Source organism: Akkermansia muciniphila (genome assembly GCF_018709685.1).
GTDB classification, from domain to species: domain Bacteria; phylum Verrucomicrobiota; class Verrucomicrobiia; order Verrucomicrobiales; family Akkermansiaceae; genus Akkermansia; species Akkermansia muciniphila_E.
In genome coordinates this window covers 115344-173014 of the sequence record NZ_JABDHQ010000006.1, presented here as the reverse complement: position 1 = coordinate 173014, position 57671 = coordinate 115344, and the positions used below count along the sequence as shown (strand labels likewise).

The following is a 57671-nucleotide window of genomic DNA, read 5'->3' as shown; positions in this document are numbered from 1 at the left end:
GCCATGCAGGATCCCGAGTTGCGCCGCATCGTGGAAAAATATGAACTGACCCTTTACCAGGATACGCGCAAGAAGGAACTCTACAAGCTGAAGGAGGAAATGTTCTTCACCGTGGATGAAAAGACCCACGACGCCGACCTGATGGAAAAAGGCCGTGAAGTCATCTCCCCCGGCCACCCGGAAGACTTCGTGCTGCCGGACCTGGGTACCGCCTTTGCGGAAATGGATGAAGACCCCCGCATGACGGAAAAGGACAAGCTGCGCCGCAAGAATGAACTGACCAAGCAGCTTGACGAGACGGGCGCCCGCCTGCACACCACCTCCCAGCTCCTGAAGGCCTACTGCATTTACGAAAAAGACGTGGAATACGTCGTCAAGGACGACAAGGTCATCATCATTGACCAGAACACGGGCCGTGAAATGCCGGGACGCCGCTGGAGCGACGGCTTGCACCAGGCCGTGGAAGCCAAGGAAGGCGTGGAAGTGGAACGTGAAAACCAGACCTACGCCACCATCACCATCCAGAACTACTTCCGCCTGTACAAGAAACTGGCGGGCATGACCGGTACGGCTGAAACGGAAGCCGCGGAATTCCATGACATTTACAAGCTGGACGTTCTGCCCATCCCGACCAACCGCCCCTGCATCCGCAAGGACCAGAACGACCTTATCTTCAAATCCCGCCGTGAAAAATTCAATGCGGTGATCAACAAAATCCAGGAGCTCCACGGCAAGGGCCAGCCCATCCTGATCGGCACGGCCAGCGTGGACGCCTCTGAAACGCTCTCCCGCATGCTCAAGAGGGCCAAAATCCCCCATGAAGTGCTGAACGCCAAAAACCACCAGCGCGAAGCGGAAATCGTATCCCTGGCCGGCAAGCGCGGAGCCGTTACCGTCTCCACCAACATGGCGGGCCGCGGTACGGACATCAAGCTGGGGGAAGGCGTAGCCGACCTCGGCGGCCTCTTCGTGCTGGGCACGGAACGCCACGAATCCCGCCGCATTGACCGCCAGCTCCGCGGTCGCTGCTCCCGCCAGGGGGACCCCGGCGCCTCCCAGTTCTTCATCTCCTTTGAAGATGACCTGATGCGCAACTTCGGCGCGGCGGAACGCATGACCAAGATGATGGAACGCCTGGGCGTGGCCGACGGCGAAGCCCTGGAACACAGCTTCCTGAACAAATCCGTGGAATCCGCCCAGAAACGCGTGGAACAGCGCAACTACATGTGGCGCAAGCACGTGCTGGATTACGACGACGTGATGAACAAGCAGCGCGAAATCGTTTACGGCTACCGCAATGAAGTGCTCTCCACGGAAAACCCGCGCGAAATGATTTACGACATTCTGGAAGAAGTAATCGCCACCCGCGCCCATGAATTCCTGGATCCGGACTCGGAAGGCCTCACCCATCCGGACGAGCTGCTCTCCTGGATGAACTCCTCCTTCCCGCTGGGACTGACGGCGGATGCCGCCAAGCTGGAAGAACGCCAGATGGATGACACCATCGCCTTCCTCATTGACAAGGTCAAGGCCACTTATGAAGACAAGGCCTCCCGTGAACGTCCGGAATACCTGGACCACATGGAACGCCAGATCATCCTGGGGGCCATTGACAAAATGTGGCAGGAGCACCTGTACAACATGGACTCCCTGCGGGAAGGCGTACGCCTCCGCGCCCAGGGCCAGAAGGACCCGCTGGTGGAATACAAGTCTGAAGCTTACGACCTGTTCGTTACCCTGATGGAAAGCATCAAGGGGGAGGCCATCGGCAACCTCTTCAAGAGCACCACCAACCTGGACGCCTTTGAAGACTTCCTGGCCAGCCTGCCCCAGTTTGACTCTTCCGATGAAAACCAGGAAGAGGGCGCCAACCTGCCGGAAATCGGCTTTGACGGCATGCCTACCGACCTGCTTTCCGCCCTGCGGGAACAAGTCTCCCGTGCACGGGAACACCAGTCCGCACAACAGCCGGAACCGGAACAGGCCCCGGCCGTCATCTCTGACGCCACAACCATCGGTGAAGGCTACCAGCCCGCCACGGCGGAACCCAAACTGGTCATGCCCAAGCGCAAAGTCAGCGTCGTTCTCCGCAAGGAAGAAACCTCCGAGGCTCCGGCGGAAACGCCTGCCGCGGGTGATGACGAGGAAATTGCCGTCACCCTTGACTCGCAGGACTTCGCGGAAACCATGGACAACCGGGATTCCTCCGAGACCCGCACGTTCTAAAAACACCACATATCACTTCCGGACGGAGGAAACGGGAAAACCCGGTTCCTCCGTCTTCAAGCTTCCGGTCCTCCCTTGACCACACGCCCGCCCAACAAATCCACCAACGTCCGTTCCGTGCTGGAATACGTCCCGTACTTCCGGGATAAAATCTTTGCCGTGCATGTGGAACGCCCCCTGGTAGATTCCGGGGAACTGGTGGACGCGCTGCTGGACCTGGACGTTCTTCAGGAAATAGGCGTCAGGCCCGTGCTGATTGTGGAGGGAACGGACGCCTCCGCCCTGTACGAACACACGCGCGTCTGTGAAATGCGCTCCGCCCTGGTGGAAGCGCCATTGAAAGGCGGCCAGCTTGTCCAGGAAAGAGTCCGGGAAATTCTGGGGAGGCATCAAATCCCCGTGGTGGCCTCCGGCCGCTCCGGCTCCTTTGATCCGGAATCCGTCCGCATGGCATTCAGCCTGGGAGCCTCCAAATACATTGCCCTGCTCAACGACCACAAGGTTCCCTCCCGTGACGGCCACCCGATTGCCGCCATTCTGGAATCGGAAGTGGCGGGAATAAAAGGGGAAGTAACCCACCGGGAACTGCTGGACCAGGCGGCGGAAGCCTGCCGCGCCGGAATCCCCCGCGTGCACCTGCTGGATGGAAAAATACGCGGCGTGCTGGTGGAGGAACTCTTCTCTGAAGAAGGCGTGGGCACCATGGTCCACACGGACTCCTACCGGGAAATACGCCCCTTGAAGGAAGAGGACATTCCGGAACTCCTCTCCATGATTGCCCGCTCCGTGGTGGACTCCAAGCTGGTGAACCGGAACTATGAAGACATCGCCGCCAGAATGGATGACTATTACGTGCTGACCCTGGACGACAGCATTGTGGGCTGTGTGGCTGTCTATCCCTACCCGAAGCACCGCAGCGCGGAACTGGGCTGCCTGTACATCAAGCACCGCCATGAGGGCCGCGGCTATGGCCGGACGCTATGCGAATTCGCCAGAAGAAAAGCGGAGGAAATGGGCATGGAATTCATCTTCGCCCTCTCCCAAAGCGCCGTCCATTACTTCCGGGACCGCATGCACTACGCGGAATTCTCCCGCGACTGCCTCCCCCCGGAACGCCTGCGCGCCCTGGAACTCAGCGGTCGCAAATCCGGAGTCTTTGGATTGAGACTTAAATAAAAACGACCTTTACCTATTTATTCAACTTCAACAGCTTCGCCATTCTCGCGTCTATTGACTGGAATTGAGGAAATCTCTTATTTTCTGACGTTCCTTCTTTACCATTTGCCTCCATGAGGACCATTCCCCTAATAGGAGCGAATACAGGACAAACCATCTAGGTATTTCTTCAACTTTCTAGGTTGACGTTCATTGCAACTCACGAGTCATTATTCATTGAGATTTTTATGAAAGTTTTTTATAACTAGTCTCATATAGAAAATCTTACGCCTTTCTTATAGTTTTTCATTGAATAATTAGCGCAGACACTAACCTATATCCGTTAATTTTAACTTAAATAACAATTATCAAATATATGCGACACATATACCGGGGGAAATCGGGGAGATCAAGTGGCGCAATGCTCGCATGTCTTGTGTCTATGCCTTGATGGCCATGCGGATCAAGGCGGGTATTTCTCGGACGGTGATGGCTACGGCTCTTGGATGTCCCCTCGGTGTATTTTCGTCCATCGAAATGGCAAACAACGAAAAGATCCATATGCCTGCCCTCCTGAAATACGTGGAGGTGAAGGGATTACCTTTCAAAGTGTCAACCGTTCTGAAAAAGAGAAAACCATAAATTTCAAGAAAAAAGTGACAGTTTGAGGAACAGTTTTTTGCAATTGCCCGAAAACGGAATGTTTTTTGTGGAAAGGTGAACGCTGTTTTTCCAATTACGAACACAGTGTATTCGTTTTTGTGGGGTGTGTTATATGATATCTGCCGAGGACAGTGAGGAGAGCTGGTAGCGCAGGAGACGGGATGGCGAGCGAGGAAAGGGCTGGCACTTGGATGGACTTTTGTCCTAGGCTTTACAGGTTTTCGCAACACGCTCTTGCGAGATTTTCTTCCCTTCGGTACGGAAGACACGGCAATGACACAACCGTCTTCCAACTAAACCTTGAAGGGGAAGCCCGTCACCTCTACATATTTCAGAACGGCGCCCATGCTCATCTTGCCATTGGTCGCGCTTTAAATCGCGGAAATACGCGGCTGGGAACAATCGAGTACCGCAGCCACCATATTCTGCGAAATTCCGGCCTTGACGCGCATATGGGTAAGAGCCGAGGAAACGGTAGAAGCGGCGGAGATCCGTTTGGCTTCCTCCATGATCTCGGGTGATACACAGTCTCTCAGTCATCTTCGACCGTTGCGTAACGCTTGTTCTTTGACAGATCGATCGGAACGTATTCTTTATTTTCCATGATTACAGAAGAGGTTGCATTAAAATTGTGAAACACAATCCTTACAGTATTTATTATCCTCGGGCTGTCTTTGCTTGTCTCCGGCACAAATCAGATGCAACTCGTAACCTTGAACATAACAGTAAAAACATATAGGCAAGTTTGAGCAGCGGATGCGAGCGGTTGTTGCGTGATGGCGTGGCAACCCGACGTATTCCTAGTGAACGTAGGAACATTTCACCATTCGCACAGAATTGCCGTAATCTTTCAGATGAACCCGGTATTCATCCAGGTTACGAATCATTTGCGCGGTCTTCCGAGGATAACCGTTTACCCATCCACTTCATATCACGTACAAATTAATCGCTCGGAATAACCTCCCGTTCGCTCATGTCGTCAACATAATCATTAACCTGTCTCTCGAAAATCGGTTCCTCTACCACCGCATTCATTCAGTCGATAATAACAAAGTGCTAGTAGTGGTGATTATCATTGACTTGTCTATTATTGTATTCTTAACTAAGGAAAGCTATGAAAATACTACTTCTTTTTGATATTGATTTTGAAATCAACAAAAACAGAATTTGCGACTTACTTAATAATAAAACCACGCATCTTAAATTTGTTAATGGCGGCGATATAAACATAGATTCTAATATAATATCAAAACCGGATTCCTTTAGATCCATTTTAAAGAAAATTCATAAGAAATTACCTGAATTTGATAAGATTTTTTGTTTTACAGAAAAACCATATATAGATAATTATTTTTTTCATGAACATAAGAAATTGTCTATTTTTTCTTTTTGGGGATGGCTTTATTTAACGGACTTACCTAAGAATAATGGTTTATTATATTTTATTGTAGATTATTTGGCATTATATATTAATGATACAGATTTTAGACACAAAAACACAACGGGTTGTATATATGATTTTTTACAAAATAAGACAGGAATTGATGATGGAATGAGGCAAGCCAGGATTTGCCCAACTTGTCTAGAACGAATTTCTAATAATTTATCTTCGCCTGAACAAATTAATATTTTGGAGGATTTAAAAATTCTAATGAATTTTCTTTCTGATTCTTCAAAGTGGAATCAAGATGTATTGGACCTCGTAATTCCACAACATCAAAGTATAAAGAAAAGGAAATCTAAAAAATCTGGAGAGATAAATATTGTGATAGCTTCACCTAGTGATGCTTGGTTAGAACGGAAGAATTTATTGGAAAAATTAGAAATTCAATTTAGACGTGGACATCATGAATCACATTGTTGTAAACGTTTAATCGTACATGGTTGGGAAGATTTAGCATCTCAACCAGGGTATCCTCAAGATATTATAAATCGTCAAATAATTTGCAACGTTGATTTTGTTGTCGCAATATTCAAATATAAACTGGGAACTCCAACAATTGATATTGCGACAAACCAAGAACGTTCCGTTTCAGGCACAGCGGAGGAGTTATTAGCAAGTTTGAATAATTCGATGGCCGACAAGCCTCTGGGTATGGCTTATTTCTATTCAAAAGCTCCTTCCGTTTCTGTTGATTTAGATGATCTTGAAATAATAAAAAATGACTGGGATACTTTGCAGAAATTTAAAAAAGATATACAAAACAAAATATTATATAAGCCGTATACTGAAACTGGTGATTTATTGCAGATTATAATTTCCGATTTGGAAACAAATATAATTGATTATTTCGAATAGATTTCAAGTTAATTAGTGTTAGTTCAATTCGATCGTTTTTAGTATTCTCTGGGAGAGTCAAAGATGTGCACCATTCCGAATTGAGAACAACAAACACAGGTATGCATTTTCACAAATTTGCATGTCAGGCTTGATTTCTCGCCGTACCTCTTACCACAACTCCTCCTTCCACCCGCGCCCCTTCGCCTATTGTGTGTATTGTATCATCACGCATTGTAAGTTAAAATGTCTATCTTTTTTAGAGTTTCTTTCCGTACATTTAACTGATTTTCATCCAGGCAGGGGATACACTTGGGACAAAGAGCGACAAGATCACGCTTCTCCATCTCAATGAGTTCTTCACTGCATGCTGAAGGAACAATCATCTCGGAAAGCTTCTCCATTGCCTCCTTGCGTTGATCGTCCGAAGGTCGGATATACACTGGTGAGACATCTCGGAATCATGCCCCACAATCACGCGGGCAAGAGCATGATCCGCCCTGCCGCATGCAGAACCGTGGTGGCTGTCGCCCGCAGTGAATGAAACGTATTTGGACAAACGCAACGCTTCCTCTGCCCCCTGAAACCCTCCGGCGTGTCATAATCCCCAGCATATGCAGATGCCATCCGAACTCGTAGGAAAGATACCGCATGCGATTATACTTCTCGGACAAAATAGGCTGCACATACTCATCTACCCACTCCAAGGTAAAATATGCTTTTCCAGGAGAGCGATGATCGGGACACGCATTTTCAAGAATGGCTCTCTCTCGGACTTGGTATTGATCCCGCCAATACAACTGCCTCATCAGCCTGCCCGAATTAAGTAATTTCACTTGTCCATTGTTTCCAAAAACCACAATCATGTACTGCAGTTGTCAGAAATAAAAACCCGCAAGTGCTCTATTTTAAACACTTGCGGGTTTGTAAAATTGGTAGCAGGGAGGTGATTTGAACACCCGACCAAAGGCTTATGAGTCCTCTGCTCTACCACTGAGCTACCCTGCCGTTAAGTGGTTGGTGCCGGAAAGCGGGGAGATATTTAGCCCGGATCGGAAAGAATGTCCAGATTTTTTTATGGGGCCGGAGCATTTTATGACGGCAACCCGCTTCTGCACCCAGAAAAATCATTGATGATGAACCGTTCTTTTCCTCCAACCGTTTCACATAGCCTGCGGCCCAGGCTATTCCTTGCGTCCGGACGTTTACGGCGCAGGGCGTCCTTATTCCTCCAGTCCCACGCCATTTACAGAGTGAGACAGGAAGTAGAGGCCCATGAAGATTTTCGGGTCCACCACTTTTCCCTGCCCTATCTGGTCCATCAGCCAGCCATGCACCAGCGGAAGAGGGATGCGGTGCACGATGATGTTTTCATGAGCCACCCCGCCGCCTTCCGATATTTGGTGCAGGCCGTCCGCCAGGTAGAAGGATACCATCTCCGTGGTCAATCCGGGAGAGGAGGGCCCCGTAAACAGGTACGTCCAGGCATCCGCCCGGTATCCGGCTTCTTCTTCCAGTTCCCGCCGGGCGGATTGCAGGGCGCTTTCCTCCCCTTCATCTCCGGAGATGCCCGCAGGCAGCCCGATGGTCCACGCGTGGAGGGGAACGCGGTATTCCTCCACCAGCAGGAGTTCGCCTTCTTTCGTCACGGCCACGATCATGACGGCGCCGTTGGCATTGACCCGGCGCACGTATTCCCATCTTCCCTCTTTCAAGAGTTCCAAAAATTTGCTCCGGCAGAGGGAACGGCATGTTTCCCCGGATTGTTCCATTTGTTTCATGATGCAGCCACGTTAGGTTTCCCGGCGCCTGTTGTCAACCATGCGGACCGCCTCCCTCCCACCCCTTCCCGGACTGTTCTGGTCCGGTCCCTGTAAGTGGTTGATTTCCGGCGGCGTAATCGTGTCCTTTTCGTCACCCGGGCAAGTAACAAAATTATAATTCATTGATAGCGAATAGAATATCGTGTCATGCAAGGAATATACTCAGGAGTACTAAATTATCGGATGACGCAAGCCTAAAATATTTTTAGGTGTGGAACCCCCGTGGAACGTAGAGCCGCGGAATGATGACTCACGCTGCTTCAAAAAGATATTTTTTCCTCAGACGCAAACCAGTACTTTGGCGCTTCCGTCGACCGGGGTGTCGAGCTGAAAGCGGATGAGTTCGCCTTCTCCATCCCGATGGACGCCATGAGCTGTCACGGCTGCGGATGAACCAGTCCCGGTTCCATCCGCAGGCGGCCTCGTAGCGAGACGGAAACGGCCTTACGGCCATTATATTAACCAGTAACATTTTTTATTTCCATAACAATGACGCCGCCATCAGAATTGTCAGCCACGTGGTCCAGGATCACAGGAGCCCTGCAAACAATCATGTCCCCGGAGGTGTATGGATTGTGGTTTCCCAAGTTTTCCCTCCTGGAGGATTCCGGCAAGACGCTGACGCTGGTGTGTGACGATCCCATGGCCGCCCTCTGGGTGGAGAACAGCTACACCCCGGAACTGAAGCAGGCCGCCATGCTGGCCCTGGGCACGGAACGCCAGGTAAAGTTCATCTGCGCGGACGAGGTTGCGTCCATGACGTCTTCCGAAGGCCAGCCGCAAAAACCTTCCTCCCGCACTAAAACGCCTCAGGTCCAGGATTCCTCTGCCACCCCGGCCAGAAAACCGCGCACCCCGGGAGCACGGGCGTCCCTGAATGATTTGTACACGTTCGATTCCTTTGTGGTTTACGAAGACAGCCGCTTTGCCTACAAGGCGGGCCTGTCCATCGCCCAGTCGGAACGCGCCCTGTTCAATCCCCTGTTCCTGTACGGGAAGTCCGGCGTGGGAAAAACGCACCTGCTCCAGGCCATCGGCCATGAGGTGCTTCACCAGGATTCCTCCGCCAATGTGGTGTACGTTACCGGAGAGCAGTTCGCCAACGAGTTTATTGACGCCTCCCGCACCCAGAACGGACAGAGCTTCGCCAAGCTGCGCCGCAAGTACCGGAAGGCGGACGTCCTGCTGGTGGACGACGTGCAGTTTATTTCCGGCAAGGAGAAGACGGTGGAGGAGTTCCTCCATACGTTTGACGAGCTGTTCCACGCCCACAAGACGATCGTGATCTGCGCGGACGCCGCCGCCTGCGATATTTCCAATCTGGATTCCCGCCTGGCCGCCCGTCTGGAATCCGGCCTTACGGTGGAACTGAACCTTCCGGACGACGAAGCGCGCCTGGAAATCCTGCGCAGCAAGCGCGACCGCGCCGGCATGAATGTTTCAGACGAGATTCTGGAGTTCCTGGCCAGCCGCATCCAGAAGAGCGTGCGCCGCCTGGAAGGGGCCCTACTCCGCGTAGCCACCTTTACATCCCTGTCCGGGGACATGCCGGACATCGCCAAGATCGAGCAGCTTCTGCGCGACATCCTGCGGGAGGAAAACAGCCGCATCCTGACCGTGGATTCCATCCAGAAGCGCGTGGCGGATTTTTACGAGCTCAAGGTGAGCGACCTGACCGGCAAGCGCCGCCCGAACAGCATCGCCTTCCCCCGCCAGATCGCCATGTACTTGAGCCGCCGCCTGACGGAGTGCTCCCTGAAGGACATCGGCCAGGCTTTCGGCGGCCGTGACCACGGCACCGTCATTCACGCCAATAAGCTGGTTGCCTCCCGCATGGAGGAGGATGTACGCGTGCGGGACATCGTCCTGCGGCTGGAAGAGGATTTGAAGGATTGATTCCCTCCCCCTCCGCATCCATGCCTGCCGTGCCGGAACAGCCCCGGTTCCGTTTCAGCATGCATTGCTTTTCAAGCGGCGGGAATGCCCCCGCGGCACAGGGGAGATGCGGGGGAGAATTAGCTTGAGGCCGGAGCGGTTTGGATTAGAATCACCCTGTTCCCATTGATTCCATGATTCACGCCGACCAGCTTTCCAAAGAGTTTGGCCGCTTTCAAGCGGTAAAGAATGCCTCCTTCCAGATTGAAAAGGGGGAGATCGTAGGGTTCCTGGGGCCGAACGGCGCAGGCAAGACCACGACTTTACGCATGCTGACCGGCTACCTGCCCCCCACCTCCGGCACCGCCACGATTGCGGGGTTCGACATCGTCAAGAATCCCCTGGAGGCGCGCAAACACCTGGGCTACCTGCCGGAGCACGTCCCCCTTTACGACGACCAGCGCGTGACGGAGTACCTGAAGTTCCGCGCCAGGCTTAAAGGCATCGGTTCCAAGCAGATCTGGCCTGCCGTCTCCAAGGTCGTGGAGCAGTGCGGCCTGGAACCCGTGCGCCGCAAGATGATCCGCACCCTTTCCAAAGGCTACCGCCAGCGTGTGGGCCTGGCGGACGCCCTGCTGGGCGAGCCGGACCTGCTGATTCTGGACGAACCCACCAACGGACTGGACCCCAACCAGATACGCCAGATACGGGAGTTAATCAAGGGCCTTGCCGCCAACCACACCATTATTCTTTCCACCCACATTCTCAGTGAGGTGGAGATGATCTGCAACAAGGTCATCATTATTGACCAGGGGACGATCAAGGCCGCGGATACTCCCTCCAACCTGACGGCCAACCTCCGCGCCGCCGGCAAGATCACGCTGGAGTTCCGCGGGGACCTAGCCCAGATCACGGAAAAGCTGGAAGCCCTGGAACACGTGAAGAAGGTGATCCACGAAGGCACGGACGCCGACGGCTGGCATACGCTGACCGTACGGGCGGAGGCCGGCACGGATACCCGTGAGAAGGCCGCGCGCCTCCTTGCGGAACAGGGCTGCCCCCTGCGCCATATTTACCGCCACACCCCCACCCTGGAAGAGGTGTTCGTGGAAATGACCCGTAAAGATTAACCGCCCGTTCCCTCCCCATTCACCACCCATCATTTTTCCTTTTCTCCCCATGTCTCCGGTACTCACCATTTTCAGAAAAGAACTCAGAAGCTACCTGACGACCCCGTACGGCTGGGTCATCCTGGCCTTCGTCATGGCGTTGCAGAGCGTTTCCCTGTCCGGCACGCTGAAGGCGTTCCAACTGGCCCCGCAGAAGGAAGGCATTCTGTTCTTCATCCTGCATTCCCCCATGTTCTGGTTTTACTTCCTGTTCATTTTCCCGCTGCTCACCATGCGCTCCCTGGCGGAGGAGGAGAAGACGGGAACGCTGGAATCCCTCCTGACCACGCCCATCAAGACCTGGCAGGTGGTCCTGGGCAAGTATTTCTCCGCATACGCCTTTTACATCATCCTGTGGCTGCCCATGCTGTTGTACCCCCTGCTGGCGGACTGGTCCAACCTGATCGTGCAGTGGATTTACGGTTATGACGCGGGCATGGTCCTTTCCTACCGTCTGGCGGACTGGGCCGGGGCGTACGCCATCCTGCTCCTGGTCGGCGCCTGGTTCACGGCCATCGGCATTTTCGCCTCATCCCTGACAGGCAGCCAGATTATCTCCGGCATCATCACCATCGGCCTGCTGGTGCTGATTTTCTTCATGGGGCTGATTCCCGTGGTATGGGGGGAATTCCCCGCAGCGGGGATTTTCCACTACATGTCCTGCTCGGAACATCTGGACCGCTTTTCAGCGGGGCTGATTGATACGCGCCCCATCGTGTTTTACCTGACCATGACCGTCCTGACGCTGGCCGTCACCATCCGCATCATTGACCACCGCCGCTGGAAGCATTGATTCACCTCCCATTCACCTTTTTTATTTTTATCTATGAGCGAAGCACCAGATAACCACGCCGCGGCCACGGAAGCCCCCCAGCCCCCCGCCCGCAAGGTCAAACGCCCCTGGATGACCTGGATCAAGCTTTTCCTGCTGTTCCTCATCGTCGTGTGCCTGAATTACGTGGGCTGCCATGAGTATTACCGCCGGGACCTGACGGAAGACCAGCGTTACGAGATTTCCCAGCAGAGCATCAACATGCTCAAGTCTCCTGAAATCCAGGACCGCAAGACGCCCGTCAAGGTCACGTTCGCCTTCCTGCGCACCACGCAGAACTACACCCGCATGCGCTCCCTGCTGGAGGAGTATGAACGCTACTCCAACGGAAAGGTGAAGGTGGAGTACGTGGACCCGCTTCGCCAGCCGAACAAGGCCCGGGAGATTGCGAACATTTACGGGATTGAGTTCAAGAAGAACCTGGTTATCATTGACGCCCGGGAAGATACGGAAAAAGCGCTCAAGACGTTTGAAGGCACCCAGGCGGACGCCGCCCATGTGCGCATCCTCCCCGGTGATTCCTTCGTGGTGTACGCTCCCAGCCCGGACGGCAAGAGCATGAAGGCGGTGGCCCTCCAGATTGAAGACATGATGACCGCCGGCATTTACGGGGCGGCCAACGGAGAACCCCGCAAGATGTACATCGCCGCGGACAAGAGCAATTTCAACGAGGCCCTGAGCAACAACCAGGAGGAGAGCATCTTCACCACCCTGGCCAAAATCTGCCGTTCCGTCAACCTTCAGCTCGTTCCCATCCGCATGAGCGGCCTGAAGGAGATTCCGGAGGACGCCGCGGGCTTCATGATCATCGGCTCCAAGTATGACCTGTCCCCGCAGGAGGCGGAGGTGCTGCAACGGTACTGGGCGCGCCCGAACGCCGCCGTGCTCGTGATGCTGGACCCCCTCCAGGATACGCCCAAGCAGCTGTACCGCTTCCTCCGTGAACAGGGCCTGCGCCCGCAGAATGACCGCGTGATGCTCCGCAACAGAAACAACCGCTCCGTGTTTGAGATTAACGCCATTTTCGCGCCCTCCCTGAACTGCACGCGCGAGTTCTGGAATTCCAGCACCGGGCTGGAAGGGGAAAGCATTTCCCTTATCCTGGATTCCGATAACGCGGCCATGGAGCAGAAGCGCATCACGCCGTATCCCCTCCTGGTTACGACGGAGGATTATTACGGGGAAACCAAGTACAACCAGTTCCCCGCCAAGTTTGACCCGCGGGAAGACAATCCCGGCCCCCTGATGATCGGAGCGGCCCTCATCCGCGGCAACGCCGGGGACGTGAACCAGAATAAAACCACCGGACGCCTGGTGCTGCTGGGCAATACGGACCTGCTCCAGCCCAGGCAGATCAAGCCGGAACAGCGGGACTTCATGCGCACGCTGGTCGGCTGGATGACGGACCGTGAGGAGCTGCGCGGCCTCGGCTCCCGCCATGACCTGACCGTCAAGCTGAACCTGGACCGCAACGCCCTGGGCATTCTGGAACTCCTGACAAACATCGGCCTTCCCCTGCTGGCGCTGCTGATTGCCCTGATTATCTGGAACACGCGCCGCCATTAACTCCACCACGCCCATCACCGGAAGCACATGCGCACATTCCGCTTCATCCTTCTTATCCTCGTCACCCTCGCCGCCATCGGCGCGGCGGTGCTCCTGACCGTTGACGGCAACCTGTCCCGCATCATCGGGCGCACCGCCTTCAGTTCCGGGGAACGGCTTTTCCCCTACACCCGGGAGGAAATGAACGAGGTTTCCTGGATGCGCATCAACTGCGTGGGGGACGTAGCGGAGTTCCGCCGCAGGCCCAACGGCGTCTGGTGGTGTGAAAAGCCGTGGGACGACCGCATGGACCCCCGCGCCGCAGCGGCCATCCTCCAGTATACGTATTCCACCAGCATCGTGGACGCGCTGCCCCTGCACAAGATTGATTCCGCCTCCCTGAAGGAGTTCGGCGTAAAGACCACGCCCGTCACCATCACCCTGAAGGAGATGAGCGACGACGGCAAGCGCTCCTCCACCGTGGCCCGCTACACGCTGGGTTCCCTCGCGCCCTGGCTGGTGGATGATCCGGAGAACAAGACCACGGATGACACCACGTACATGCAGACGGATTTTTACGGGCGGGATACCCGCATCCTGGTGGGCACCGGCAACATCCTGCCCCTCTTCAAGTCCGGCATCCGCCAGCTCCGGGACCACCGCCCCCTGCTCCTGCACCCGGCCCTGCCCGCCTCCATTGAAATCAACAACCACGGCCAGCGCATCGCCCTGGAACGGAAGGTTCCCGGAGGCCCCTGGAAAATCACCTACCCCCTTTCCCTGGATACGGACCCGGCCATGATGGATGTGCTGCTGGGAACCCTCCAGAAGCTGACCGCCGTACGCGTGTATAATCCGGAGGAAACCAGCGTGCCGGACATGACGGATGACCAGATCACCTCCGTCTCCATCAGGAATTTCACCGGGCGCCGCACGGAAGACGGCAAGTCACTGGAAAAGGAGGAAAATCCCGTCACGCTCCGCATTTACCCCCCTTCCGACAACGGGAGCATGTCCGAACTGGTGAAGGCCACCGTTTCCGACCGCAAGGCCGTGTTTGAACTGGCGCAAACCACAGAGGCCAACAAGGAAGTGCCCGGCGTGCGCAACATTCCGCTGGACCTGGGCCTTCTGCGCTCCAAGCAGCTCACGGACATCGGGGATTACAAAATCACCGGGCTTTCCATCCGCAAGAGTTTTCAGGATTACCCCACCATCGCCCGTTTCATTCAGGGAGATGAGAAGAAGGGCATCAAGCCCACCTGGCTGTACACGGCGGAAGGCTCCAGCTACCAGGAGGCCAATCCGGAGCACCTCGTCTCCCTCCTGAAAACCGTGAAACTGGGGAAGGTGGCGGGATTCGCGTCAGACAAGGCCACGGACCTTTCCGTGTACGGACTGGACAATCCCAGGATGACGCTCACCATGTCCCTGCTGCCCAAGCCCGGTGAAGAGCCCCGCGCTCCCGTGACGGTATTCTTCTCCAAGGGGACGGACGGTTCCTGGTATGGCCGCCAGGCCGGAAAGCCCACCGTCGCCATGCTGGATAACGCGTACATGAAGGACCTGCTGACGGACGCCCTGGCCTGGAAGAAGAAAAAACTGTTCTCTTTCAGCAGGTTTGACCTTAAGGAAATGCACCTGGAACGCATCGGTTCCGGCGGCCCGCTCGTCCTGAAATTCGACCGTCTGGACGATTCCTGGACGGCTTCCAAGGACGGGAAGGATGAAACCTTGAACATCAACCCGAACCGGGCCAACCGCTACCTGGACGAACTGGAAAAGATGGAAGTGAGCACCTGGCTGCCCTATACCGACGCCAGAGCGCACGAGGCCCTGAAGAATCCCGTTTTCCGCCTGAAACTGCTCCTCCAGGTTTACAAGGAGGCGGCTCCCGTCCAGGCCCATGACGGCTCCGGCGAGGTCACTTTCGCCGCAGAACCGGAAATGGAGGAAAAAGTCGTCACGCTGGAAATAGCCCCGGCGGGAGAGGCCGGATACAGCAGGTTTTATTACGGCAGGGTGAATACCTCCCCGAATTACTTTATCCTGAATATGGACGCCGTGCGCCTGCTGGGCGCCAGCCTCTCGGAAGACAATTAACCATTCCTCCCGCATGAGTATTGAGCTGCACACCGTGACCTCTTTTCTGGACGGAATCCTTTCCGTGGATTCCATTCCGGACGCCCCCCGCGCCCTGAACGGCCTTCAACTGGAAAACAGCGGCACTGTTTCCAGAGTGGCCGCCGCCGTGGACGGCTCGGAACAGGCCATTCATGCGGCGCTGGACATGGGGGCGGACCTGCTCCTCCTGCACCACGGCATTTTCTGGCAGTCCATGCAGCCCGTTACCGGCATCGCGTACCGGAAGCTGAAAGCCGCCATGAACGGGAACCTGGCGATTTACGCCGCCCATCTTCCGCTGGACGTCCACCCCGTGTACGGCAACAACGCCCTGCTGGCCAAGGCCTGCGGAATCCGTCCATGCTCCAATGAAGGGCTGGACTACCACGGCGTTTCCCTAGGCACGCACGGGGAATTCCCCGGTACGTGCAGGGAACTGGCGCAGCGGCTGGAAGCCGTCCTGGGCGCTCCCGTGCAGGCTTTCTGGGCGGCTCCCCCGGATGCCCCGGCCGGAGACGTTTTCATCTGTTCCGGAGGGGCCGGGGATGACCTGGCCCAGGCCGCGGCCCTCGGCTGCCGGACCTACGTTACCGGGGAAGGCTCCCACTGGAACATCCCCATGGCCCGGGAGTTGGGCATCAACCTGGTCTTCGGCGGCCACTACTTCACGGAGACGTTCGGCGTGAAGGCCCTGGGGCTTCTTCTCACGGACGTTTACGGGCTGGACTGCACGTTCATTGATCTGCCGCCCTCCGCCTACAGCCATTGACCAAACGCTACGGAGCATGAATCTGACCACGGACGACGCCGACGGAAAAATCCGCCTGGACCAATACCTTGCCGCCCACCTTCCGGAACTTTCCCGTTCCAGAATACAGAGCCTGATCAAAAGCGGGGACGTGCTGGTCAACGGCTCCCCGGCCAAGCCCAAAAGCCCCGTTGCCCGCGGGGATTCCATCACCGTCAGCATTCCGGAGCCGGAACCGGCAGAAGCCCGGCCACAGGACATCCCGCTGGACATCCTTTATGAAGATGAAGACGTGGTGGTCATCAACAAGGAAAGCGGCATGGTCGTTCATCCCGCAGCCGGCAACCCGGACGGCACCATTGTGAACGCCCTGCTCCATCATTGCGGGGATCTTTCCGGCATCGGCGGCGTGGAACGCCCCGGCATCGTCCACCGCCTGGACAAGGACACGTCCGGCTGCCTGGTCATCGCCAAGAATGACGGCGCCCACCAGTCCCTGACGACGCAGTTTGCGGCCCGCAGCACGGAAAAACGGTACCTGGCCGTCGTCCAGGGCATTCCCTCCCAGAGTTCCGGCACGGTTTTCACCCACATCGGCCGCCACCCCGTCAACCGCCTGAAAATGGCGGTGGTCAATCCGGGTTCCGGGAAAGCCGCCATTACGGATTACGACCTGCTGTGCGCAGACCCCGCTACGGATTCCTCCCTGGTCCTGTGCACACTGCATACGGGCAGAACGCACCAGATACGCGTGCACATGCTGCACCTGGGCCATCCACTCATCGGGGACCCCATTTACGCCAAACCCGCCCGGCAGAAGGCAAAACCCGGCAGGCTCATGCTCCACGCGTGGCGCCTGGGCTTCGACCACCCGCGCACGGGAAGGCGCATGGAGTTTGAAGCCCCCGTTCCACCGGAATATACGCCGTGGCTCCAGCTCTTCCCCAACGGGCTCTACGGAGCCATTCCGGAGCCCCGCCCCATGGAGAAAGAGGGAGAACAAAGCTGAAGCGTTCCTGTTCCAGGGCCAGGAAGAAGCTCCTCCCCGGCGCCCCTATTTTTTCCCAGCCTCCGGCTTGCAATACTTGCGCCAGTCTTTCAGCAGCGTGGCCGGATGCCCCGTAATGATGACCTTGCCCGTACTGTCCACAATGCCCAGCCGCGGAATGGCGCCTCCCGGCTTGTAGCCGGGAATGCCGTTGCCCTTCTTCGGCTTGACGATGGGGAACTTCATCCGCTCCTCCTTGGCCCATGCCTTGGCGGCCTCCTCCGTCTTGTCACAGGAAAACAGCACCAGTTCCACATCATCCGTCTGGCGCACCTTGCGGTAAGTCCGCACCACATGGGGCATTTCCCGGCAGCAGGGGCCGCACCAGCTGGCGGAATAAAGGAAAAGGTAATATTTGGCCTTCGGGTTCGGCCTGTCCTTGGTTAAAAAATCAGCTTTTTCCAGCGCCTTTCCCACAGGAGAAACAGCCGCCTCCGCCCCCTGGGAGGCGGGAACATCCGCACAGGCGGAGAAAATTCCGCCGGCACTGCATCCGGCAAGCGTGAACATGACAGAGCACAGTTTGATAGATTTTTTCATATCATCATCATTATCAATGAATGGAATACCAGTCAAGCAGGATTGTTTGACGGGGTGCATTCCGGAAAGGGGAAGACTGGGGAGGAAGAGCGGCTTTCAAGGCGCCGGGAAAAAAGCTGAATGGAGGAACGGAAGTTTTCCATCCGTTTTCACCTATTGAGAGCCGGGAAACCGTCAGACGACTGGACGGCTTCCCGGCCCTGTAAACAATTCAGCAGCGGTCGGAACGATGGTCCCTTGATCCCCCCGTCTACCTGGCGGGAGCATTCAGGTCCACGGTCACCTTTACGGGAATATCCATGGTTTTGACGCCCTTGTTCACCGCCACCACGGCTTTCATTTTAGCGGGCATGTTCTTTACCTGGTACGTATAAGTGCAGGATGGAACGGAACCGAAGCTGAACGAACTTTTGGAGACGTCCATGACATCCAGCTTGCCGCCCTTCGCGTCAGTCAGCGTTATTTCCTCCACATTGAGCGTATCTTTGAATTCCAGCTCCACTTCACCGGAAGCCTTGCCGTGGTCCTTGGCTGCCTTTACGGTAATCTCCATGCCTTCCACCTTGAATTTGGCGCCCTTCCGCGCGTCAAATTCCTGGCCGGGCAAAGTCGTGGTTCCCTCGGAAACCTTCATTTTAACCACTCCGGCCAGCTTCAGGGGAAACACGGGCCTCTGTTCCAGCCCCAGGGAATGCTTGGCAAATGCTCCGGAATCACCAATGCGGGTAAAGAAATTGTCGAATTTGGCTTTTGTCCTGACGCCGCGGCCATCCGTAACTTCAAGCTGTGAGTCCTCACCGCCCTTAACGAATTTACAGCCCTTGGGGGCAACGAAGCCCAGCCCCACCTCCACGGCTTTATTATTTTTAGTGAACATGTCATCCACACCGTCAGGATCAGGAAAGGACAGGGAGACACCGGAAACATAAACGTTCACGGGCTCCGCCTTCTGGGCACGGGCCACATGGGAAACGGCGCACGCACAGCACGCCACGGCAGTCAGTAACAACGGTTTTTTCATCATGTTGAGGAGGAATGAACTTACCTTGCATCTTCCGTGCATGCAAGAAGAATCCGCCATGGCGGCAACGCCCCTTTAATCTTGATTTGCCCCCCCGGAACCGCTACCCTGACGCGGCCTTAAACATTCAGCTTTCACAGAGACATGGAGAACACCAACCACGGAGAGGAAACCTCTCCGGACATTCCCCCCCGGCAGCAGAAAAGCGGAAATCCGGATGAACAGACCACCGCCCTGGCGAAGGCGCGCCAGGCCATTGACGAGGTGGACGCCCAGATCGTGGAGCTGCTGAAACACCGCGCCCGCTGGGTGCATGAAGTTGGGCGCATTAAAAAGGAACATGATTCCCCCATCTTCGTTCCGGAACGGGAAACGGCCCTGCTCAACAAGCTGAACAGCCTGAACGCGGGCGTGCTTCCGGAGGCTTCCCTCCAGGCCATTTACCGTGAAATCATTTCCTGCTCCTTTTTCCTGGAAGGCGGCCTTACCATCGCCTACCTGGGCCCCAAAGGAACCTGGAGCCATCAGGCCGCGCTCAAGCAGTTCGGAAAAAGCTGCAAGCTGATCGCCTGCCAAAGCTTCAAGGACGTATTTGACATGGTTGACCTGGGAAAGGCGCAATACGGCGTGGTGCCCGTGGAAAATTCCTCGGAAGGGGCCGTCTCCCCCGTCATGGACCTCTTCGCCACTTCCTCCCTGAAAATCTGCGCCCAGATCAACCTGAACATCCGTTATGCCCTGATGGCGGACGTTCCGCGGGAGCACATCCGCATCCTGTATTCCCATCCGCAGGCCCTCGGCCAGACGCGGAACTGGATTCTGCGGCACTTCCCGAACGCGGAAGTCGTGGAAACGTCTTCCACCACCAAGGCCAGCATTCTTGCTAAGGAGAACGCGTCCATGGGCGGCGCCTCCCTGGGCTGCCCCCTGGCCGCGGAACTGTTCGGCCTGAACATTCTGGAAGAGGACATCCAGGACCAGCCCGGCAACACCACCCGCTTTGTCGTCATTGGCCGCCAGGACACGCAGCCCAGCGGCAGGGACCGCACGTCCCTGCTCATCCGCATCCAGCACAAGCCCGGCACCCTGGCGGAAGTCATCAACTGCTTCCAGAGGCATAACAACAACCTCATCCGCATTGAATCCCGCCCCTCCAAGTCCATCAACTGGGAGTACGTGTTTTACATAGACGCCGTGGGCCACATCCAGGAATCCCCCCTCCGGGAGACCCTTCCGGAGCTGGAACAGCACTGCTCCATGCTGAAAATCCTGGGCAGTTACGCGGATACGGACATCGTTTGACCGGTCCGGCCTTTCCTTACCCCCACACCATTCCGAAAGATCATGAATATCGCCACGATTGCCGCCCTGGCCGCAGCCCTGGGGCTTCCCGCTTTCTCCCAGCTGGGCGCCACTAAAATCGTTACTGAGGACGGCCGGCCCGCCCTGGCCCTGGATGAAGCATTCGCAGCCCGGCTGCGCAGCGGAAATACGGCGCCCGATGCGGCCGCCCCGGTTCCCGCGGTATTTTCCGCGCCCGTCCCCGTCCTCCCCCTGCCCGCGGACGCCAACCACGCCGCCGTGAAGGAAACGGCGGAAGAACGCAACCGGCGCATGGAGTGGTGGCGGGACGCCAAATTCGGCATGTTCATCCATTACGGCCTGTACTCCGGGCTGGCGGGGGAATGGAAAGGCAAGCCCGGCGGGTCCGAATGGATTCAGAAGAACGTGGAGGCGGATACGGATTCCTACGCCGCGGAAGCCCTCCCCCTGTTCAAGCCCAGGGAGGGCCTGACGGAAGAATGGGCCCAGCTAGCGCAGGACGCAGGGTGCCGGTACGTGGTGCTGACCAGCAAGCACCATGAAGGGTTCGGCCTGTTTGACAGCGCCCAGACGGATTACGACGCCAAAAGCGCCATCAACCGGGACATCATCCGGGAGTATGTGGATTCCTGCCGCAAACGCGGCTTGAAGACGGGCCTTTACCACTCCGTCATTGACTGGCACCACCCGTCCTATGACAACACCATCTGCCCGGACCTCTGCTACCCCGCCGGGCAGGCAGAGATGCTTAAAAAGAAGAACATCCCGCGGGACCACGCCGCCTACCAGAAGTACCTGCACGCGCAGGTCAGGGAGCTCATGACCCGTTACGCGCCCATTGACATCATGTGGTGGGATTACTCCCAGGGAGCCATGGAGGGCGCCAAAGGCTGGAAAGCCCCGGAACTGATGGACATGGTGCGCTCCATCAATCCCGGCGTCATCATGAACAACCGCCTGTACGCGTATTCCGGACTGAACAAGGACCAGGCCGGCACACTGGACCTGCGCTGCGGGGATTACATCACCCCGGAACGCTTCATCCCCCGCCGCGGCTATCCCGGCGTGGACTGGGAATCCTGCATGACGGTGAGCGACAAGTGGGGCTACAACCGGTATGACACCAACGTCAAGTCTCCGGAAACCGTCATTGAAAAACTGGTGGAATGCGTCACCAAGGGCGGCAACCTCCTGCTGAACGTGAACCCGATGGCGGACGGAACCATTCCGGAAAAAGTGGCCGCCACCATGCGCGGGGTGGGCCAGTGGCTCAAGATTAACGGAGAGGCCGTGTACGGCACGCGGGCCTTCACGGAACTGGACCAGCCCGCCTCCATCAACCGGAACGGGGACATCTTCGTGTTCCTGACTCCGCCGCCGGACAAGGGCCCGGCCCAGCCGCCCAGTGAAGGGACCATGAAGGAACTGACGGAAGGCGCGGAGTACGCCCGCATGAAGCCCCTGGATTCCACCGGGTACGAAGAGGACGAGGGCACGGCCATCACCCTGCCCACAGGATATTCCAGGGCCGTTCTTCTGGGGGACAACACAGCCCTTCCCGTCGTCAACGGCACGGTTCTGTTCAAGGCGCACGAACATTCCAAAACGCCTTGTTCCGTCATTAAACTGAGCAAATAGCCCTTTTTTCCACTCACTTTCCTTATGGAGGAAGACCTTTTTTCCCTGGCGTCCGGCAAACAGGCGCCGCAGCAGGCGGGGAATGACGCGGCCGGCGCCGGAACGCCGCAGGAAAACGCCGTCCCCGCCCGGCCGGACCAGGCGGAGGAAGCCGTGCGCCGCCGCGCGGACCACCTGCGTTCCGAGCTGCGCCGCCATAACCGGCTGTATTATGAACAGGCGGAACCGGAGATTTCCGATGCGGAGTATGACGCCCTGTTCCTGGAGCTTGAAAAGCTGGAACAGGCCCATCCTGAACTGGCTGACCCGGATTCACCCACGCGCCGCGTAGGGGGCGCGCCCCTCCAGGGATTCAACCAGATCAGGCACACGGTCCCCATGCTGTCCATTGACGACATTTTTGAGCAGAGGGACGCTCCCGTTCCGGATGAGGAGCTGGTGGAGTTTTACAACAAGCTGGTCAAGACGCTGAAAACGGAGCATGTGCCCGTCTCCGTGGAACCCAAGATTGACGGGGTGGCGGTGACCATCATGTACCGCGGCGGCCGGCTGGCTTATGCGGCCACGCGCGGGGACGGAGACGTGGGGGATGACGTGACGGCCAATATCCGCACCATCCGCAGTATTCCGCTCACCCTGCCTGCGGGAGCCCCTCCCGTGCTGGAGGTGCGCGGAGAAGTTTTCATGCCCAATGAGGCTTTTGCCAAACTGAATGACGAGCGGGACGCGGAAGGGCTCCCCGCCTTCGCCAATCCGCGCAACGCCACCGCCGGAACCCTCAAGCAGCTGGACTCCCGGCAGGTGGCCGCCCGGCCCCTGGCCTTCCTGGCCCACGGTCTGGGCACGTATGAAGGCCCGGAACTGAAGAACGTCAAGGATTTCTGGGACATGCTGCACCGCTGCGGCATTCCCGCCAATGAACCGGTGTATTATACGGATACCCTGGAAGCCACCCGCCAGGCGGTGCGGGATATTGACCAGCTCCGCCACACGCTCCCCTACGGCACGGACGGCGCCGTCATTAAAATCAGCTCCATGGCCACGCGGGAAGTTCTGGGCGCCACGGCGCGCGCGCCCCGCTGGTCCGCCGCATACAAATTCCCCCCGGAACAGAAGGAAACTCCCCTGCTGGACATCACTGTGCAGGTGGGCCGCACCGGCACCCTGACGCCCGTGGCGGAACTCAAGCCCGTGCTGCTTTCCGGCTCCACCGTATCCCGGGCCACCCTACACAATCAGGATGAAATCGACCGGAAGGACGTCCGCATCGGTGACACCGTGCTGGTGGAAAAGGCAGGAGAAATCATCCCCGCCGTGCTGAAAGTGATCCTTTCCAAACGCCCGGCGGACGCCAGGCCCTACAGCATCCTGGAAGCCACCGGAGGCCTCTGCCCCGCCTGCGGCAATCCCATTATGAAGGAGGAGGGGAAAGTGGCCTGGCGGTGTACCAACTTCACATGCCCCGCCCAGGCCGTATCAGGCATCACCCATTTCTGCTCCCGCGCCGCCCTTGACGTGGAAAGCATCGGCTCTTCCGTGGCGGAAGCGTTGAGAAATTCCGGGCTGGCCTCTTCCCCTCTGGACCTTTTCTTCCTGAAACTGGACCAGCTTGCCAACCTGAACCTGGGCACGCCGGAGGAACCGCGCCGTTATGGGGAAAAGAATGCCCAGAAAGCGCTGGACGCCCTGCAATACGCCCGGGAGCTTCCCCTGGAACGCTGGCTCGTGGCCTTCGGCATTCCGCTGGTCGGGGAAGTGGTGGCCAAGACTCTGGCGGATACGCATCCGGACCTGGAGCATGTGGCGCATTCCGCGTACCTGCGGGACATCATACGCCTGGATGAACTGATGGAACAGGCCGCCAAGGCCAACCCCAACACCCGGGAAAACAGAAAGGCGGTGAAGGAAGGCGCTCTTTCCGCGGAAGCGGCGCAGGAACGCTACCGGGAGCTGACGGAGGAAATCGACCGCGTGACCGCTCCCTATCTGGAAACGGGCTACCTGCGCAAAAACACGGGCAAGCTCAGCTACGGCTCGGAAACAGGCGTGGCCGCGGCCAAATCCCTCCAGAGCTTTTTCACCTCCGCGGCGGGGAACCATACGCTGGAAGTCCTGCGCGGGCTGGGCATCAATCCCCAGTCCCAGTCCTACCGGGCCAACCTTCTGGAAGCTCCGGCGGGAGCCCTGTCCGGCAAGACCTTCGTCATCACCGGAACGCTGAGCCATCCGCGGGACTACTTTGAAGACCTCATTGCCGCGCACGGGGGGAAGGCCACCGGAGCCATTTCCAAATCCACCTCCTACCTTCTGGCAGGCAGCGGCGGTGGCTCCAAACGGGACAAGGCCGTCAAGCTGGGCGTGCCCGTCATTTCCGAGGAAGATTTCAACAAGCTGATCGCAGATTAAAGAACATCCTCCACCCTTTCCCGTCCCCTGTCCCGCCTGCTTTTTTCCGTGCGCCGCCTGCCGGGAATTTAATTCCGGAATCCTGCAAAAAAGCTTGCTACGGGGCGTCATCTCCCCCCTAATAACCGCGTATGCTGAACCTGCCTAACGCCATTACCCTGACACGGATTGCCCTGGTAGTCGTCTTCACGGCAGCGGTCAGCATAGCGGACCAGCATTCCTGGGGGTACCTGGCCGCGCTGGTCACCTTCATCCTGGCGGCCTGCACGGACTGGCTGGACGGGTACCTGGCCCGCCGCCTGAACCAGGTCACCACCTTCGGCAAGCTGATTGACCCCCTGGCGGACAAGATTGCCGTTTCCGCCGCGTTCATTTACCTGACGGGCGTAGGGCTGTGCCCGGTCTGGGTCACCATCCTCATCATCAGCCGGGAATTCCTGGTCACGGGCCTGCGCCAGATCGCGCAGGACCACGGCGTCATCATCCCCGCGGGCACGTCCGGGAAATGGAAAACCGCCTTCCAGCTGGCTTTCTGCATCGCCTCCCTGCTGGCCCTGACCTGGATGCACACGCCGGAATACCTGCCCTCCTTCCTGGACCAGCTTGCGGCGCTCTGCCTGTGGTACGGGTCCGGAGCTTCCAATTTCCTGTACCAGCTCACGCTGTGGGGTTCCATCATCCTGACCGTTTATTCCGGAGCCGTTTATTGCGTGGGAGCGCGCAAATTCCTCCAGCGCTGAAATACATCCCTCCGGCTGGCCCGGCGCTCCGCACAAGGCACGGGCTTTTAAAAGAAATCTGCTGACGCTCAAGCTAATATTCAGTTACAGCAAGCTCTTGCGGCGCGTCCTGCCCTCCCGGCCACTTCTTCCTGATTTCCATCAGCCGGGTTCCATCTTTCAACCTCCCTTCCGCGTCCTCCGGAACTGCCGGAAAAGGATTCATGACGTGCGGGACGTTTTTATTTCTCTTGACGTCTGGTCTTCGCCGTGTTTTTATGGCCCTGTTCCCGCCGAATGGTGCTTGGTTGTTGATTTTGATAGTCATTTGCGGTTGGCGGAATACGGGCGTCTCCGTATTGATCCTTTCAGTATCGCTCCTGCGGACTTCTTTTTGTTCCGCGATTGTCGTGATTCCGTCAGTTCATTGCAGCCGAGGCGCATTCACAGACACATCAATAGACATGGTATCCACCACATTCAGGGAGCTTGGCTTGTCGGCTCCCATTCTCCGCCAATTGGAGAAACTGGAGTACAAGACCCCCACCCCCATCCAGGCAGCCTGCATCCCCCTGCTGCTGCAGAACAAGGACCTGATGGGACTGGCGCAGACCGGAACCGGCAAAACGGCCGCGTTCGCCCTGCCCCTCATTCAACAATTTTCAGAACAACCCAGAAAGCCGCTTGCCCGCCAGGTCAGGGCGCTCATCCTGAGCCCCACCCGGGAACTGGCCGCGCAGATTCATGACAACATCTGCGCCTACGCCAAAGGGCTGAACCTGTCCACCGCCGTCATCTTCGGCGGCGTGGGGTACGGCCCCCAGTTCAAGAAGCTGGCCGGCGGCCTGGATATTCTGGTAGCCACGCCCGGCAGGCTGATTGACCATCTGGAACGCCAGACCGTCAGCCTGGGCGGTGTGGAAACCCTGATTCTGGACGAAGCGGACCACATGCTGGACATGGGATTCGCTCCGGCCCTGAAAAAAATCGTCGCCAAAATCCCGAAGAAACGCCATACCCAGATGTTCTCCGCCACGATGCCGGACAACATTCTGCAACTGGCCCAGTCCCTGCTTCAGGAACCGGAAACGGTCATGGTCACCCCCCCGGCCGCCACGGCGGACAGGGTGGAACAGTCCCTCTGCATGGTTGGCTCCCAGGCGGAGAAAAGGCCCCTTACCCTGGACCTGCTGGAACAGCAGGAACAGCCGGGACGCACGCTCATCTTCACCCGGACCAAGCACGGCGCAAACCGCCTGGCCTCCTTCCTGACCGGAAAGGACCACCCGGCCTCCGCCATCCACGGCGACAAAAGCCAGGGCACGCGCGAACGCATGCTGCGGGAATTCCGTTCCGGGGAAACGCCCATTCTCGTCGCCACGGACATCGCCGCCCGCGGCATTGACGTGAAGGACGTGCAGCTCGTCATCAACTACGACCTGCCGGAAGAACCGGAAGTCTATGTGCACCGCATCGGCCGTACGGCACGCGCCGGAGCCGCCGGGCAAGCCATCGCCCTCTGCTCCCCGGATGAAATCAGGAAAGCCAGGGACGTGCACAAGCTGCTGGGACGCCTCCTTCCCGTACACGCGTCCAGCGCCGCCGTACCGTCTGAATTGCAGGCGGTTCCCGGCACGCACAGGGAAAGAAAAAACTCCATGCAGGAAAACCGCTCCGCATCCCGCAGGGGGCCGCGGAAAGGTTACGGAAGGCGGAATACCGCCGGAAGACACGGAAGCCGCATGGGCGCCTGATTTTAATCATTCAAAAAATCTTTTGAACAAAATCGGGGGCTGCGGAGTCTCACTTGCTACAAACGGTTCACCGGACCGTTCCAGTCGGGAAGCTTCAACAGGAGTTTCAATCATGAAAATCGTCTCGTCCATCATCAAGACACTGTGCGTGGGTACCATCGGTTCCCTCGCCTGCCAGGCCGCCATGCAGGCTTACGCGGATGACGTTCCCTCCACCTTCGTGGAAGGCAACTATTCCCCGGAAGTAGCCCGTTACGTGCAGAGCATCGCAGGCGTGGCGCTGGCCTCAGGCATTCATGATTATGACGAAAACGCCACCAGCAGCTACCAGGTTCTGGCTCAGGTTCTCAACAGCGGCAATACAACTGATCTGCCGGAAGACCTGAAACGGGCCATTGAAATGCTGGCCAGCTACGTCCCCGACCCGAACGCGACCATTCAGCCGATTCTGACCAAAAAACAGATTGAGAGGATGGAGCAGATGGCGGACCGTATAGAAAACCTGATGGAGGAGAAGTACGGAGTGGACCTGGAAGACTGCATGAACATCATGAAGCATGCATTAGGCTCGTCCATTCCGGAAATCCTCCGTTCCTGTGACATGGAAGGCACGCAACTGCCTACCACCACCGTTTTCCGCCCCAGGCTGGGCAAGGCGCTGAATGAAGCCTACGCCAGGCTTGCCGCGCCAGCACTTCCCGCCGCTGAGGTGGCAAAGTAACCGGACCATCTACGGACGACCGGGAAGATGATCCCGATTCTACGGCACGCGGACCCCGTCAAGGTACCCTGAATATGAAGCCGCAAGAAACGGAATGATCTTCCCCGTCGCCAGGAACGGAAACAACACCGCCGCCGGCGACACCACGCAACCCCCTCCGGATGTCCTCCGATGCAGGGCCGATGCTTCGGAACGCGGTGCAGCTATACGCTCACCCCATTTCAATCCCAGGCAACGGCATGCAACATCGGCACAACCGGAGAATGCAACCCACAGGCCCCGTCCTTCCCGCACTGCGGCAGGAATGGGGCCTTTTTCGTGCCCGCGCGTCCTGAAACGCTCCTCCTTTTTCCCCCTCCGGCATGGGAAATATCTTCCCCGCATGGGAATATATTTTTTACACCATCCGTGAAAGAAAGATTCTCAAGCCCCGGTATCTATGGCAAACTAAGGACTCAAATCCTTCCCTACATTTACCATCCATGGATAATTCATCATCACGCCGTCGTTTCCTTCAGACCCTGGGCCTCGCTACCGGAGCCCTGGCTGCCGGTCCCTTTGCCAACGCCCAGGAAGTGGCTCCTCTGGCTCCCCGGAAGATCACCGTTCCGGACCCGAACATCATCGGCCCCATGACCACGTGGCCCCCGCGCAAGCCCGGCGCCATTTACATGGGCGGCTTCAAGGCCCCCAAGCTGGACAAGGTTCGCGTGGCCTTCGTCGGCGTGGGTGAACGCGGTTCCATGCACGTGGGCCAGATGGCCGTGATTGAGGGCGCGGAAGTCGTCGCCATCTGTGACGTGTATAAAGACTGGGCGGAACGCAATGCCGCGCTGGTGGAAAAGAAGACGGGCAAGCGCCCCCCCATTTTCACGGACGGCCCGGAAGACTACAAGCGCATGATGAAGGAAATCAAGCCGGACGCCGTCATCGTGTGCCCCAGCTGGGAATGGCACTGCCGCGTCACCTGCGACGTGATGAAAATGGGCGCCCACGCCTTTGTGGAAGTGCCTATGGCCGTCTCCATCAAGGAACTCTGGGAAATCGTGAACACCTCCGAGGAAACCCAAAAGCACTGCATGATGATGGAAAACGTCAACTACGGGCGTGAAGAACTCATGTACCTGAACATGGTGCGCCAGGGCGTCATCGGCGACCTGCTGTACGGAGAAGCCGCCTACATCCACGAGCTGCGCGGCCAGATGAAGCAGGTGGACCGCGGCACCGGCTCCTGGAGAACCTACCACTACGCCAAGCGCAACGGCAACGTGTACCCCACGCACGGCCTCGGCCCCATCGCCCAGGACATGAGCCTGGCCCGCACGGAAGACTGCTTCGGCAGGCTCGTTTCCTTCTCCAGCCCGGCCTTGGGCCGCGCCGCGTACGCCAAGAAGAATTTCCCGGCAGACCACAAGTGGAACAAGCTGGACTTCGCCTGTGGCGACATGAACACCTCCATCATCAAGACCACCATGGGCCGCACCATCCTGGTGGAATGGGATGAAACCAGCCCGCGCCCGTATTCCCGCCTGAACCTCATTCAGGGCACGCTGGGCACGCTGGCCGGCTTCCCGACACGCGTGGCCGGTGAAAAGCTGGGCAACGGCAATTACCATGAATGGATTGAAGGCGCTGAAAAACTTGCCCCCATTTATGAAAAGTACGATCACCCGCTCTGGAAGCGGGTAGGCCCGCTGGCCCTGAAGATGGGCGGCCACGGCGGCATGGACTTTGTGATGCTCTTCCGCATCATTGAATGCCTCCGCAATGGGGAACCGATGGACCAGAACGTTTATGAAGGCGCCTTCTGGTCCTCCGTCTCCGAGCTTTCCGAATACTCCGTGGCCCAGGGCGGCATCCCGCAGGTGTTCCCGGACTTCACCCGCGGAGACTGGAAAACGACCGCCCCTCTGGGCATCGTCCAGTAAAAAACCCCTTCCCTCTCCGGCCTGGGCCCCCCCGCCCTTACAGCGGGTTTTCAGGCCGGAGAGGATTTCCCGTTCAGAAAACAGGCCGCTGCAAAGCGCGCCTGTTTTTTATTGGCGTGAATAACGGTTGCGGAGAGGGCAAAACAACTGTAACGGCGCGGAAGAACGCCGGATGTTATGGAGGCCGGCCCGAATTCAGGGGGAATTCCTCAACTGCCCCTGACAGGCGTACCCGACGTCAGCGCGTACGTTTTTTCCCTGCCGTTGACGACCACCCGCACGGATTGCGCCACCGGGGAGGAAAGGCGGAACTGAGTCACCCTGCCGTCCTTCCAGTCCATGTCCACGGTGATGTTGCCGCGGGCTTTCAGCCCGCGCACGCTCCCGTTTTTCCATGCTTCCGGCAGCGCGGGCAGAAGATGCAGACGGCCCGTGTGGGACTGGAGCAGCATCTCCACAAATCCGGCCACGATGCCCATGGTTCCGTCCACCTGCATGGGCGGATGCGTGGTGAACAGGCTGTCCATCATGCTGTGGCGCATCATGCCCTGAAGCATTTCATACGCCTTGTTTCCGTCCAGAAAACGCGCCCACAGGCTGGCGCGCCACGCCCAGGTCCAGGAGCGCCGTGAATCTCCCGTGGTTCCGCGTGCCAGCAGGGATTTGCGGGCGGCCTCCGCCCATTCCGGCGTTTTTTCCGGGCTGATCTGGCTGCCGGGATAAATGGCAAACAAATGTGAGGTGTGCCTGTGGCGCGGGTCCCAGGAAGCTCCCGGCTTGCGCGCTATCATCCATTCCAGCAGCAAGCCGTCCTCCCCCACCCGGGGCCCGGCCAGCAAATTCCTTTTGGCGGCCAGTTCCTTCCTCCAGGCGGCGTCCACGCCCAGGATTTCCGCGGCCTGTACGGTATCATTAAACAGTTCCCACACGATCTGCTGGTCATGCGCGCAGCCGTCCTCCCTGGGGCCGTGCTCCGGAGACCAGCCCAGGGGGGCCACCAGCGTTCCTTCCTTCACGTCCTTCAAATCGCGCGCGGCCACGTCCGGCGTCACCTTCCTGTCCTCCGTCCGGAAATTGCTTCCGCCCGCGTGCAGGGTTTTTAACTGGCTTTCCCAGAAGCGGCAGATTTCCTTCATCATGGGATAGGCCGTCGTTTTCAGGTATTCCCGGTCCAGCGTAAACAGGTAGCGCTCCCACAGGTGCAGGGCGTACCAGGCGGAAGCCGGCTTGTTCCATTTGAACCCCTGGCCGCCGTAAATATTCTGGGCGGTCCGGGACGTCCAGCCCGGGGCGGGTTTTCCGGCAGCCGTTTTGAACTCTGCCGTCTCCCGGGTGATTTTGCGCGCGGCAGGGGCCATTTCCCGGATGTAATCCACCAGCGGACCATAGCACTCCGTGAGGCCGGCGGGCAGAACGCCCCAGTAGCACATCTGGATGTTGATGTTGTTGTGGTAGTCGGAATCCCACGGCGGAATGAGGCTGTAATTCCACAGGCCCTGAAGGTTGGCGGGCAAATTGCCCGGCTGGGAGGAGGAGATGATCACATAGCGGCCGAAGTTGAACACCAGTTCTTCCAGATCGGGGTCTCCCGGGGCCGTTCCCGCATCCACCGCCCGCCTGTACTTTTTCAGCCGCTCGTTGACGGGGAGTTGCGCCGTGGCGTCTTCCGTCTCTCCCAGGTCCAGGGAAACCCGGTTGTAAAGCCTGCCGTAGGCGGCCTGATGGGCACTCTTCATCTGCTCCGGGGTGGTCTTGAGCGCACGGGCCAGAACGGTTTCATTCCTTTTGCGGGGAGGCTCCCCCTTCCAGTTCCGGGAAGCGTCCAGCACGTAATCCGTAGCCAGGGAAACCAGCACGCGGCAGGAATCCGCCTGCCGCACAGTGACGGAGCCGCCGTCCGCCGTGACGCTCCCGCCCCTGGGAAGAATGGCGATGCGCGCCTCATAAGCCAGTCCGTTTTTCAGGGAACCCTGCATCAGAATCATTCCCCTGCCCCCTCCGGCCGTGGCCGTGATCCGGTCCTGGGGGTGCAATGTCGCCAGGCGGAAGGAGGCCTCCACGGAACGGGGCCTGTCCCCCTGCACCGTCATGGAAATCACCTGGTGCGGGATGCTGGCAAAGTATTCCCTCCGGTAACGGACGCCCCCGGAATTATAGGACACGGAGGCAAGCGCCTCCGCCACGTCCAGCGTCCTCCTGTAATCCCTGACGCCCTCTGCGGCGGGATACGTTATTTCCAGCGTGCCGAACGGTTGGTAAGAACCGAATTTAACGGAATCCGGCCCCTTGTCCTTGGCTTCCGCACTGCAAAATCCACCGGACCACATGCTGATTTCCGTCAGCTCCAGGCGGTCCTTTTCCACGCCGCCGTAAATGAGCGCGCCTATCCTTCCGTTGCCCACCGGGGTGGCGTCCTTCGCCCAGGAATTGTCCCCCGTTCCCTTCTGGGGCCGCTTATCCTTCCACTCCGCCGGGCCGCTGAACCAGAAGCGGGAGGATTTCCAGGCGGCCGGTTCCTCCGCCGCGTTCAGAACGCTTCCATGGAACAGAAAACCAAGAAGAAGAAAAAAGAACGGACGCATAACGGAAAGGTACTACCATATATGCGGAGTCCCTTCAAAGCCATTTTTCCTGCGGCGGACGCCTGCTCCAGATGACGCCAAAAAGCGGAATTCCATGAAATTTTTTCTCTCGGGAGGACCGTATGTAGGCTTGAGGAACGTCTTATGCGCATGCATCATCCGCCATTTTCCCCCGGAGCGGAACGCCGTTCCTCCCACACTGCAAATGCTGCCCCGCCATGCTTTCCTACTGCACCAACATCCATCCCGCTGAATCCTGGGCGGAAACCCGGGAAGCCCTCCATACCCACGTTCCACGCATCAGGAAGGAACTTTCCGCACTGAATTCCCCCCTGAAGGACCGCCCCCTGGGCATCGGTCTGCGCCTGTCCGCCCGGGCAGCCGGGGAACTGCTGGAAACGCCGGATGCCGTGGACGGCCTGAAAGCATGGCTGGATGAACACGGCGCGCGCGTGGAGACCATGAACGGTTTCCCGTACGGGAACTTTCACGGCCAGCGCGTGAAGGAGCGCGTTTTCCAGCCGGACTGGACCACGCCGGAACGCTTTGAATACACCTGCAACCTGTTCCGCATTCTGGCCCGCCTCGGGGATGAACGGGCGGACAGGCTGACCGTCAGCACGCTCCCCGCCTCCCATAGCTGGTTCCACGCGGATGAAGAGCGCATATTCTCCCGCCTGGACGCCATGAGCGGATTTCTGGACGTGCTGAGCAGGCAGACCGGCCGCCTGATGCAGCTGGGGCTGGAGCCGGAGCCCTTCGGCCATTTTCATGATACGGAGGGGGCCATCCGTTTCTTCAACGGGCTGCGCAACCACTCGCGCCGCCCTGAACTCATTGAACGCCACCTGGGGCTGACGTATGATACCTGCCACTTCGCCATTCTGCGGGAGGAGCCTGAAGCCACCCTTTCCGCCTGGGAGGAGAACAACATCTCCCTCTGCAAGGTTCAATACTCCAATGCGCTGGAATGCCGCATACGCGGGGAGGAAGACCTGGAACGCCTGCGCCAGTTTGACGAGGGCGTTTACTTCCACCAGACCAGCATCCGCAACCGGGACCGCACCATGCTTTTTCCCGACCTGCCGAACGCCCTGGCCTATGGCCGTGATTATGCGGAGGAAACGCTCCATTCCCAGTGGCGCATTCACTACCATATCCCCCTGTACGCTTCTCCGGAACCGCCCCTGCACGGCACGGAGGAGTTCATCATCAAGACGCATGACTTTCTCCGCAGCCGCCCGGACCTGAATCCCCACCTGGAGGTGGAAACCTACACCTGGAGCGTGCTGCCGGACCACCTGAAAATTCCGCTGGCCTCCCAGATTGCCCGTGAACTGCACTACGTTGAAACCCTGTAAAGACATGACCCGCCTTCACACACACGCCGCCCTGGCTGCCGGAGGCCTGCTGATAGCTTCCGCCCTTTCCTCCTGCACCCTCCTCCCCTCTTCTTCCCACGGCGGTCCGGAAACGCCGCGGACCCTGGGCGCACGCATGGAAAAGCATGCGAACGTCCTGCAGAAAGACATAGGAGTACGGAACGCCCGAAAGCCCAAGTCCATGGAAGCCGCCGCCAAATACATCGCCGGGACCTTTTCCGACATGGGCTATGCCGTCACCCTCCAGCCCGTAGCCGGAGGCGACGCGAAAAAGGGCACAGCCATTTACAACGTCCTGGTGTACAAGCCCGGCCTGTACTCCAACAACCAGAGCATTGTGGTGGGTGCCAATTACGACTCCGGCGAACAGCTCAACAACGGCAGCGGCACCGCCCTGCTGCTGGAAACGGCCCGGGACCTCAAGGACATTCCCACCAACCACAATATTTATTTTGTCGCGTACGCGAACGGAGCAGGCCCCGCGGGGCGGTCTTCCTCTTCCGGAGCTTACGTGCATGCCAAAGCCCTGAGCGGCAGCATCGGCGCGGCCAACATCCTGGGCATGATCAATCTGGAACCTCAGGAACTGGCCGCCGGGGGGAAAAAACAGCAGGAACCGCCGACCCCGCAGGAGGCCGTCCTGTTCATGACCACTCCCCGCGGGAAGGAATTCGCGGGCCAGTGCGCCGCCCCTTTCACCAAATCCTGGGAGCAGGCGCCCCCCACGTTCCACCGGGAGCCTTCGGCCATTGCCGGGAATGACCGCCATTACGCGGCCCTGAACATTCCCACGGTCTCCTGCCTGTGCAAATACCCCGTCACGGATTCCCACACGGAAGATTACGTGCGCGCCCTGACGGACATGATTCACCAGGTGGCGGACAATGACACTCCCCAGCCGGAGAAAACCGCCGCTCCGGAGCCGAAAAAATCCTGACGCCGTTTCCCCTGCCCTCACCGGGACAGTCTTCTCCTTCTGCGGCCGTCCAGCATCAGCACGGGCATGAAGGAAAGCGCCACCAGCGCAATGACCATCGGCATCCAGTTGTCGGAATACCGCTGCATCAGGAAGGAGGTGAGGGAAGGACCGGCCAGCGTGCCGATGGAATAACTCAGCAGCAGAAGCTGGTTCATGGTTACCAGCTCGTCACGGGAGGCGTCTTCACATCCCCAGGCCATCGCGACGGGGTACAGGGAGAAACCCGCCAGCCCCAGCGCGACGAGGGAAGGAGCCATCAGGCCGCCTTTCAGCACCAGCCCCGCGCATGCGGCCACCACCAGCAAAGACTGGCATTTCATGACGAAGGCGCGCCCGTATTTGTCCGCCAGCCTGCCCATGGGCCACTGGCCCAGGATGGCCGCGGCAATTAGCAGGGCCATCCAGTACCCCACGGAGGAATGGTCCATGCCCTGGTGTTTCAGGAACAGGGGCATCAGGCAGTAAATGGTACCCAGCACCACTCCGGAAATCACGCACCCCACCACGCCCAGAAACACGCTGCGGCGCTTGAGCAGCGTCCGTACCTCCACATGGGTGGAAGACAGGGCGCCCGCGGAATCAGATTCCAGGCGGACAAACAGCAGGGGAATCATGCCCACCGCGGACAGAATGCATACTTCCGTCACCACCAGGGACATGTCACTGGGGAACCAGCCCAGAAGAAGCTGGCCCAGCACCGTTCCCAGATAATAAACCACCAGGTAGGAGGCCAGAAGAATCCCGCGGGTTTTCAGCGTTCCGGCCCTCAGCAGGGCGCTTTCCACCACTACCCAGACCAGGGCGCAGCTTATCCCCGTCAGCAGCCGGAGGCCGCTCCAGGCCAGCGCGCCGGGAAACACAAGCAGCAGCAGGGTGGATGCCGCACATAAAACGCACGCGTACTGGTAGCTCCCCTTGAAGCCGGCCTTGCGGATCACTCCGCCGGCCATCAGCGTACCCGCCAGGTTCCCCAGAAAGAAAAAAGCCCCCACCAGCCCGGCCTCCCAGGTGGCGGCGTCAGACTGTTCCATCCACAGCGGAACCACCGTATTCAGAACGGCAAACGCCACCGTCTGAAAGAGAAGCCCCAGCAGAAGCAGGGCAATGGGCCAGGTAAATGTACGCATCACGATAAAGCGGGGACTATAGCACCAAAGCCGCGGCAGTCAACCGCCTCTTCCGCCGGCAATAAAAACAAGGGAAGCATTTCCGCAACACACAACACAAATTATTGATAATAAACCATCAATAAACTATTTAAAAATATAGTGAACTGTCATATTCCCCTGCGCAGGGAGGCGGGCAGAATCTTCATCTGCTCCCGGTACTTCGCCACCGTACGGCGGGCAATGTTCACCCCCTTTTCCTGAAGCGCGGCGGCCAGCCTGGCGTCACTGAGGGGTCTGGAAGAATCTTCCTCCGCAATCAACCGCCGCATCAGCTCCTGAACCGCGCCGGACGCTACGGCCTCCGCGCCCGCTCCATCCGGGGAAGCGCCCCCCTCCGCCGGAACGCCCGCGCTGAAAAAGGCCCTCAGCTCCTTCATCCCCCACTTGCACAGCAGGTACTTGTCCCGGCATGCCCGGGAAACCGTGGAAACATGCACGCCCATCTCCTCCGCCACCTCCTCCATGCCCATGGCCTTCAGCCGGGACGGGCCGAACCTGAAAAAATCCTCCTGCCGCCGCACAATGGCGCGGGCCAGGCGCAGCACGGTCTCCTGCCTCATGTCCAGGGCGCGCAGCAGCTCCTGTCCTTCCCGGAACGCCTTGCGGAGATACTGCCTGAGCTCCCGGCTTCCGGAGCTCTCCGCCATCAGCTCCATGTACCGTTCATTCATGGACAGGCGCGGCAGGTACTCGGAGGTGAGCACTGCCTCCAGCGTCCCGCCAGGCCCCTCCTCCACAATGACGTCAGGCAGCAAATGGGGGTTGCCGCCGGGAGCATAGGAGCAGCCGGGGTCCGGCGTCAGGCTGCGGATCACTTCCAGCGCCTCCGCCACGGCTTCCGGCTCCACGTCCAGCAGGCGCGCGGCCTCCTCATACTTGTGAGCCGCCAGCTCCCGCCAGCAGCGCTTGACCAGGCGGAAGGCGAGCGAACGCTTCAAGCCGCGCTGCTCAAGCTGGATCAACAGGGAATCCCTCAAATCCGCCGCGCCCACGCCGGGAGGGTCCATCCCCCTAAGTACGGCCAAGGCTTCCTCCATGTCCCGCATGCTGAAGCACTCCCGTTCTTCCAGCTCCTCCGGGGACTCCGTCAGGAAGCCGCGGTCGTCCAGGGCGTCAATCAGCAGGAACAGGGCGTCCCGGGCGCGCCCGGTCAGCGCGGAATGCTGCGCCTGGTCCGTCAAATGGGTTTTCAGGGATTCCGGAGCCACCACGGACTCATACATGAAATCACGGCGGGCGGCGGCCTCCGCGGATGGACGGCCTTCCGGCGTAAACTCGTTCCAGCCGTCTTCCCGCTCATTCCAGGCGTCTCCGTCCGGGCCGTCCTCCAGGGCTTCCGGAGAGGCGTCCGGCAGTTCCTCCAGCATGGGATTGGTCTCCAGCGCGTGGCGGAGAAGCTGCTTCAATTCCAGTGAAGAGGCCTGAAGAATCTGCATCCCGGCCTGCATGGACTGGGAGGCGGCCATCTGGCGCGCCATTCCATGCTGCAGGGATACCTCACTCATACCGTCACAAGCTACACCACCCCCCGGAATCTGGCAAGGGGGAACACCCCGCTGCAAGAGCTGCCAGCGCACGGAAAAGGCGGAAAAAGACCACAACTTTCATGTAACGTTTTTGAAAAACATCCGTATAATAGAACAAATGAAAACGCTGCTCGCACTTGCCTTCTCCCTGCTTAACTCCTTCCCCATGGCGATGGCGGCCATGCCATCCCCCCTGCTCCCAGTGCCACGGGAACAGCCCCAATGGTGGAGGCAGCAGTATGAACAACAGGTGGAGCAGGTAAAAAGCAACCCCTGCGGCGTGCTCTTCCTGGGAGATTCCATCACGGATTATTGGAAAAGAGAAGGAAAGCAGGTATGGGAAAAGGAGTTCAAACCCTACCATCCCTGCAACTTCGGCATCTCCGGGGACCAGACCACCAACCTGATTTACCGCATCACGGACTCCGGCATTCCGGCACGGACGGAACCCAGGCTCTGCATTGTAATGATCGGCACCAACAACACCGGCCATTTCAAGGGGGGAGAAGCTCCGGAAAAAACGGCCATGGGCATTCTGGGCGCCGTGGAGCACCTGCTCGTCAGGTTCCCGGACACCCACGTTCTCCTGCTGGGCATCTTCCCGCGCGGCACGGGGCCCCAGGACAAGCTGCGCCAGCACAATGACAAAATCAATGCCATCCTGGCCCAGTGCAAACTGCCCCGCACCACCTACGCCAATATCAACAAGCGCTTTCTGGACCCCGCAGGCAAGCTCCTGCCCGGCATCAGCAGGGACAACCTGCACTTCACGGAAAAGGGTTATGCCATCTGGGCGGACGCCGTGCTGCCCTACATGAAAAAATACTGCAAGTAATCCTCACCTTTCTTCTTCACCGCATGACGGACGGAAGAAATGTCCCTCTTCCAGCATTCAGCTTATGGAGCCGTAGCGCCGGAAATATCATTGGGGGAAATTTACGGCTCCTGCGGAAACATTTTCAGGCTTTTATGCTTGAGAATTTCACTCCTCAGGATTAAATCATTTTGCCTAATATCCTTTGAAAATGAAATTTATTCTCGTTAGTGTAGCTATCTTCAACGCATTATGTGTATGTTCCGGACTTAGGGAACTGTGTTTTGATGAATGGTTCCACAGCACATTTTCTATTATATTTTCATTCATTGCCGCGGTGTTTTTTACCGTCTCATTCATTTTTTTAAGCACGAAAACATGCAAGTGATCTAAAATATTGACGGTGAGTAAATTAATGATTAAACAAAATTTTATGTCTCTCAAGGGGAAATTCTAAAAACAGAGAACACCACGAATTTTCCCATTCTCATTGTCTTCTTCATGACAATCGCTATTCCGTTGAATTGCTGCACCTGGGCGTAAAAGAAACCGCCAACGCCAACTTAACTGATCCCCCAATCACACAAAGGCCGTTATCCAGCAGTTTTTGCATTTGAAAAGAGTGATATTGCATAGGCGAATCCTCTGACGAAAAACGGAAAAGTCTCTCTACAACAGACCTCCGCGCATTTGGGCAGTCCCTCATGGGGGGAACGTTCCGGTTCTTCTCTCTCCCATGCCCCCGGAACCTGGAAAAACCGCGTGGAACAAAAAAATTGCTTTTTACCGGGGATGCCCTAGAGTTTTTCTCCGCATGAGCATGCCGCTTGCCGACTTGTTATTCCTGGCCTTCGCCCTGTCCGTAGACGCCTTTGTCGTGGCGTTCTCCTACGGCTTGCTCATCAAGCAAAAACGCCTGGTCAACGGCATCAAGCTTTCCGTGTCCACCGGGGCGGGACAATTCCTGATGCCCGTGCTGGGCTTCCTGCTCACGGGGTCCGTCCACCAGTACATTGCCGCCTGGGATCACTGGCTGGGCTTTGCCGTGTTCACGTTTCTGGGAGTCAACGTCATCCGGGAAGGCTGGAACCACCGCAATGAAGAGGAACACATGCCCCAAGTCACCAGCCTGACACTGCCCACCCTCCTGGCCGTGGGGATTGCCACCAGCATAGACGCCCTGGTGGCGGGCATCAGCATCTACCTTTCTTCCGCCCAGTGCGGAACCGCCCCCACTCTCCACGCTGTGCTTCTCCCCGCCGCCGTCATCGGCCTCACCACCTTCCTGTGCACGGCGGCAGGCTTCTTCCTGACCCGGCGGCTGCACCGCTTTCCCACGTTCCACCTGGAAGCCGGAGCCGGGCTCATCCTCATCGGCCTGGGCGTTAAAATGCTCTGCGACCACCTGTGCTGAAAAATGCCCGCGGCGAATGATAAAAACCTCTTTCCGGCATCGTAGTAAGTCGGAAAACAAACTGGCTCCAGCCCCTTTTTTCCGCTATCCTTAAACAAGCTTTTCCACATGAATATTTCACACCTTCTTCTCTGCACCTCCCTGCTCGCCGCGCCCGTCTGCATGGCTCAGGATCTGACGGAACCTGAAACGGAAGCGCCGTCCGCCGCCAGCCAGCTTCCGGCCCCCCTGGCGCAGAAAATAGCCGCAGGCGACTTTGCCGGGCTGCAAACGGAACTCCGCTCCTCCCTCCTGAAGGCTGGAGAACAAACCAAATCCGGACAAAAACTGCTTCAGGACAAACAATACCGCCACCTGCTGGACATTCACGAACTCCTGCGTGTCACGGGGCCGGACAACGTAAAGGCCGTTTTCTCCAAAAGCCCGCAGGATGCGGCCTTCATCAAGGCCTTTTTACAGGACCCCGCGTGGGTGGAACTCTACCTGGGAGCGGGCCTGATTCCGGAAAACTCTCCGGAAGGCCTTCAAATCCTTTCCGATATATGGAAGGCGGACGGCAGAAGCGCGGATTTCCGGGACTACCAGTCCCTAGCCACGGGGCTGGCCTCCGTCTTCTCCACAGGCCCCATGGCGGGAAAACTGAAAACCAATGCCGCCAGCAGCAACCCGGTGCGCCGCTACCAGATTTTCAAAAAACTGCATCAGGAAAACAAGCTGCATCCCGGCTTCATCAAGCTGCGCCCGTGGGAAATGCGCTTCGTCGTGGGCCACACGTGGGACGACAAATCCTACGAATGGAGCAATGAGCACGTCAACCTCCCCTGGCGGCGGTATACGGACGCCTGCTGGGCTGCTCCCTATACGGGCAACAACTTCTTCGGAGACACCATCCAGGGTCCCCTCTTCTACGTGCCGTGGCGCGACGTCAACACCTCCGCGGAAAACACGCAAGTCATCGGCGGGGTGTGCGGCGGCCTCTCCTACTTCGGCACCATGGCGGCCCAGGCCCACGGCATTCCCGCCTATCCGGTGGGGCAGCCCGGCCACTGCGCCTATGCAGTGCGCGTGAAGCGCGGGGAATGGAAAGGCGGCTTCGGCGGACCGGACGGAGGCATGCACAACCACATCTTCGGCGGGCAGGCCCCCACCTCCTACCTGCTGATGGAAACCGTCTTTGCGGATAACGCCAGGGCGGACCAGGCCTACCTGTGGGCCGCGCAGGCCCGGCTGGACGAAGCCGCAGGCAACAAGGACAAGGCCATCCAGGCCTGGGGGGAAGCGCTGAAACAGACGCCCCTGCACCCGTTCTTCCGCGCGGAGCTCCAGCGCCTGCTGCTGGAAAAGGAAGGCATGCAGCCCATCGACTGGTACGTTTACGCCAAGGACGCCCTCTCCCACTACAAGGGGAACGGCTTTGCCGCGTTCGACATCCTGAAAGACGTGCAGAACAAATTCCTGATGGACATCCCGTCGGAAGACCGGATCGCCTGGTTCCGGGACCTGCATGAAACCATCGCCACCACACCCACGTCCTGGGCGGTGAAATTCCAGCCCGTGCTGGACTCCCAGTCCGCCTTCCTGACCAACCCGCAGGAAAAGGCGGCCTATCTGGAAACAGTCCTCTCCACCCACCTGAAAACGGGGGACGGCACCAACTTTGGCCAGGCGCTGGAATGGGCCGTTAAAACCTTTGTGGAAAACGGGCAGGCGGACGTCTTCTCCAACGCCTTTGCCAAGGTAGCCCAGCAAATGGGAGAAACCGGAACCACCGGAAAAGCCCCCGATCCCAAGAAGCTGAAGGAAGCTTACGGCAAAGCCATCTATGCCACGGAAATGGCCCGCTCCATTCCGGCCTTCCAGACCTTGAGCAAGGCGGCCGCCTCCTTCTCTGACGCCGACACGTCGGCCAACACGGTCAATGCCGCCATCCCCCAGGGCTGGAAGCTGGTGCCCGCGGACGGCATGGTCCGGTGCTCCACCACCTGCCAGTGGGACAGCCCGTGGGACCACATCAACCTGCTGCGCCCCTGCGGCGGCTCCCACCATACGGACAAGGAAGCTAATCCGAACGTCATTGTGGAACTGAAGAACGGCGTGAACCTGGCCGGACTGGTGGTCACCAAGCGCAACGGCAATGAAGACCGCATGAAGAAGATGGAGGTCTCCACCTCCACGGACGGGGCCACCTGGTTCCCGCTGGCCGCCACGGAAAACATGCCCAAGGAATGGGTCATCACCGCGCCGGAAGGCACCAAGGCCAAGTGGATCAAGGTGGAGGCCAAGAACGCCCAGCCGGAATTCATGCACCTGCGCCACATCCTCGTTTACGAAAAATAACCCCTGCACCCTTTCCATTAACGCCATGTTTCATCATCTCAATACCATTCCCTGCCTGCTGGCCGCCGCCCTGTTCCTGGGCGCACCCCTCCAGGCGGCCCTCCCGGCATACAACACCGTCAAGGACGAGGCCAAAACCGTCAACAAATACATGATCGTCGTGTGGGCCGGCACGGACTGGTCCCCCAAGTCACGGGAAGTCACCCGAGCCGTGGAGCACCTGGCCAAGGACTCCCCGGAACCCGTCCTCTGGTGCATCCAGGACGAACGGGAGGAAATGACGGAAGAGGAAAAGAAACTGCCCAGGCCTCCCGGTGAAATCTGGAATATCCCGGCCATCCAGGTGGTTTCCCCCGCCGGCGGCATGGTCTTCCTGTCGGAAGGCGTTTCCAAGGAAACGCTGCCCGCCGTCATGAAGCAGGCGCTGGAAGCCGTGAAGCAGCAGGAGAAGGCCAATGCCCTGTGGGAAAAGGCGGACGCCTCTTCCGGCGCGAACGCGGCCCTTCTTTACGGCGAAGGCCTCCAGCAGCTTCCCCCGTACGCGGCCTCCGCCCGGAAGGACATTCTGGAAAAAATCAAGAAGGCGGACCCGGAAGACACCAAGGGCATGCACTTCAAATACACCTTCAAGCACCTGCCCTACATTGAAAAGGTACAGCGGATGGTGGAAGACTCCGGCAAAAACGGCGGGCAGAAAGACTACAAGGCCGCCCATGCCTATGTGGACAGGCAGCTCAAAATCCCCGGCCTGACTCCCCTGCAAAAACAGCAGGTCATGGCGGCCAGATTCTGGCTTTACCGCAATGAGGGGAAAAAGGACCAGGCGCTGAAAACCCTGGCGGACATCGCCAAAATCTCACCCAAGACCCTCATGGGTACAGGCGCGCAGAACTACTACCGCTTCCTGACGGAACCCGTCACCCTGAAGGAGCCGCACTTCACGGGCTATGACCTCCGCCCGGAATTTACGCCCACCCGCGTCAACATCGGCAGCATGCTCAACGGCCCCGGCAACTACAAGATCACCTTCAAGATGAACAGCGGCGGCTGCAATATCCGCAATCCCCGCTTCATGAGGGGCAGCCGCGTGGTCAGCGAACTTCCCAAGGACCAGCAGGACAAAAACGGGCGGGAATTCACCCTGCGCTTCTCCGGCTCGGAAAAGCCGGACCTGGTCTTCGACTGCCAGGGCCAGGGCTGGTTTGAAGCGGACTGCGACATCATCGTGACCAAGGAATCCTGATTCCCTTCCGGAAAGCGGCAGACGTACAAAACGCCCCCTATCAGAACCTTCAGCAAGGCAGGATATTTCCACAGGAATTCCTGCCTTCTTCTTTTTCCGGCGGAAAACGGAAGGGAACTATCCTGTTCAGCTCTTCTTTCCGCCTTCTTGCGCTTCCTCCGCCAGCTTGCGGCGGTATTCCATGCGCTCCTTGATGCGCAGTTCCAGCCCGTTTCCGGTGGGAGTGTAGTAAACGCGGCCTTCCGGCAGGTAGGCCTGGGGAACGTAATGTTCCGGGTAATCATGGGAATACAGGTATTCCAGCCTGGCGGCGTCCGCACCGCCGGCGGCGGCCAGCTTCTTGCGCGTGGGCGTCCGGAGGTGTTCCGGCACCGCCAGCGTTTTTCCGTTGCGCACGTCCTCCATGGCGGCGTTGATGCCCATGTAGGCGGAATTGCTCTTGGGGGCCGTCGCCAGGTACACGGTGGCGTGCGCCAGCGGAATGCGGGCCTCCGGCATGCCGACCATTTCCGCCGCGCGCGCCGCGTCCAGCGCCACGCGCAGGGCGTTGGAGTCCGCCAGCCCCACGTCTTCCGACGCGGCGATGACCAGCCTTCTGCCGATGAAGCGGATGTCCTCCCCGGCTTCCAGCATCATGCCCAGCCAGTACAGGGCTGCGTCCGGATCGGAGCCGCGCATGGATTTGATGAAGGCGGAAATCGTGTCGTAGTGGGAGTCCCCCAGGCGGTCATACTTGATCGCCTTGCGCTGGATGGATTCCTCCGCCACGGAGAGGTTCACATGAATAATGCCGTCTTCCCCCGCAGGAGTGGACAGAACGGCCACCTCCAGGGCCGTGATGGCCTTCCGGGCGTCTCCGTCCGCCTTGGCGGCCAGATGGTTCAGCGCTTCCTCCTCCATGTCCACGCGGGAGGCTCCCAGTCCGCGCTCCGCATCCGCCAGGGCGCGTTTCAGCAGGGCGGCCAGTTCTTCCTCCGGCACCGGTTCCAGCGGAAAGACCTGGGAACGGGACAGCAGGGGGGAGTTGATCGCAAAGTAGGGGTTTTCCGTAGTCGCGCCGATGAACCTGACCGTTCCCTTTTCCAGATGGGGGAGCAGGACGTCCTGCTGCGCCTTGTTGAACCGGTGCAGCTCATCCACAAAGAGGACGGTTTTCCGCCCGTGCATGCTCATCCTCATCTGCGCCTGGGCGATTTTTTCCCGGATGTCCGCCACGTTGGATTCCACCCCGTTGAGCATCATGAAGTGGGCGTTCGTCGTCTGGGCGATGACGGCGGCCAGGGTGGTCTTTCCGCAGCCGGGAGGGCCGTAAAAAATCAGGGAGGTGAACCGGTCCGTTTCAATCGCGCGCCTCAGCAGCTTTCCCGGCGCCAGCAGGTGCTTCTGCCCGGCCACTTCATCCAGGGAGCGCGGGCGCATGCGCGCGGCAAGAGGCATGGCGGAGACGTCCGCTCCGGGTTCAAAGCCTCCCCGCGCCTCCGCTTCCTGTAAACTGAACAGATCCATCAAAGGCACTTTACCCGGTCGCAGGAGCGGAGAAAAGGCCAATCCCCGGAATGCGGCAAGTTTCCCGCCCGGGAATGGAGGGGAGTTCCATGTTATCCAAAAACGGACCAGCAGGAGAGCATCAGGACCATGCAGACAGGGGCAAGCACGCTGAACAGCAGCCCCGCCACCGCCAGTCCCCTGCGGTTCACCTCCCAATAGCGGAGGGAGGCTATCAGCATCCAGATGGGGAGTATAATCATGTGGATGAGCGCCAGAAGCCCCCAGCCCGCCAGCGCCAGCAAGAAGAGCCAGGGTTCCGAACCGTCCGTGTCATTGGTAGGCATCAGAAAGCCAAAGATGCGGTACACGAGCAGAAAGGAAATGAATGCGGCAAAAGGTATCCATCCCCAGCGGGCTTCCTCCTTCCGGCGGGCCATCACCAGTTCAAGATAGGGATCATCAAGAGCAGATAATTGACTGACTGAAGAATTTCTGTAGGGATTCATATCGTTTTTGGTCTCTATTATTAACCCTCCCTCCTGTCAATGATATTCAATGCCGGAGACTGTCCTTTCTGTAGGAAATACCGTTCTCTAACAAACATGAAATATCAACTTGCGCCAATCATCTTCCTGTAACTTCAACGTACTGCCGCATTCCATGAAACATGCTTCATGATGAATGAATTTCCATTTTTTCCGGCGATTCGTTTCCCCCGCTTTTCCCGCTCCGGAAAAAAGCCTTTTGAATGATTCACTTTACGGTTTCCGGGCATATTTGTCATACACGCGCCGTTTTCCCGGCAAAAAAGGACTGCCTCCGCCGCAGGAGCGGAGACAGTCCCTGAATAATGGTAAACCGGAAATTCCGGAAAGTTACTTGCCCAGGATGCCCTTGAAGTATTCCAGCGTTGTCGCCAGGCCTTCCGGCAGGGTGTGCTTGGGCTGCCATCCGGCGTTGCGGAGCTTGTCCGCGCAGGCGCGGGAATGCTTCACGTCGCCGGCGCGTTCCGGGGCATGGAGCACCTTGGAGGAGGAACCCGCGGCCTTGATGATGTTCTGCGCCAGTTCTTCAATGGTGATCTGGCCGCCGTACCCGGCATTGAACACGCCGGTGACTTCCGGGTGTTCCGCCACGAAGGTGAGGGCTCCCACGATGTCCTTCACGTAAATGAAGTCACGTGTCTGGGTGCCGTCGCCGTACACGGTGATGTCTTCTCCCTTGACGGCTTTTTCAATGAAGATGGGCACCGCGGCGGCATAGGCCCCCTTGGGGTCCTGCCGTGGGCCGAAGACGTTGAAGAAGCGCACGGCGGCCGTGTTGACCCTGCCTTCCGCCCGGAACATGTTGAGGTAGTATTCCCCGTCCAGCTTGGTGATGGCATAGGGGCTCTTGGGTTCCGGGTACATGGTTTCCAGCTTGGGCACCGTGGGGTTGTCCCCATAGATGGCGGCGGAAGACGCCAGCACGATTTTCTTGACTCCGGCGGCGGAAGCTTCCTCCAGCACGTTCAGAAGGCCGTTGACGTTGATGTCAATGCACTCTCCGATCTTGCTCATGGATTCCGGCACGGAGACGAGCGCGGCCATGTGGAAGATGTAGTCCACCCCCTGCACCGCCTGGCGAACCAGCTCCCGGTCGCAGATGGAGCCTTCAATGAAGGTGTGCTTGAGACCGTCCAGGTTCTTGAGGTAGCCCGTGCGCAGGTTGTCCAGCACGCGGATTTCCTCCGCCTTGTCCTGATAGTGTTCCACAATGTGGGAACCGATGAATCCGGCGCCGCCGGTTACGAGAATCTTCATGTGTTTTTTCCGATGTTGGTAGGTATTGATTAGTAGCGGTCCACAACGGCCTTCATTTCATCCATCTGCGCCTCGATGGATTCCACCAGGGCCATCTGCGTGCGGCAGCGGTCCAGGTTGTGTTCCGGACGGTGGATCTTGAAGTACACGTCTCCGGACAGGTAGTCCGTCAGGAAGCGGATGCCGCATTCCATCGTGAGCAATTTGCCGGAGAACGGCAGCAGGCTCTTTTCCAGAGGCGTCAGGAAGCTTTTGGCGGAGCTCAGGTAACCCTGCACCAGGGCCTCAAACATGAACATGCGCATGGTGACCTTGGAGGTGTCCTTTTCATCTTCCGCGGCGGGAGACGTGGCCGTGCGGATCATGTCCCCGAAGTCGTAGATGGCGGAGCCGGGCATCGTGGTGTCCAGGTCAATCACGCAGATGCCTTCCCCGGTCACGTCGTCCAGCATCACGTTGTTCAGCTTGGTGTCGTTGTGCGTGCAGCGCAGGGGCAGTTCTCCGGATTTCAGGTAGTCCACCACCAGATGGCAGTCCGCCTCACGGGAAAGGTACCAGTCTATTTCCTTCTGCACTTCCTTCACGCGGCCCAGGGGGTCTGACTGGATGGCTTCTTTCAGAGCCGCCAGGCGGGAGGTGGTGTTGTGGAAATCGGGAATGGTTTCAAACAGGGGTTCGCCGGGAAGGTCTGCCGTCAGCTTCTGGAACTCGCCGAAGGCGCGCGCCGCTTCCTGGCACTGCCTGGTGGTTTCAATCTGGTCGTAAGTGCGTGCACGTTCAATGAACGGGTACACGCGCCAGCAGTTGCCGTCCGCGTCCAGGGCGTATGGCTTGCCGTCCACGGAGGGAACCAGCGTGAGGGTGCGGCGGTAGGCTTCCGGGCACTGCTCCTCCTTCAGGCGCTTCAGGGCGTGGTCCGTCACGCGCTTCACGTTTTCCATCAGGGGGATGGGCTGCTTGAACACGTTGTGGTTCACGCGCTGGAGGATGTAGCGGATGCGCTGCCCCGCCTGGTCCACCCAGATGCAGTAGGTGTCGTTGATATGGCCGCTGCCGTAGGAGTAACCGTGGACGAAGTCGCCGCGGAGATCGAACAGGGATGATACAGCCTTGAGATCGTGCATGGGAAAAGGGGCTTAGTTGAGCTTTTCAGGGTACACGCCCTGCTTGATGAGTTTGTTGATGCCTTCCACGACCATGGGCTTGTCCCCGGGATAGGTCATCCCGAACCAGGTGGAGGAGGTGGGAAGAACGGCGCAGTCCGCGCGGTCTTCATGAATCAGGGCGTCCACCACGGTGGGAATGAAGCATTCGCTCTTGGGTTCCTGGCCATGTTCCTTCAGGAAGTCGATGAAGCGGTCTTCCGTCAGCTCAATGAAGGAGGGGGAGAAGAGCCAGAAGTTCATGGAAACCAGTTCGCCGGGGTCCACGGGCAGGCGTTCGCCCTTCAGGTTGTTGCCGCGCACCACGCCGTCTTCATCAGCCTGGATTTTCACGAATTCCTCCACGCCGTCCAGCAGGCCTTCCTTGATGGAACAGATGCCGCGGTTCACGTCCCCGTTGTCGGAGAGGGTGTTCTTCAGCGGATAGCCGATCATGCCGTAATGGGCCTTTCCGGGTTCATCCGTGGTGGTGGTCAGGAACTTGGCGGCCTGCACAAAGGCGTCCGCGCCGTAAAAGTCATCCGCATTCACCACGGCAAAGGGTTCTTTCACCACATTGCGGGCGGCGCGCAGGGCGTGGGCGGTGCCCCAGGGTTTTTCGCGGCCTTCCGGCACGGAAAAGCCTTCTGGCAGGTCGTCCAGGGACTGGAAGGCGTAATCCACCTCAATCTTGCCGGCAAAGCGGCTGCCGACCTTTTCCTTGAAAATGTCTTCAAAGTCACGGCGGATAATGAATACCACCTTTCCGAAACCGGCCCGGATGGCATCATAAACAGAGTAGTCAAGAACGACTTCACCGTTGGGACCCATCGGGTCAAGTTGCTTGAGACCGCCGTAACGGCTACCCATACCAGCTGCTAAAACAAGAAGTGTAGGCTTCATAATACGCGGGCCATTATGACCAAGCCTCCCCGTTTGGCAACTGGAAAATGCCGGAAAACCGGAGAAATCCGCCCGTTAAAAAACGTAAGAGCACCAAAGGCCCAGCACCACTTTTTTGAAATCATCCCGCCCGTAGCCGCAATACCACCCCAGGAAGGGCTCCACCCGCAGACTGCCGGAAACGGCCCACCGCACGCCCGTGCGCACCATCAGCTCCTTCAAGCCGTTTCTCCCCAGGTAATCATGGGAAAACCCCAGGGAAACCGTGTTTACCATGGCTACGGATTCGCACAGCAGAGGCTGCCACGTAACGCCCCACTGGGAGTACACCCCCTCCTGCCCGGAGTCATACAGGAAGGAGCCGCTGAACGACCAGGACGGCATGGGATTCCACTTGAGGGACAGGCCGGGCTCCGTTCCGCTTTTCAAGGGGCAGGAATCATACCACTGCCCGTTGACAAACAGGCCGGCCGTGCATTCGTCCGCCAGATAATACTGAAGCTCCCCGTGCAGGGTGGTCTGGCTGAAATTGCGCCCCTGCCAGTTGCGGATGGCAAAGAGTTCCCCGCTCACCGCCCATGAGTCCGACAGGGAGGCCCCGCCGGAAATCTGGCCTTCCACGGAATTGGGGCCCAGCTTCTCCCCGCGGTGGATGTAGTCCGAACGGTAGCCGCCCAGCAATTCACCCCCCATGCGGATGGGGGAACGGCCGTCCACCTCCGTCAGGGGCGGGGGTCCGTCATACCCCTGTACGGCCTGCACGGCGCAGCACAGGATGATGGGAAACAGCCTCATGAAGGCCTTTTAACACAATCTCCTGCACCGTACCAATGCCAAAACGGTGCATGCACGTTCTCCGGACTTGGCAAAAGGGGAATCTGCCCTTACCCTCTCGCGCATGATTCATTTCACCCTGTTCGGGATACCTGTTTACATCCGCCCCAGCTTCTGGGTGGTGCTGGCCATCTTTGGCGGCGCTCTCAGCATCAACAGTGTGGAAGGCCTCATTTACCCGGCCCTGTTCGTCATTGCCGGCTTCGTCGCCATCCTGTCCCATGAAATGGGGCACGCGCTGGTGGGCCGCAGGCTGGGCGGCGGCCAGCAGACGATCGTTCTGGAACTCTTCGGCGGCCTGACGAGCAGCCACGGCATGCAACTGACCCGCGGAGGAAGGGCCCTCATGATTCTGGCAGGCCCCATGATGACCCTGCTGCTGGGCGTCATTAGCCTGTGGATTACCTGGAACATCGTCGCCCCGGTCATGACCGCGCACAACCTGACCTTCTGGGACCTGGCCATCAGCCCCTTCACGGCGGCGGCCATCTCCCCCCAGCTTTACATCCTCTCCTGCCTCATCATGATCGGGGAATGGTGGACCATCCTGAACCTGCTGCCCATCTATCCCCTGGACGGCGGGCAGCTGATCGCCCAGTTCATCCGCTCTCCCAAAAAGGTGTTCATGACCGGGTTCATCACGGCCATCATTATCGGGCTGCTCAGCTTCCAGCTCTTCCACGGCTACTTCATTCCCATCTTCATGGCCCTCTTCGCCTTCAGCAACTACCGGGAATATAAGAACGCCCCTTTTTAATATTCCAAGCTTTCTCCGCGGGTTACGCCCGTTCCATTCAACATACCATCCAATATGTCTCAACAAACTGCAATCACGCCCACCCGCGCCCAGGACTTCCCCGAGTGGTACCAGCAAGTCATCAAGGCCGCCGACATGGCGGAGAATTCCGAGGTGCGCGGCTGCATGGTCATCAAGCCGTGGGGCTACGCCATCTGGGAACTCATTCAGAAGGACCTGGACCAGCGCTTCAAGGACACCGGCCATACGAATGCCTATTTTCCCCTGCTGATTCCGATTTCCTATCTGGAAAAGGAAGCGGAACACGCCGAAGGCTTCGCCACGGAATGCGCCGTGGTCACCCACCACAGGCTGAAAGCTCAGAAGGATGAAGCCACCGGCAAGACCCGCATGATTCCCACCGGGCAGCTCACGGAGCCCTTCGTCATCCGTCCCACCTCGGAAACCGTCATCGGCGCGGCCTTCGCCCGCTGGACGTCCAGCTACCGCGACCTGCCCCTGAAGGTGAACCAGTGGTGCAACGTGATGCGCTGGGAAATGAGGCCCCGCATCTTTCTGCGCACGGCGGAATTCCTGTGGCAGGAAGGCCACACGGCCCATGAAACCCGCGAGGAAGCCATTGAAGAAACCCTCACCATGCACAAGGTTTACGAGGACTTCCAGAGGGACGTGCTCGCCATCCCGACCATTCCCGGAGAAAAGACGGAAGCGGAACGCTTCCCCGGCGCGGAACAGACCTACACCGTGGAAGCCATGGTCCAGGACCGCAAGGCCATCCAGGCCGGAACCTCCCATTTCCTGGGACAGAACTTCTCCAAATCCCAGAATATCTGCTTTGCCGGGCGTGACAACACCCAGCAGTTCGCCTGGACGAGCTCCTGGGGCGTCTCTACCCGCATGATCGGGGCGCTCATCATGATGCACTCCGACGACGACGGCCTGGTCTGCCCGCCCCGCGTCGCTCCCCAGCAGGTCGTCATCATCCCCGTTACGCCCAAGGAAGAAAGCCGCCAGGCCATTCTGGACCACTGCGAGGAACTGGCGCGCACCCTCCGCTCCAAGACCTTCCACGGCCAGCCGCTCCGCGTGCTGGTGGACAGGCGCGACCTGGGCGGCGGAGCCAAGAAATGGGAATGGGTGAAGAAGGGCGTGCCCGTGCGTTTGGAAATAGGCCCCCGGGACCTGGAAAAAGGCTCCGTCTGCGTCCAGCGGCGCGACCAGCCCGTGAATGAAAAATCCTTCGTCCCGGAAACGGAACTGGTAGATACCGTTACGGACATTCTCCAGGACATCCAGGACACCCTGCTCCAGCGGGCCATCGCCTTCCGGGACGCCCACATCCGCCCCGCCTCCACCCTGCAAGAGCTGGAGGAAAACTTCTCCGGAGAAGGCGACGCCGACTGGCTCCAGGTGCCGTGGGACGGTTCGCCGGAAGAGGAAGAGGAGCTCGCCAAACGGCTGCGCATCTCCATCCGCTGCATCCCGCTCGGCGAACTGGGCCGCGGGGAGCCCGCCCCCTGCATCCTCACCGGCCGCATGACGGAACGCCGCGTCCTCTGGGCCAGAAGCTACTGATCCTCCCATTGACTCCCTTTCTTCACGGGACTGTTCCAAGGCAAGGAAAACGTGCCTTCCGGAACAGTCCCGTTTTTTATGGAAACAGGGAGCCCTTCATGATTTTCCGCATTCTTTCTGTAAAAACCTCTTCATTTCGGACGCCGCCCCCGCCCCGCCGTTATAAGGGATAAATACATGCTCTTCCGGTTCAGTGTGACCAAGCATAAATAGTTGAAAAGGTTGGAAATAGGTTGAAGAAGGTTGAAAGCCTTGAAATTACCAAGCTGTTGAGAGAAGACGAAAGGGTCACGGGAGCATTTACACACATAATTCCCTGAGAAAGGGTGAAACCTGAAATTCTGAAAGTGTCATTTGTCCCATGTGGACACCCTTCCCACTCTCTCTAGGCCGCCCATCCGCGTGGAGCGGTGAGGCGTCCGCGAAGGCTCCGCGGTTAGTTGGCGGGTGCTGCCAACCTGTCCCTGGCGATACGAAACAAATCCAATTCGTATCTGGAACAGGGAGCCGACGCCAACGAAGCGGACCGGAACGGCCTCGTCCCCCCGGTACCACGCTACCGGCATCAAGGGAAAACCTCAAATTACCTGCCTGCTCATTCAACACGACGCCCACGTCCACGCCATATGCAGGGGAACGGTTTCCATGCTGGACCACGCCAGGAACCGCCATAACACCGCCCAGGAAAAACTGCTGCTGGAACACGGGGCCAAAACAGCCGCGGAGCTGAAAGAGCAGCAGCCTGCCGCCCCTCCCAAGGGCGAATCGGAATGCCCGGCAAAAGCAGCCCGACTCTTTTCCATCCCCCTCCTTCCCAGAAGCGTCAGTTCTCTTTAAGAGGTATGGCAGCGTGTACCTATTCCGGTGAAACATGAATTTTTCTCTAAAAAAATCTTGCCAAATCCGGATAACCCTATATATTCTCTGCCACACGGACGCCGCAAGGCTCCGGTCATCCAAAGCGGATGTAGCTCAGGGGTAGAGCGCAACCTTGCCAAGGTTGATGTCGTGGGTTCGAATCCCATCATCCGCTCCATCTTTTTTATCCGGGGCCTGCTTCATTAAAAGCAGGCTTTTTTATTACCCCGGACAACAAGCCAAGTGCGGGAGCTCCCTCCGGAATTCCGCCGGAAGGAAAAGTCGGAGCAGACGCGTCCATTTTTTGTTCTTACCCGTATTTCTACACGGAACCGCCCCAGGAAACAGAAAATTGAGTGGGGACAACGGCACCGCTCAAGTGGCATTAATGGCGCCACTTTTTATTTTTTTGATTTCAAATCTATTCCAGATATTTTTCCATCATTTCATATTCAACAAATATTGAACATATTATGAAGTTTCAAAAAATGATATGCCTCCATTTCTCCATACAGAAACCTGCTTTGCAACAAAATAGGCCTGTTGACACCACAATGGCATTAATAATACACAGAATATACCAATTGAGAAGTTTTATACATTCCAAATTTCTCTTTCCAACCATTAAAAAAACATGAACATTCATCATCAAAACAGTTTCGTGCGGCAGCGCCCGCTCAACCTCTCCATCGTTCCCTTCCAGCCTGTCCGGAATAATCTTTCCAGAACGGCACGCCAAGAGAGCGACACGGTGGAATTATCCTACTCACATGGCAAGCCCTCCACTTCCGCGGACGTCATGACGCCCGTCTGCCGCGTCTTTCAGCTTCCGGAAACCGCGGAGGGAGCCGCGGAGGAAGCCAGGCATACGGTCACGGCCTCCGGCCAGGTAGACGATTCAGTCACAGTCACGGTGGACAGCAATACACAAAGTTCTTCCTCCGGTTCGGTCCACAACTTTTCACTGGAGTTCGGCAACCTTTCCGGCGGCTTTCATTGCCTTTTCGCAGAACACCACAACATCAATTATTATCCGGACCCTACGGGCAACATTTCTCTCATCAACGGCACGGTAGGCCCGTGTCCCCCCATCAGCATCATTCCGGATGAAAATGAAAAAGATGAATGCGAATGCTCCTGCGAAGATGGGGAGGGGGATCCAAGCGGCCCTCCCTCGGATTCACCCGCCCGCACCATGGCCGGGGTACCGGCTCTTGCCCTGAACAGCACCTCAGCCGGAGGACGGGTTTCCCGGCTGGCAACCTTGCAGTACATGCGCTGGTCCGCCTCCTTTGGCGTCTTCCGGGGGATGGGCGGCATTCCTTCAGGGCGCCTGGAGATCACGGGGTATCAGTATTCCAGCTCTCTGCTGACACCTGAAGGGCTGGCCTACCGCCATCCGGCAGCGTCCGCCGTCCTCGTTCCGGAAGGCGGAATTGCTCCCAACCAATCCTTCAGGGTTTATGAAGGGGGCAGCTTCACCAACTATGTGTGCGATGCCGACGGCCAGTCGGCATTCGGTATCGGTTCCACCTCGTCAGGAACAAACCGGGCACAATTCGTCAGGACCCTGAGCCGGGAGGACGCCGCCGTGACAGCATTGCGGGAAGCCAGCTACCTCCGGATATCCAAGGTGAACGGCTCCGCAACATTCTACCACCTGGCCACGGGGCTCTTTGCCGGATATATTTCTCCGCAGAATTCCCTGCTGACAGCGGAAGACGCGGAGAATTACCTGGTTCTGCTGAGAGAAGAAAACGGAAACCTCCGCCAGATATGGAACCTGTGGGACGGCCTGGCCGATATTGTCACTACGGAGAACGGCTATTGCATTTCCCTTTATCTTCCCTCCCGCATCACGGGCCTGGATCAGGCAACGGGGCTCTATACCGTGACGGGAGAACCGTTCAAAACTTTCACAGTCAGCGGAAATACAGAGGACAAAAGCCTTACGGTAACCGAACGGAGCCTGGCCCTTCCGTCCAGCGTGCCTCCTTTCACCACCACATGGACGCAAGTGGAGGGCGCCTGGCAGATTGCCCTTGGCGACGGAGAAGACGCCATCACGACCAGCTGCGTTAAAACAGAGCTTGAACCTCAAGGAACCTACCGGATTGTCACCACGGTCAGCAAAGGGGAATCCGTTGCTTCCAGGGTGGCGGAAGAATACTTGTCCCACCCCACGGGAGAACTTTTGCTCACTCGCACGGAAGGGTACGGCAGCCCGGAGGCCCAAACGACTTCCTATAAATACGATGATGCGGGACGCATGATTTCCGTCACCGCTCCGGATGGCGGAGCAACTACGTACCTCCATGACCGGAAGGGGCGTATTACCGTCATCACCACCCCCTGGGCCGGGGGGCAGGCGCAACTGGAGCAATTCACGTACCTGGATGATGGAAGCGCCTATAGCAATGAACCCAGCCAAGTGGATCTTAACATGGTGGACGCCTCAGGCATTCCGCACCTTCACCGCCGGGATCAATATTCCTATCGTGTAGCTGACCACATCAAGAGAGTGGAAAAACGCAGTACCGCCAACGGCCTCACCAGGCTGGAAGTAACGGAAACATGGCAGGGAGACGCGAGTAATACCTACGCCCGGGGACGGAGCCGGATGACGCAAGCGGCCAATGGGGTGCAAACCTGGTACGATTACACGGCAGCGACAGCCCACGGAGCGCTTTATTGCATCACCAGGGAAACGCGCCTCAATGGGGAGCCTGTAGCCGGACAAAGTAGGAAAAGCCTCCAGTATATCAGCCCGGAAGGCAATACGGTCCGGGAGGAAGAATATATCCTGGACAGCGAAGGGACATGGCGGCTGCTTTCCTCCGCTGATTACGAATTCGACGAACAGAACCGCTGGATCAAGCGCACGCGCAGCAACGGACGCGTAACGGAACGTGCATTAATGTGTGACGGCCGCCCCTTGTGGGAAAGGAATGAGGACGGCGTGCTGACCAGCTATTCCTACGACACTGCCAGGCAGCTCATTGAAACCATCCGTTCTGCAACGCCTGCTACTCCGGAAACCATCACCAGCTACAAGAGAGACGCTCTGGGAAGAATTCTTGAGGAAAGAACGGATACCGGCGCCATGTCCGCCACGCGCCGGATGGCCTGCGACCTGCTGGGGAGGCCAACCTTGTCTACAGACATCCTTGGACGCGCCACCACCTATGCCTACAGCGCGGACGGCTTGACGACCACCATGACTACCCCGGCCGGAGCAACATTCATTACGACCAATTACACGGACGGCAGCGTGGCTCACGAAGCCGGAACAGGCCAGAGGGAGCTCTATCATATTTATGACTATAATGGAGGCCGCGTCCGGGAAACCGTTAAGCTGGCCGACCAGGCGACCATCCTTTCCCAAAGGCTGGAAAACGGATTCGGAGAAATCGTCGTTGCCACAAGCCCTACTACGTTGAATAACACCTACCTTTATGAACGTACGGTCTATGATTCCAGAGGGCTGATCACGCAAAAGGGAACCGACGGGAAAGCCCCCGTCCTTTATTCCTACGACGGCTTTGGCAATCTGGTAAAGGAAACCCTGAAACTGGCGGCTTCCCCCACGGTGGAAAATTCCGATATTACGGAATACTCCCATACGGTGGAAAAGAGGGAGGACGGCATTTACCGGGTGACCGTCACTTCCCGCTGCAATGGAAACGGAGGAGTGTATGCAAAAAGCCAGGCTGAACTTATCTCGGAAAGCGCGTCTCTGGAAAGCAAGGTCGCCTCTGCCAATGCTCGCGGAGACGTCAGTATTTCATGGACGGAATACGGCGAAGGAACGGAGCGCTTTCAGAAGAAAACCGTTCCCGTCTCAGCCATTACGGCCGTGGCCGCCGTCACGGACGGCTTCACAGTATCGGACACGGACCATTCCGGGATCACGACGACCGTCAGCCGGACCTACACCGCTGATGGAATTACCTACACGCAGACTGACGGCCGCGGAAATACCGTAACCGCCATCTCCGACATGGCGGGACGCCAGGTCTCCGTTACGGATGCAGCGGGCAGCACAACCGCCACCGCCTACGACGCCCATTTTGACGAACCGTGCGCGATCGTTGACCATCTGGGCCATACCACCTGCTACCGTTACGACATCCGGGGGCGCAAGGCAGCACAGTGGGGCACGGGGGTCCAACCCGTTCTCTTCACTTATGATGAAGCTGGCAGGCTGACGGAAATGACGACGTTCCGCGCGGATGACCAGGAAATCACCACGGACCCTGCCGGACGAACGGACGGAGATGCCACCCGCTGGGAATATCATGATGCAACCGGGCTGGAAGTGAAAAAAACTTATGCGGACGGGAACACCATCATGCGCACTTACGATGCATTCAACCAGCCCGCAACGCGGACGGACGGACGCGGAGTCGTGACCACCTATGCCTGGGAATCCGCACGTGGGCTGCTTCTCTCGGAAAGCTACAGCGACGAAACGCCCGCCAGAAGGTATGCCTGGAATACGGTTGGCAAACTCATTGAAGCCGTGGACTCCTCCGGCGCCTGGAACATCTCCTACAACCAGTACGGTGAACAGGAAAGCAGCACCTGGACGGAGGAAGGAGTCATCCATCTGGTCTCCGAGCAGAGAGATGCCCTGGGACGCAGCTCCGGCCATACCTATTCCAAGGGAGGAATTCTCCAGCAGACAACGGGCATCGGCTACGGCGCGGACGGCCGCATCGCCACAGCCTCCTTCACGCACGGAGGCGCGGAACAAACCTTCTCCTACGGCTATCTGGAAGGGAGCAATCTGCTGCATACCCTGTCCCATCCCAACAATATCCTGGTCACGCGGACCTATGAAGAGCACCGCAACCTTCCCGTCTCCATGAACGCCACGAGAGGTACGACCGACGTCGTCCTGAGGAGATACGGCTATGATGCGGCGGGGCGCCCCGTAACCGGGAACTGCGCCAGAAAGGGAACCGCTCAGGCTGACGGCTTCAGCTATAACGGACGTGGGGAACTCATGGCCGCCAATCTTGGAACGGAAAACTACGGTTATACCTATGACAACATAGGCAACCGCAAAATAGCTCAGGAAATCGCCGGGGAAATCAGCTACGAGGCCAACAGCCTCAACCAATACACCGGAATCACCCACTCCACTCTCAACTCTCCACCTTCAACACTGGAACACCCCTTCTCTCCTGTTTATGATGCAAACGGGAACCAGACTCTGGTGAAAACGGGAACGGGAATCTGGTCAGTCACTTACAATGCGGAAAACCGCCCTGTAAGCTTCACGAGCCAGGATGGGCAGACCGTGATGGAATGCGCCTACGACTACA

The 57671-nt window shown here is 58.3% G+C and carries 39 protein-coding genes and 2 tRNA genes (2 of these 41 cut by a window edge); 28 read left to right on the top strand and 13 right to left on the bottom strand.

The features are described from left to right. The 3 genes from secA to HHJ06_RS05970 form a co-directional block, all read left to right on the top strand. Window positions 1-2226, top strand: partial view of a preprotein translocase subunit SecA gene (secA, locus tag HHJ06_RS05980; RefSeq protein ID WP_215428440.1) — the 3' portion only. 1128 nt of this gene lie to the left of the window's left edge; 2226 of the gene's 3354 nt are visible here — the last part of the coding sequence; its start codon lies off the left edge, out of view; its stop codon occupies window positions 2224-2226. A gap of 75 nt (window positions 2227-2301) precedes the next feature. After that, window positions 2302-3402, top strand: coding sequence for a GNAT family N-acetyltransferase (locus HHJ06_RS05975; RefSeq protein ID WP_215428439.1), 1101 nt, complete (start codon window positions 2302-2304; stop codon window positions 3400-3402). Between the two features lie 1756 nt (window positions 3403-5158). Continuing rightward, entirely contained in the window at window positions 5159-6343 is a 1185-nt protein-coding gene (locus tag HHJ06_RS05970; protein ID WP_215428438.1) for a hypothetical protein, read from the top strand. 912 nt (window positions 6344-7255) lie between these two features. Here HHJ06_RS05970 and HHJ06_RS05965 read toward each other — a convergent pair. Both HHJ06_RS05965 and HHJ06_RS05960 read right to left on the bottom strand, forming a co-directional pair. Beyond that, window positions 7256-7330: transfer RNA gene (locus HHJ06_RS05965), tRNA-Met, on the bottom strand. A gap of 215 nt (window positions 7331-7545) precedes the next feature. Beyond that, window positions 7546-8103 (bottom strand): NUDIX hydrolase, encoded by a 558-nt coding sequence (locus HHJ06_RS05960; protein ID WP_215428437.1) that lies wholly within the window; start codon window positions 8101-8103, stop codon window positions 7546-7548. A 531-nt stretch (window positions 8104-8634) separates the two neighbouring features. Here HHJ06_RS05960 and dnaA point away from each other — a divergent pair. From dnaA to HHJ06_RS05925, 7 genes are all read left to right on the top strand, one after another. Next, a complete protein-coding gene (gene dnaA, locus HHJ06_RS05955) occupies window positions 8635-10041 on the top strand; it encodes a chromosomal replication initiator protein DnaA (RefSeq protein WP_215428436.1) in 1407 nt (468 codons plus the stop codon). A gap of 173 nt (window positions 10042-10214) precedes the next feature. After that, on the top strand, window positions 10215-11150 hold the full coding sequence (locus HHJ06_RS05950; protein WP_215428435.1) for an ABC transporter ATP-binding protein: 936 nt from the start codon (window positions 10215-10217) through the stop codon (window positions 11148-11150). Window positions 11151-11199: 49 nt separating this feature from the next. Further along, window positions 11200-11982, top strand: coding sequence for an ABC transporter permease subunit (locus HHJ06_RS05945; RefSeq protein WP_102713460.1), 783 nt, complete (start codon window positions 11200-11202; stop codon window positions 11980-11982). A 33-nt stretch (window positions 11983-12015) separates the two neighbouring features. Beyond that, a complete protein-coding gene (locus tag HHJ06_RS05940; protein WP_215428434.1) occupies window positions 12016-13587 on the top strand; it encodes a DUF7088 domain-containing protein in 1572 nt (523 codons plus the stop codon). A gap of 27 nt (window positions 13588-13614) precedes the next feature. Then, window positions 13615-15669 (top strand): DUF4340 domain-containing protein, encoded by a 2055-nt coding sequence (locus tag HHJ06_RS05935; RefSeq protein ID WP_215428433.1) that lies wholly within the window; start codon window positions 13615-13617, stop codon window positions 15667-15669. Between the two features lie 13 nt (window positions 15670-15682). Then, complete coding sequence (locus tag HHJ06_RS05930; protein ID WP_215428432.1) at window positions 15683-16459, top strand: Nif3-like dinuclear metal center hexameric protein; 777 nt, start codon at window positions 15683-15685, stop codon at window positions 16457-16459. A 16-nt stretch (window positions 16460-16475) separates the two neighbouring features. Further along, window positions 16476-17447, top strand: a complete 972-nt coding sequence (locus HHJ06_RS05925) for an RluA family pseudouridine synthase (RefSeq protein WP_215428431.1) — start codon at window positions 16476-16478, stop codon at window positions 17445-17447. Between the two features lie 45 nt (window positions 17448-17492). Here HHJ06_RS05925 and HHJ06_RS05920 read toward each other — a convergent pair whose 3' ends face one another. Continuing rightward, a complete protein-coding gene (locus tag HHJ06_RS05920; RefSeq protein WP_215428430.1) occupies window positions 17493-18026 on the bottom strand; it encodes a TlpA family protein disulfide reductase in 534 nt (177 codons plus the stop codon). A 250-nt stretch (window positions 18027-18276) separates the two neighbouring features. Next, window positions 18277-19050, bottom strand: coding sequence for a hypothetical protein (locus tag HHJ06_RS05915; RefSeq protein WP_215428429.1), 774 nt, complete (start codon window positions 19048-19050; stop codon window positions 18277-18279). 141 nt (window positions 19051-19191) lie between these two features. Between HHJ06_RS05915 and pheA the strand changes: the two genes are divergently transcribed. From pheA to HHJ06_RS05880, 7 genes are all read left to right on the top strand, one after another. Further along, the gene (pheA, locus tag HHJ06_RS05910) at window positions 19192-20349 is read left to right on the top strand and encodes a prephenate dehydratase (RefSeq protein WP_215428428.1); all 1158 of its coding nucleotides are present in this window, start codon (window positions 19192-19194) and stop codon (window positions 20347-20349) included. 42 nt (window positions 20350-20391) lie between these two features. Further along, window positions 20392-22008 (top strand): alpha-L-fucosidase, encoded by a 1617-nt coding sequence (locus tag HHJ06_RS05905; protein WP_215428427.1) that lies wholly within the window; start codon window positions 20392-20394, stop codon window positions 22006-22008. A gap of 24 nt (window positions 22009-22032) precedes the next feature. After that, window positions 22033-24414 carry an NAD-dependent DNA ligase LigA gene (ligA, locus tag HHJ06_RS05900; protein ID WP_215428426.1) on the top strand — a complete coding sequence of 794 codons (2382 nt, stop codon included), beginning with the start codon at window positions 22033-22035 and terminating at the stop codon, window positions 24412-24414. A gap of 131 nt (window positions 24415-24545) precedes the next feature. Then, window positions 24546-25154: a CDP-diacylglycerol--glycerol-3-phosphate 3-phosphatidyltransferase gene (pgsA, locus tag HHJ06_RS05895; RefSeq protein ID WP_215428425.1), complete on the top strand. Its 609-nt coding sequence runs from the start codon at window positions 24546-24548 to the stop codon at window positions 25152-25154. Window positions 25155-25597: 443 nt separating this feature from the next. Next, entirely contained in the window at window positions 25598-26887 is a 1290-nt protein-coding gene (locus HHJ06_RS05890) for a DEAD/DEAH box helicase (protein ID WP_215428424.1), read from the top strand. 112 nt (window positions 26888-26999) lie between these two features. Continuing rightward, entirely contained in the window at window positions 27000-27608 is a 609-nt protein-coding gene (locus HHJ06_RS05885) for a hypothetical protein (RefSeq protein ID WP_215428423.1), read from the top strand. 482 nt (window positions 27609-28090) lie between these two features. Next, window positions 28091-29536 (top strand): Gfo/Idh/MocA family protein, encoded by a 1446-nt coding sequence (locus HHJ06_RS05880; protein ID WP_215428422.1) that lies wholly within the window; start codon window positions 28091-28093, stop codon window positions 29534-29536. Between the two features lie 209 nt (window positions 29537-29745). On the opposite strand, the gene HHJ06_RS05875 is transcribed toward HHJ06_RS05880, so the two are convergent. Beyond that, entirely contained in the window at window positions 29746-32118 is a 2373-nt protein-coding gene (locus HHJ06_RS05875; RefSeq protein WP_215428421.1) for a glycoside hydrolase family 95 protein, read from the bottom strand. 218 nt (window positions 32119-32336) lie between these two features. On the opposite strand from HHJ06_RS05875, the gene eboE reads away from it, so the two are divergent. Both eboE and HHJ06_RS05865 read left to right on the top strand, forming a co-directional pair. Beyond that, window positions 32337-33479, top strand: coding sequence for a metabolite traffic protein EboE (eboE, locus tag HHJ06_RS05870; RefSeq protein ID WP_215428420.1), 1143 nt, complete (start codon window positions 32337-32339; stop codon window positions 33477-33479). 4 nt (window positions 33480-33483) lie between these two features. Further along, complete coding sequence (locus HHJ06_RS05865) at window positions 33484-34437, top strand: hypothetical protein (protein WP_215428419.1); 954 nt, start codon at window positions 33484-33486, stop codon at window positions 34435-34437. Between the two features lie 17 nt (window positions 34438-34454). Here HHJ06_RS05865 and HHJ06_RS05860 read toward each other — a convergent pair whose 3' ends face one another. Then, window positions 34455-35606, bottom strand: coding sequence for an MFS transporter (locus HHJ06_RS05860; protein WP_215428453.1), 1152 nt, complete (start codon window positions 35604-35606; stop codon window positions 34455-34457). Between the two features lie 149 nt (window positions 35607-35755). Further along, window positions 35756-37153 (bottom strand): RNA polymerase factor sigma-54, encoded by a 1398-nt coding sequence (gene rpoN, locus HHJ06_RS05855; RefSeq protein WP_215428418.1) that lies wholly within the window; start codon window positions 37151-37153, stop codon window positions 35756-35758. A gap of 139 nt (window positions 37154-37292) precedes the next feature. Here rpoN and HHJ06_RS05850 point away from each other — a divergent pair, with 139 nt between their 5' ends. The 4 genes from HHJ06_RS05850 (at window position 37293) to HHJ06_RS05835 (ending at window position 42982) form a co-directional block, all read left to right on the top strand. Continuing rightward, window positions 37293-38009, top strand: a complete 717-nt coding sequence (locus HHJ06_RS05850; protein WP_215428417.1) for a GDSL-type esterase/lipase family protein — start codon at window positions 37293-37295, stop codon at window positions 38007-38009. A 793-nt stretch (window positions 38010-38802) separates the two neighbouring features. After that, window positions 38803-39402 (top strand): manganese efflux pump MntP family protein, encoded by a 600-nt coding sequence (locus HHJ06_RS05845; protein WP_215428416.1) that lies wholly within the window; start codon window positions 38803-38805, stop codon window positions 39400-39402. Window positions 39403-39510: 108 nt separating this feature from the next. Beyond that, window positions 39511-41739, top strand: a complete 2229-nt coding sequence (locus HHJ06_RS05840) for a discoidin domain-containing protein (protein ID WP_215428415.1) — start codon at window positions 39511-39513, stop codon at window positions 41737-41739. A gap of 25 nt (window positions 41740-41764) precedes the next feature. Next, complete coding sequence (locus HHJ06_RS05835; RefSeq protein WP_215428414.1) at window positions 41765-42982, top strand: hypothetical protein; 1218 nt, start codon at window positions 41765-41767, stop codon at window positions 42980-42982. Window positions 42983-43108: 126 nt separating this feature from the next. Here the strand turns inward: HHJ06_RS05835 and HHJ06_RS05830 are convergent, their stop codons facing one another. From HHJ06_RS05830 to HHJ06_RS05805, 6 genes are all read right to left on the bottom strand, one after another. Then, complete coding sequence (locus HHJ06_RS05830; protein ID WP_215428413.1) at window positions 43109-44488, bottom strand: replication-associated recombination protein A; 1380 nt, start codon at window positions 44486-44488, stop codon at window positions 43109-43111. A gap of 92 nt (window positions 44489-44580) precedes the next feature. Beyond that, on the bottom strand, window positions 44581-44976 hold the full coding sequence (locus HHJ06_RS05825; RefSeq protein WP_215428412.1) for a hypothetical protein: 396 nt from the start codon (window positions 44974-44976) through the stop codon (window positions 44581-44583). Between the two features lie 369 nt (window positions 44977-45345). Then, window positions 45346-46272, bottom strand: a complete 927-nt coding sequence (locus tag HHJ06_RS05820) for an NAD-dependent epimerase/dehydratase family protein (RefSeq protein WP_215428411.1) — start codon at window positions 46270-46272, stop codon at window positions 45346-45348. Between the two features lie 29 nt (window positions 46273-46301). Further along, on the bottom strand, window positions 46302-47396 hold the full coding sequence (locus HHJ06_RS05815; protein ID WP_215428410.1) for a phosphotransferase enzyme family protein: 1095 nt from the start codon (window positions 47394-47396) through the stop codon (window positions 46302-46304). Window positions 47397-47408: 12 nt separating this feature from the next. Next, window positions 47409-48317: a nucleotidyltransferase family protein gene (locus HHJ06_RS05810; protein WP_286010591.1), complete on the bottom strand. Its 909-nt coding sequence runs from the start codon at window positions 48315-48317 to the stop codon at window positions 47409-47411. Between the two features lie 75 nt (window positions 48318-48392). After that, window positions 48393-49112: a hypothetical protein gene (locus HHJ06_RS05805; RefSeq protein ID WP_215428408.1), complete on the bottom strand. Its 720-nt coding sequence runs from the start codon at window positions 49110-49112 to the stop codon at window positions 48393-48395. A gap of 103 nt (window positions 49113-49215) precedes the next feature. Between HHJ06_RS05805 and HHJ06_RS05800 the strand changes: the two genes are divergently transcribed. The 5 genes from HHJ06_RS05800 to HHJ06_RS05780 form a co-directional block, all read left to right on the top strand. Next, window positions 49216-49908 (top strand): site-2 protease family protein, encoded by a 693-nt coding sequence (locus HHJ06_RS05800; RefSeq protein WP_215428407.1) that lies wholly within the window; start codon window positions 49216-49218, stop codon window positions 49906-49908. Window positions 49909-49962: 54 nt separating this feature from the next. Beyond that, complete coding sequence (gene proS / locus HHJ06_RS05795; RefSeq protein ID WP_215428406.1) at window positions 49963-51483, top strand: proline--tRNA ligase; 1521 nt, start codon at window positions 49963-49965, stop codon at window positions 51481-51483. A gap of 645 nt (window positions 51484-52128) precedes the next feature. Then, window positions 52129-52320 (top strand): hypothetical protein, encoded by a 192-nt coding sequence (locus HHJ06_RS05790; RefSeq protein ID WP_215428405.1) that lies wholly within the window; start codon window positions 52129-52131, stop codon window positions 52318-52320. Window positions 52321-52444: 124 nt separating this feature from the next. Further along, window positions 52445-52519, top strand: a tRNA-Gly gene (locus HHJ06_RS05785). A gap of 456 nt (window positions 52520-52975) precedes the next feature. Next, window positions 52976-57671 carry the 5' portion of an RHS repeat domain-containing protein gene (locus HHJ06_RS05780; RefSeq protein ID WP_215428404.1) on the top strand. It continues 1181 nt past the right edge of the window, so 4696 of the gene's 5877 nt are visible here — the first part of the coding sequence; its start codon is at window positions 52976-52978; the stop codon falls past the right edge of the window.

What these genes read in the sequence shown, in the direction of transcription:
- HHJ06_RS05970 (WP_215428438.1), top strand. Translation starts at nt 5,159, where the DNA reads ATGAAAATACTACTTCTTTTTGATATTGATTTTGAAATCAACAAAAAC.
- HHJ06_RS05960 (WP_215428437.1), bottom strand. Translation starts at nt 8,103, where the DNA reads ATGAAACAAATGGAACAATCCGGGGAAACATGCCGTTCCCTCTGCCGG.
- dnaA (WP_215428436.1), top strand. Translation starts at nt 8,635, where the DNA reads ATGACGCCGCCATCAGAATTGTCAGCCACGTGGTCCAGGATCACAGGA.
- HHJ06_RS05950 (WP_215428435.1), top strand. Translation starts at nt 10,215, where the DNA reads ATGATTCACGCCGACCAGCTTTCCAAAGAGTTTGGCCGCTTTCAAGCG.
- HHJ06_RS05945 (WP_102713460.1), top strand. Translation starts at nt 11,200, where the DNA reads ATGTCTCCGGTACTCACCATTTTCAGAAAAGAACTCAGAAGCTACCTG.
- HHJ06_RS05940 (WP_215428434.1), top strand. Translation starts at nt 12,016, where the DNA reads ATGAGCGAAGCACCAGATAACCACGCCGCGGCCACGGAAGCCCCCCAG.
- HHJ06_RS05935 (WP_215428433.1), top strand. Translation starts at nt 13,615, where the DNA reads ATGCGCACATTCCGCTTCATCCTTCTTATCCTCGTCACCCTCGCCGCC.
- HHJ06_RS05930 (WP_215428432.1), top strand. Translation starts at nt 15,683, where the DNA reads ATGAGTATTGAGCTGCACACCGTGACCTCTTTTCTGGACGGAATCCTT.
- HHJ06_RS05925 (WP_215428431.1), top strand. Translation starts at nt 16,476, where the DNA reads ATGAATCTGACCACGGACGACGCCGACGGAAAAATCCGCCTGGACCAA.
- HHJ06_RS05920 (WP_215428430.1), bottom strand. Translation starts at nt 18,026, where the DNA reads ATGAAAAAATCTATCAAACTGTGCTCTGTCATGTTCACGCTTGCCGGA.
- HHJ06_RS05915 (WP_215428429.1), bottom strand. Translation starts at nt 19,050, where the DNA reads ATGATGAAAAAACCGTTGTTACTGACTGCCGTGGCGTGCTGTGCGTGC.
- pheA (WP_215428428.1), top strand. Translation starts at nt 19,192, where the DNA reads ATGGAGAACACCAACCACGGAGAGGAAACCTCTCCGGACATTCCCCCC.
- HHJ06_RS05905 (WP_215428427.1), top strand. Translation starts at nt 20,392, where the DNA reads ATGAATATCGCCACGATTGCCGCCCTGGCCGCAGCCCTGGGGCTTCCC.
- ligA (WP_215428426.1), top strand. Translation starts at nt 22,033, where the DNA reads ATGGAGGAAGACCTTTTTTCCCTGGCGTCCGGCAAACAGGCGCCGCAG.
- pgsA (WP_215428425.1), top strand. Translation starts at nt 24,546, where the DNA reads ATGCTGAACCTGCCTAACGCCATTACCCTGACACGGATTGCCCTGGTA.
- HHJ06_RS05890 (WP_215428424.1), top strand. Translation starts at nt 25,598, where the DNA reads ATGGTATCCACCACATTCAGGGAGCTTGGCTTGTCGGCTCCCATTCTC.
- HHJ06_RS05885 (WP_215428423.1), top strand. Translation starts at nt 27,000, where the DNA reads ATGAAAATCGTCTCGTCCATCATCAAGACACTGTGCGTGGGTACCATC.
- HHJ06_RS05880 (WP_215428422.1), top strand. Translation starts at nt 28,091, where the DNA reads ATGGATAATTCATCATCACGCCGTCGTTTCCTTCAGACCCTGGGCCTC.
- HHJ06_RS05875 (WP_215428421.1), bottom strand. Translation starts at nt 32,118, where the DNA reads ATGCGTCCGTTCTTTTTTCTTCTTCTTGGTTTTCTGTTCCATGGAAGC.
- eboE (WP_215428420.1), top strand. Translation starts at nt 32,337, where the DNA reads ATGCTTTCCTACTGCACCAACATCCATCCCGCTGAATCCTGGGCGGAA.
- HHJ06_RS05865 (WP_215428419.1), top strand. Translation starts at nt 33,484, where the DNA reads ATGACCCGCCTTCACACACACGCCGCCCTGGCTGCCGGAGGCCTGCTG.
- HHJ06_RS05860 (WP_215428453.1), bottom strand. Translation starts at nt 35,606, where the DNA reads ATGCGTACATTTACCTGGCCCATTGCCCTGCTTCTGCTGGGGCTTCTC.
- rpoN (WP_215428418.1), bottom strand. Translation starts at nt 37,153, where the DNA reads ATGAGTGAGGTATCCCTGCAGCATGGAATGGCGCGCCAGATGGCCGCC.
- HHJ06_RS05850 (WP_215428417.1), top strand. Translation starts at nt 37,293, where the DNA reads ATGAAAACGCTGCTCGCACTTGCCTTCTCCCTGCTTAACTCCTTCCCC.
- HHJ06_RS05845 (WP_215428416.1), top strand. Translation starts at nt 38,803, where the DNA reads ATGAGCATGCCGCTTGCCGACTTGTTATTCCTGGCCTTCGCCCTGTCC.
- HHJ06_RS05840 (WP_215428415.1), top strand. Translation starts at nt 39,511, where the DNA reads ATGAATATTTCACACCTTCTTCTCTGCACCTCCCTGCTCGCCGCGCCC.
- HHJ06_RS05835 (WP_215428414.1), top strand. Translation starts at nt 41,765, where the DNA reads ATGTTTCATCATCTCAATACCATTCCCTGCCTGCTGGCCGCCGCCCTG.
- HHJ06_RS05830 (WP_215428413.1), bottom strand. Translation starts at nt 44,488, where the DNA reads ATGGATCTGTTCAGTTTACAGGAAGCGGAGGCGCGGGGAGGCTTTGAA.
- HHJ06_RS05825 (WP_215428412.1), bottom strand. Translation starts at nt 44,976, where the DNA reads ATGAATCCCTACAGAAATTCTTCAGTCAGTCAATTATCTGCTCTTGAT.
- HHJ06_RS05820 (WP_215428411.1), bottom strand. Translation starts at nt 46,272, where the DNA reads ATGAAGATTCTCGTAACCGGCGGCGCCGGATTCATCGGTTCCCACATT.
- HHJ06_RS05815 (WP_215428410.1), bottom strand. Translation starts at nt 47,396, where the DNA reads ATGCACGATCTCAAGGCTGTATCATCCCTGTTCGATCTCCGCGGCGAC.
- HHJ06_RS05810 (WP_286010591.1), bottom strand. Translation starts at nt 48,317, where the DNA reads ATGAAGCCTACACTTCTTGTTTTAGCAGCTGGTATGGGTAGCCGTTAC.
- HHJ06_RS05805 (WP_215428408.1), bottom strand. Translation starts at nt 49,112, where the DNA reads ATGAGGCTGTTTCCCATCATCCTGTGCTGCGCCGTGCAGGCCGTACAG.
- HHJ06_RS05800 (WP_215428407.1), top strand. Translation starts at nt 49,216, where the DNA reads ATGATTCATTTCACCCTGTTCGGGATACCTGTTTACATCCGCCCCAGC.
- proS (WP_215428406.1), top strand. Translation starts at nt 49,963, where the DNA reads ATGTCTCAACAAACTGCAATCACGCCCACCCGCGCCCAGGACTTCCCC.
- HHJ06_RS05790 (WP_215428405.1), top strand. Translation starts at nt 52,129, where the DNA reads ATGCTGGACCACGCCAGGAACCGCCATAACACCGCCCAGGAAAAACTG.